Genomic DNA, 57,671 nt, shown 5'->3' on the forward strand with positions numbered 1-57,671 from the left:
TGTTTAGCTCTTCATCATAACAAGATTAAAAATAATGATCTGAGGAGAGCTCAACGGTGATAGTACGGAAAGCCACAACAGAAGATCTCAATCAACTCGCTGTACTATTTGATGAATACCGACAGTTTTATGGCGCATCATCCAATATTCAACAATCCTATGATTTTCTAAAACAGCGATTCGAAAACCAACAAAGTGTTATTTTTATTCACATCAAAAATGATGTAATCACTGGCTTCGTGATTCTTTATTTAGGTTTTTCATCCCATGCTTGTTCAAGCTACTACATTCTAGATGATGTATATGTCACTCCAATTTATAGAAGACAAGGTTCAGCCAAACAACTCATTGACACTGCAATTTTGTTTGCACAATCCGAAAAAGCCAGTCGAATTTCATTAGAGACACAACGAAGTAACTTTCAATCTCACCAACTTTACGAAAAGATGGGCTTCGTCAAAGACAATGAATTCCAAACCTATCATTGCTTTCTATCCTAAGGCATTACACAACATATCGTCTTGAGAATAGAGTCTTTAGCATTGATGATTTAAATCTAAAGGAGTTGAGCATCAGGACTTTGATTTTTTGCGGCGAGTATTTGCTGTTCAGTGAGATAGCAATATTCACCTTCAGCAAGCTGATCTAATTTTAATTGTCCAATTTGCAGTCGATGCAATGATTCAACACGATTTCCCACAGCAGCAACCATACGTTTAACTTGATGATAAACGCCTTGATGCACTGTAAATTGTAGGTGTTGTTCGCTTATGAGTTGAATGTCTGTTGCTTGAAACAATCCTGTTTCATTGCGAAGCTCTACACCTTGCCCCAATTGAATGATTTGCTGCTCAGTGACTGGATCTGCTGTATGCATTTGATAAACTTTAGGAACATGTTTTTTAGGATGAGTCAGCGCTTGCAGAAATTGTCCATCATCTGTAAGTAACAATATACCAGTCGTGTCTTGATCTAAACGTCCGACTGTTTGCACTCCCCTTTGCAACAATATGTCATCGATTAATTCAAACACGCTGAAGTGATGCGTCGCTTGATGCGAGCATTCATAGCCTACTGGTTTATTGAGTGCTATATAAACTTTTTCACGATAAGTATATTCATCGTTATACACGTGGAAGCTAAGACCTTGAAGCTTCAGTTTATATTTCGGGTCCGTGATCACAGTACCATCAATGACCACTGCACCAACTTTAATTAATTGTTGACAATATTTTCGTGATCCAAAGCCTTGAGACTGTAACATTTTTTCCAGAACCATGAATCACTTCCATTACTTACAATATTCGTTGAAATTTAAAGGATGCCATCTGAATGCAGACTTTAAATCAGTTAAACTATTATAACTTTCAAGTACTGTCCTGATAAGCACTGGATCTTCTTTATGTCTCAATTAGACCTCAATTTAATCGTTCTAATCATTTTATTGGCATGTGGAATATTCAGTCAAAATACAGCTGTCACAATTGCAGTCGCAGTACTTATTGTTTTTCGTATCACCCCTTTAAACGAGTATTTTCCATTGCTTCAACAGCATGGTTTAAATATCGGCATTATTATCCTCACCATTGGCGTACTCACGCCAATTGCCAGTGGCACCATTCCGGGTAAAGATATCCTCAAGTCATTCTTGAGCTTAAACTCAATTTTAGCCATTGGAATCGGATTATTGGTGGCATGGTTAGGTGGTCGTGGCGTAACGCTTATGGCGAATCAGCCAAATATTGTCGCTGGACTTCTGATTGGTACTGTAGCAGGTGTGGCTATTTTACGTGGCGTCCCTGTTGGACCTTTAATTGCAGCAGGAATACTTTCCATTATTATTGGCACTTCTTGAAACAGGTTGCTTTCACGACTGAGCAATCATTTCACAAACGCAACAGTCATTATTTGTTGGTTTGATCTTTTAGAACTGCAGTAAAGTATTTTGATTACGGATACTTGCACAGTTTAAATTATGCAAAAAATTAAAATTATTCGTCAGGATCAATACGAACTCGCTGCTACCTTTTTTCCTGCCGAGCATTCAAAGCGTCTTCCCGTCTTGGTGTGCCCTGCCACTGGAATTACTCAAAAGTTTTATCATCGATTTTGCGAATGGCTTAACCAACAAGGCTATGCCGTAATGGTGTTTGATTTTAGTGGTATTGGTGCTTCTCTTTATGGCCCATTGAAGCAATCCAAAGCAAGTATTGTGCAATGGGGACAGTTAGATATTCCCGCTGCGATTGATCAACTCTTACAACTCACCCATGCCAAGCAAGTTATTCTTGTCGGTCACAGCGCCGGCGGACAACTCATTGGGATTACCCCCAACCATAATAAAGTTGCAAAAGTCGTTGCAATTGCAGGTTCGACTGGGCATGTAAAAGGGCTCAAAGGTCGTACGAAACTACTTGCCCCTGTGATGTTTAAAGGTATTTTTCCTCTCGCACGTATGATGCTCGGTTACGGCCCTACCCAAGCCATTGGTATGGGGGAAAATCTACCGAAAGATGTTGCACGTGACTGGGCTCAATTTTGTAGTCAACCAGGCTATGTTATTAATGCGATTGGCAAAACGGTTACCCTAGATCAAGATTATCACCAAGAGATACGAATTCCTGTCACGGCCATTTGGGCAAGTGATGATGAGATTGCAACCGAAGCAAATGTTCAGGATTTACTTCGTTTGTATCCTAATGCACCTACCGAAGCGATCGAACTCAAACCCAAAGAGCTTGGCCATAAAGCGATTGGACACATGATGATGTTCAAACAGTCGCATCAAAATATTTGGCCGATGATCGAATCTCAACTGCATATATAAGTCTACATAAGTAAAAAACCGCCTTTAAGGCGGTTTTTTTAAACTTGCTCTATCCCAATATCCCAATGGAGAGCTGGATCACTATCGCATTTACAATATCGATGAAAAATGCACCTGTCAGTGGAATGAGTAAGAATGCTTTGTGTGAAGGACCATAGGTATTGGTTACTGCTTGAATATTGGCAATAGCCGTTGGGGTCGCACCCATACCAAAACCACAGTGACCTGCTGATAAAACTGCAGCATCGTAGTTGCTCCCCATCACCTTAAATGTCACAAAAGCAGTGTATAAAATCAATACCAGCATTTGCACAATCAGAATCGTGACTAACGGACCTGCTAAATCTGCTAATAACCACAGTTGTAATGATAACAATGCCATAGATAAATAGAGCGATAACGATGCATTTCCAAACACATCAATCGCACGATCAAAGATATTTACTTTGAATACATGTTCAAGCAGATTTCTCAAAATCACACCTGAACCTAACGCCCAAACAAAGGTTGGAAGCTCAAACCATTTACCCTGACTAAAATCTGTCATTAAGTTTGCTGTGAATATACAAAGTGCAAACATACCAAGGGTCGAAACCGCATTACTTGCAGTAATTAATCGTGTCTTTTTTGGATATTCAAATGGTGCAGATTTTAACTGATCATCCAATTGTGATTCGTTTTGATCATTGTCAATTTTGTCAGCCAGTTGATGACGTTTAATTAAAAATTTAGCAACTGGACCACCAACGATACCACCAATGATCAGACCAAAGGTCGCACTTGCCATACCCAATACAATAGCACCTTGAATGCCATGCTGGGTTTCAAGCACTTGGCCCCATGCACCTGCCGTGCCATGACCACCCGTTAAGGTGATTGAACCTACAATTAAACCGATGAGCGGATCTAAACTTAATACCGTCGCTAAACTCACCCCAACAATATTTTGAACGATCACAAATCCGATCACACAGAACAAAAATATAAATAGGGCTTTACCACCATCTTTTAATTTAACAAAATCTGCACCTAAGCCCACAGAGGTAAAGAACATCAGCATTAAAATGCTTTGAATTTGCGCATCAAATGTGGCACTGATATTAAAGAATTTAAATAAGATGAATGCTGTAATTGCTGCGACCAAACCGCCAATCACAGGTTCAGGTAAATTGTAGTTTTTAAAGAATTGGACTCGGTTGACAAGGTATCGCCCAATAAATAGAAAAAATACGGCAATCACGATGGTGCCAAAGGCATCAACTTCAAAATTCATTGTATTTCCCTAATATTTTAATTTTAATCAATTTTCACAAAGATTTTTGCTTTATTCAGCTACTGAAATGTAATTTTTCAATGATTTATAGGGAGTACATTTATTTGTACTGCACTGTTGGTTTATTGCGATTGTTTTCTTCTTTGTTCTCGAATTGATTCGCGAACTCGATCTGGCTCGACTACACCTAGGTGGTGCTGATTGTAATAGCGCTGCTTATCGTATTCAGACATGTTTACTGTTTCATCTTTATATTTCTGATAACGTGCGTCTTCTTCTGAATCAGAATTTTTAATCTCCACGCTTGAACATGCAATGAGCGATAGACTGATTAAACTTAATGTGAGTATGCTTTTCATTATATTCATGCTGTGTTCATTTTTTGCTTATTCTATTTATTTCACCTTTCTAGATTGTTGCTGTCTGTTTTATTTATGGTTATGGGCTTGTAAGCTTTTCACAGTAGTCGATTTGAATTTATATTCGATTCAGCATGACGAATCTGTGTGAATATGTTTTAATGCAGGCAGTATGAGATGAGCCTTGTATGAGTATCACGAGAGTGGTACGACTAGCCCCGTTAATTTAATGATTACGGGGCTTTTTCATGGGCTTTCTTTTTCGATAGATGACGGTTTCTCCATATTTTTGAAACACCCACTCTTTTGCTTGTTGGTCGGTGATGTTTTCAAAAATGTAGTAGTCATGATCCCATGCTTCTTGATGGAAAATGACCTTCTTCGTATAAGTTTCATTCTTTCCATTGGTCATACAAACAAAGCTGTCGCCTTGGTCTTTGACTTGAGTTCCGTTAAGGAAGCCACCGATACAGAGGAAGCGTGATTGTTTGGACATATACGGATTCAATTTTAGAATTACGACTAATCTAACAAAGATCTTATTTAAAGCATACTTGAATAAAAAATTATTTATTTTTGATATGATAAACGCTTAAAATAGAATCATTAGGTATTTCCATTTTTATATACTTTCCATTTTTCACAAAACCAATAAATGTATTTTTACCACCACCCCTAAATAAAATATCGACATTAACAATTTCTGTATATCCTTCATCAACATTTTTCTTTTTTAAAATCAAATTTGAAAACTCATTTTTTACATAAATTCTACTTTTCATAACTCTAACATTTGATTTTTCCATTGAGAAGTTGATTATTTTTTCAATTACATTATATTGACCACCCATTACAAACGGAACTATTAAAAAAGCTATCAGAAGAATTGATAATACATTCTTTTTTTCTCTACGTTGATTTTCTAGTAATAATTCATAATCAGTTGTAATTTTTGACTCATTATGCAGAATTTTAGCAAGATAGTTATATTCCAAAGAGACATTGTAAATTAATATATAAAATATATAGAAATATATACTAACCAACCCATAAAACAGTAATCCTAAAGAGTTCTCTTTAACATATACTATTAACAAAAAAAGTATGGCGACTGGATAGATAAAAAAATTATTAATTTTTTCAACTTTAGGAATAATTATAGGATTTTTAATATTTATCTTCTCTTTAATATAGCTTTTTACTTGATGTGGTAAAAATGAATAAATTAAAGATATAAGATCAAAAAAAGCCTTACCTTGCATCCACAATAATAAGAAAATAAGACAAAACATTATACCTATTACAGTCGATAGCATAAGTAAAAGTATTCCATCACCTAGTGCAAATTCACTTGGAAGATATCCTATTTTTAATAAATAATAAACTAATCCTACACCACCTATACCTGCCCCAAATTTAATCAGATTAATAAAAGAATTACTGAACTTAGAAAAATTTTCGAGCATTAATAAACTTAATGGGTTCATAATATTGACTTTTTATTTATATAAAATAAGGGCTGATAAATCAGCCCTTATTTTTAACTCAAATTACTTTAACTTTCAATAAATTAAGTTAACTGAGCAGCAGCAATTTTCTTCGTATCAACGTCTTTAGCAGCTTCTGTATAGTCGTTCATTTGATCGAAGTTCAAGTACTTGTAGATATCCGCAGACATGCTGTCGATTTGAGCAGCATACTGTTGGTATTCTTCAGGAGTTGGCAACTTACCAAGTACCGCAGCAACAGATGCAAGCTCAGCAGAAGCCAAGTAAACGTTTGCACCTTGACCTAAACGGTTCGGGAAGTTACGCGTAGAAGTAGATACAACAGTTGTATTTGGAGCTACACGTGCTTGGTTACCCATACATAATGAACAACCTGGCATTTCTGTACGCGCGCCAGCTTTACCATAAGTATTGTAGAAACCTTCTTCCATCAATTGGCGTTCGTCCATACGAGTTGGAGGAGCTAACCAAAGACGAGTAGATAAAGAACCACCAGGTACTTTGTCTAAAAGTTTACCAGCTGCACGGAAATGACCGATGTTCGTCATACAAGAACCGATGAATACTTCATCAATTTTGTCGCCTTGAACGTCAGAAAGAAGTTTTGCATCATCTGGATCGTTCGGGCAGCAAAGGATAGGTTCTTTGATGTCAGCAAGGTCGATTTCATACACTTTCGTGTATTCAGCATCAGCATCAGCTTTAAGAAGTGATGGGTTCGCTAACCATTTTTCCATGTTCTCAACACGGCGCGCCATAGTACGAGCATCGCCATAACCTTCAGAGATCATCCACTTCAACATCGTGATGTTTGAACGAAGGTATTCAGCAACTTTCTCTTCAGAAAGTGTGATCGCACAACCAGCAGCAGAACGTTCAGCAGAAGCATCAGAAAGTTCGAACGCTTGCTCAACAGTTAAGTCGGTTTCCATCTCTGATAAGTCGATCTCTAAGATACGACCAGAGAAGATGTTTTTCTTACCTTTTTTCTCTACAGTTAAGTCACCTTCTTTAATTGCGTAGTAAGGAATCGCATGTACTAGGTCACGTAGTGTGATACCAGGTTGCATTTTACCTTTGAACTTCACAAGAACTGATTCAGGCATATCAAGTGGCATAACACCAGTTGCTGCAGCGAACGCTACAAGACCAGAACCCGCTGGGAAAGAAATACCGATTGGGAAACGTGTATGCGAGTCACCACCAGTACCTACTGTATCTGGAAGAAGCATACGGTTTAACCAAGAGTGGATAATACCGTCACCTGGACGTAGTGATACACCACCACGGTTCATGATGAAATCAGGAAGCGTGTGTTGCATTTGAACGTCAACTGGTTTTGGATACGCAGCAGTATGACAGAAAGATTGCATTACGAGGTCAGCAGAGAAACCTAAGCAAGCTAAGTCTTTCAATTCGTCACGCGTCATTGGACCGGTTGTATCTTGAGAACCAACAGTTGTCATCTTAGGTTCACAGTAAGTACCTGGAAGTACACCTTGACCTTCTGGAAGACCACAAGCACGACCAACCATCTTCTGAGCAAGCGTGAAGCCTTTGCCAGTTGCAGCTGGTTGAACTGGAGTACGGAACAAGTCAGAAGCAGGAAGACCCAGTTCTTCACGTGCTTTAGTAGTCAAGCCACGACCAATGATCAAGTTAATACGACCACCCGCACGTACTTCGTCTAGAAGTACTGGAGTTTTTAACTCAGCTTCAGCAATTTGAGCGCCATCTTTGAACGCTGTAACTTTTGCAGTCGCTTTGTCAATCTTCAACGTGATTTCGTCACCCATGTTCATGTTAGCAACGTCGATTTCAACTGGTAACGCACCAGCGTCTTCCATAGTGTTGAAGAAAATCGGAGCAATCTTAGAACCTAAGCAGTAACCGCCTTCTTTCTTGTTCGGAATGTGAGCGATTTCGTCACCAAAGAACCAAAGTACAGAGTTAGTTGCAGATTTACGAGAAGAACCTGTACCAACAACGTCACCCACGTAAGCAACTTGGTTGCCTTTCGCGATTAACTCTTTGATTTGGCTTAATGGACCAACTTCACCAGGAACTTCTGGGTTAATACCATCACGTACGTTTTTAAGCATTGCATTCGCGTGTAACGGAATGTCTGGACGGCTCCAAGCGTCTTGCGCAGGTGACAAGTCGTCAGTGTTAGTTTCGCCAGTAACTTTGAAAACTGTAAGTTTGATTTCTTCTGGAACGTCTTTACGGCTAGTGAACCATTCAGCGTCAGCCCAAGATTGAAGAACAGCTTTCGCGTTTTCGTTACCTGCTTTTGCTTTATCAGCAACGTCATGGAACGCATCGAAAACAAGAAGTGTTTTCTTAAGCGCTTCAGCAGCTAAAGCACCAAGCGCTGCGTCTTCTAATAATTCTACTAAAGGAGCAACGTTGTAACCACCAAGCATAGTACCTAGTAAGTAAACCGCACGCTCTTTAGAAACTAATGGAGAAGTCGCTTCACCTTTCGCCAAAGCAGCCAAGAAAGCAGCTTTTACATAAGCAGCTTGGTCAACACCTGCTGGAACACGGTTTTCAAGCAAATCAACTAAGAATGCTTCTTCGCCAGCTGGTGGATTTTTTAATAATTCAACTAATGCAGCTGTTTGAGCGTCATCAAGTGGCTTCGGTGGGACTCCGAGTGCGGCACGTTCTTCAACGTGTTGGCGGTAAGCTTCTAGCACGGTGTTATTCCTCTTCTTTAAAAAATTACTTGCAATATCCTGCTTATAAAGCCTGCAAATAATATGGACTGCTAAATTTTACTAAAATTCCGGTTAAAAGTTAATGCAAGAAGAGTGTTTCTTTGTGATGACCATTATTTTCTTACTAAATGATCTCTCTTCTGATTACTCATTGCTCAATATGTTGTTTTATCGAACAATTCTGACATTAACATGAAGCTTTTACGGATCTGAAATAAATAAAAGGCAACAAGATGTTGCCTTTTAAATCCTTTTTTGACTATTCAACCTTAGTGGACAGTCGTGCGATCTAAATATTGTTGTAGACTTTCTCGTGTTCCTTCGAATCTGACCAATATTTCATCATCATGTAGCATGCGGTGTTCGGCACAGGCAAAACTAATGTGTACCTGATAAATTTTGGCATGTTCATTGATCATATTTTTAAGATAGACTCGATCCCCTAAACTTAGGACGTAATGGCTGCCATTAATTACAGCAACACCATTTGCATCTTCAAGCAGAAGATCGGCATTATTCAAGTATGCGACCACTTCCATTGTTCCGCTCCTTTTGTTTTATTTATCTTATTTTTATATAAGCTTTTCTATTTTAATGCTAATCAAAATTTGTAATTAATTTCGACAAAAAAAGGGAAACTTACGCTTCCCTCTTATTTATGGTCAATCTTATCGAAGCACCTTAAAACTGTTTGTAGTCAGGCAGATTATCTTTATCGTAAGGAGTGGCTAAACACTCATCCGTTGCTTCTTTTTTGAATTTAGCCATTAATGCATCACGATCCACTTCTAATTGATTCACAGGATAAGCATAAACCTTCTCAATTTGAGCATCTACAAATTTCTTCGTCGTCGGATCGGTCAGTTTAGAAGCATGTTCGACCGCTGCAGTCTTCTCGATACCATTTTGACGATCTAGCAAAATAGAGCGTGCAGCATTACCAATACTGGTACAGTAACCATGCCAGACTTCTTCAGAGGTTAGTGGCTTTTTTTCTTCACAAGCACTGAGCAAAACGGCTGAACCAAGTACAGCACCCAGAATCACGAATTTGTTCATACATCTCTCCTGTTGCGGCTATGATAATCGAGTTAAACCGAATAGGAAATCGTGTAATGACATTTCTCGTTCATTAACCGCAGCTTGAACGAATAATTTTATTCTGATCATCCACGGTTACTGTAATACGATCATTTCGATAATCCATAGTAACCAGATCATTTGGTCCGACCCGGCGAATAATTTTGGCTTTGGTTTTATTCAAAATCTGTTGATCATCAAGATTATGCATACCGACTATTTTTTTCGCTTCTTCAGGCTTGCAAATATTTTGATGATGTCTAAATAACTCCCATTCTTCTACCACAACGCCATCTGGCAACTGGCAATAACCCACTTGACCATTTGCCTCATCGCGTATTTCTAATTTTCCACCTTGTTGAACACAAAATTTGCTTGCAGGATTAGCCATTCCAATTTTTGGAGTAAGTTGCTCAGTTTGAGTGGTTTGACAGCCCGCCATGAGTGTTGCCGCTATCATCGCGATGAATATTGCAATTGTTTTCATTTTTTAATTCTTTCTTGTCCGATAAATTTTAAGTCTAGCATTTTAACAATAGGGCTTAAATTTAATTTCGGTTTATACAGTGAATTAAAAAGGGCTTCGATTGAAGCCCTTTTACCTTCTAGAATCTCCAATTGTAGAAAATATCAATGGCTTTTTCTAAAGACTGACTTGCTTCCAAATAGAGTCTTTGGTTCATCTGATATCGTAGCGTCAATTTATTGACTGGCGTAAAGACACCAACACCATAACGGATATATAAATCAGGGGTCAGATAACCTGTCACACTCACTTGAGTATCATCGCCTGTTCCTTGCGCATCAAGAGCAAGACCACTTAACCCAAATGTCTGTCCAATTTGATTGGTTAAAGCACGTGTACCACCAAGCCCTAAACTAATCCCCGCTGCAGCAATGGTATTGTTCACATCTGATTTAAAGCCTTCTGCTTGACTCAAGCTACTAGAACCTTCATTGATTCGACCTGTAATCAAGGCATTCATCGCCTCTTGTTCAGATAATCCCGCATCATTAAATACTTGGATATTTGGACTACTTGTGGTTCCAGTAACACGCACACCAACTGTACTGCCTGAAATGAGTTTACTTGCTTCAACCTCAAGGGTTGGGTTAGACAATGCACCATTGAAACGCGCAATTGCACGACTTAGTTCTAAAGACTGCCCATAAGCTTCAATAGTAACGCGCTTACTTACACCAATCGCACCATTGGCACGCATGGCAGTTTCTAAACCGCGTTGCGTTAAGTAAATTCGCCCAAGCAATGGAATACGACTATTAAAGCCTTGGAAAATCACTTGGTTTCCTAAATTTAATTCTAAGTCAGCGCGGATATCCCATGGCTTTGCAGCCTTAAGTACCGCGAGTTGATTATCACCTTCACGTACCACTCGAACATCGGCGGATAAAGGCACTACGGATGCGCTCGATTCTGGCATTGAAATCAGCGCACGCGGAACTTCAACTTTACCATTCAAAGTTAATTGCTTACTGACGGGACGTGCATCTAAATCCATTTCAGTGTTCACAACAGCTGTGATTAATGGTGCTTGGCGAATAAATAAATTATCACCTTTGAGTTTTAAACGAATTCTAGGATCATTTTTCCAATCGATATCACCCGTTAACTTACCCACACCTCGACCACTATTGAAAGCGCCATCGATCGTCGCTTGGTTTTGACGAATAGATGAATACAGCTGAATATTCGTGAGATTAACAGGTAACGAAATCATGCTGATTGAACCATTTTTAAGTCGCATTTCGCCGTTAAATAACGGTTGAGTCAATGTCCCACTGATTTTACCTGCAAGGGATAAATTACCATCGATTTTACGCACATCCGAAATGAATGGTTTTAAAATTTTCAGTTGTACTTGACTCAGAGCAACTTCACCACGCATTGGTTTCGAATCAACAAATGGATTCACCACAACATTTGCATATCCAGTCCCAATATTCGGAGCTTTCAAATCAGCACGAAGTAATAATCCTTCACGAATACTTCGCGCAATAAGACTTACTTCATCGTAGTTCATTGTAGTGCTGATATCATCAGGATCGGCAGCTGCTAGACCGACAACACCATTACGCGTAACAAGTTTGGCATCGATTTTTGGTTGAATGCCTTGCCCCCAAGACGCTTTAGCATAACCATCCAATTTACCCGTAATTGCGAAACCTTCAGGCATAAATGCGGCAAAGTCACCAAGATCTAAATTCCGACTCACAAATGAGGCGCTACCTTTGGTCTTACTCACACGTAAGGGCTGATCAAAGCAAAGTTGGCTTTGATTACTGGTCCAGCAATGAGCACCCACAAATAATTCTGTTTTCGCAGTATTATAAATCACAGGGGCAGGTTGGACCTGTTTTAAATGCGCGCGTGCTGAGTCAAAGTCACCTTTTTGAATTTGACCTAACCAATCATTCACAGGATTAAATCCACCTGCCAGTTGTACATACAATTTAGACAGCTTGTTCGCGGCTTGGACTTTCAATAAATGTGCTTTTCGCGTGCCAGCAATCGAGACTTCAGCGTTTTGAATCTCACGATTGCCACTTCTTAAACTGTCCATTCTTGCAGTTAATGCAGTAGGCACTGTATCTGAAGTTGGTAATTCCCCTTGGATGTTGAGTGATTTGATACTGACAAGATCATTGAAACCAAAGTTATTCACCTTCACATTCGCAGTTGCTGACAATCTTGGTTGAGACTGCACATTAACAAAACCTTGCGCACGACCACGTAAACCAGGATAAAGCTCAAATAATGCAGGCGCGTCAATCTTAACGCGAAGATTCTGAGCATTCCCTTCGGCTTGAATCTGATTCTGCGCATACACCAAATACAAATTATTGGCTTCAAACTGTTGTGGCAAGAAACCTGTCTGATTCGAATTAAGAATTACAGCAAGATTACCTTTTGCTCTCAGCGGTTTTTTATTGATCATGCCGGCGAGGTTGAGTCGATCAATATTAATTTTTTTCAAACGATCTGACCAAACACCATCCGTTTTGACATTACCTGAAATTTCCCCTTTAACACTTGAAACAAAATAATGAGGCTTAAAGCGTATTAAAGAAGCATTAATGTCCCATCCGATTCCATTGGCTAAATTGACTAAACCATTGGCATTGATCTGACCCGCAGCACCATGATGTTTAAATTCGGAAATATTGATGCGCTGAGGTGTGCCTGCTACACGTATTTTAAGCTGACCATCCCCTTGTGGCAGTTGGCTTGCATGTAATGCACCATCATAATTGACTGCGAAGCCTTTAAAGCCACCACCCGACTTTTCATCATGTAGAAGAATGGCTGCTGTACTTGAGCCAGTCAGCTTAATTGTTTCCGGTGGATTTTGATTGGCAAGTTGACCTGAAAGATTGATCTGATTTAACTGAATAATTTGCTGGTTAGGTCGAGCAAAGCCACTCGCTTGAATTTGTCCATTTAATAAATTTACAGGAGCAGCTGAACTGATGGTTTGCGGATTAAAGTCTTTTGCATTAAGCACCGCATTCCACTTCAACTGTCTTTGATCAGATGGTAATTCAACCTTGGCATTTGCTTGTAAAGATCCTTTTCCATCTGCTTGATAGATAAATGAAGGAACATGAAGATCATTACCTTTAAGGTCTAATTGGGCATTGTATTTGCCAGCAGGTAAAGTTCCTTTTTCATTTGCACCAACTACGGTTGCCACATGAATATTTTGTTGACCTTCAACTAAAGCAAGTTTTACATCCCCAGATTCACTACTTAACCAACCAATGTACGGAACAGCACGATCAATATTTTTCCAAGCGACATCTAGCAACATCGGATTCGGTTTATTATTTTTTTGTTCAGCTTGATTAAGATTTAAATTCCATGTTTCATATTGGTCAAAATCAATGAGTGCTGTGAGAGCTAATCCCTTCTCTAACGACCCAGCTGAGGCGATTTTGGCATCCAAACGTTCTGGCAGAAAATCTTGCACCACTTGTGGAATCACTTTATCTTTTGGATTGATTTTATCTAAGCGACCTTGCACATCCCAAGTGACTTTATCCTTCCATCCTACGACACCCGCAAGATTCAGTGCCCCATTCATCAATTGGCCATTGAAGTTTGAAATATTCAATTGATTGACGAGATCTGTATGCGCCAGCGCAGTATATTGTCCTTGAGGAATATTTTTACCAGAAATATCGGTGTTAATATCCAAATTCAAACGTTGGATATCTCCAGAAAACTTAGCAACACCTTGTTTAGATAAAAGCTCCTGCTCTAGCATTAAAGGCCAGTGATAATCTTTAAAGTTTAAAGCACCTTGCATCGGTACATTTTTTCGAACTGGATGCACCACAGCCCAACCTGTTAATAAATCAGGGGTACGCGTGGCAATGCCCGCTTGAATGGTATCTAAAGAGCCTTTTGCATGGAGATAAATATCCTCAACGTTGATCGACTTTAAAGATGGGAGTCTTACAACTGCTTGCGCATCTAACGGATATTTACCTTTAAAATCCATCTGACCTGTTGCTTTTTTTACAGACAAATAACCCATATCAAACTGCGAATCTTCAAACTTAAGCTCAGTACCGGACCATAGTGCTTCGTTTAGGATAATGTCATTAAATTGCACTTTAGAACTTGAAGTCTGAATGACCAATTGATCGATATCGGCATGATCAACACGTAAAACAAAAGGGAGTTTAATTTCACTAAACTTAAATGGCTCATCACTCGGCGGTGACTTGTTAATGACACGCAAATTTCGGACATCAGCACGATTCAAATGAATTTCTTTATCTAATATGGCACGCCAACCCAAAGTGACATCAGCTCTATCAATTTTCACATCAACTGATTTCAGCGTTACCAATACATTTTTTAGAATAATGCCTTGAAGTAAATTTCCACCTTCATATTCATACTGAATAATCTGTTGAGTGGACAAAGCACGGTCAAGTAAGAATTTACTGCCTTTGTCTGTTGAAAACATTACGGCAAGCGAAGCCACAAAAAAGATCAGAATAAATAAAATGATCAGCAATACACGGCGTAATAAACTTCGCTGTGGCGTCACGTTTTGATCAGGTTGTTGCTCAGGTTGCTGCTCGATGTCTTCAGCCATACTTATTCCAAAAAATGATTGAGTACTTTTATTATCTTAAATATTAAAGTTGCGGCCCGATAAAGAAATGTAGACGAATCGGTTTACCAGGATCAGATATCCCCGATGCCACATCTAGACGAATTGGACCAATTGGAGAGTTCCAGCGGATTCCTGCTCCTATGCTATATTCAGTATCATTGGTAAATTTTTCATCATAAGCATTACCAAAATCACTAAATAACGCGGCGCGCCAACCTTCTTTAAATTGGTAATTGTACTCTAAAGTCCCAATCGCACGCGCTTGACCTCCGACTTTATATCCAAATTCCACAGGGGACAAACTCTTATAGTCAAAGCCTCGTAGACTTTGGTCACCCCCTTCAAAGAATCTCAAGTTATAGGGTACTTTTTGAAAATCTTCTGTGATGATATAACCGAGGTTTGCCCCACCAATGAATTGATGATCATTGTTACTGCCTAATGAATATAAAAATTTCCAGTTCGCATTCACAATCGCCATATCAGCATCGGATAGCAGGCTTTCGCTCCCCAATTGGATTTTGTAGTTTTGTTTAAATCCTTTTGTCGGATTTAATCGATTATCACTGGTGACTTTAGTGGCTTCATAACCAAGTAATAAAGATTGCTGCTCATCATTACCCGTTGCAACGACGAACTCTGGAATTTCATCCCAATTGGTATCTGGGTCAAGTGTCTCAGGAATATCACCTTCAATCGTCATGCGATCTAGACGATAACGCACACCAAAAATATGCTGCCAATCACGACGCGCACCTTTAATAATTCTGTCAGCTCCGGCAACGGCGGATTCCACAATGAGATTTAATCCATTCCCAATTTCATCACGATCTTCACGCTCGTAACCACCAACTAGACTGACATAATCATTTAATGGGTGTTTATATGGAATATTATAGCGACCATCAATCGATTGTCTGACTTGTGACAACTCTAAGTTTGCATCAAACGAATGACCACGTTCATTCACAATAGAACGGCGGTACTGACTTCGTAAGCGCACACCTGTATCAGTACCATAACCAATACCCGCTTCAACACTATTCAATTTATCCGCATTCAATGTCACGATGACAGGGATTTTTTTCTCTTCACGTGCTAAGGCTTGTAAACGCTCAGTTTCTTCCTGCTTGGCTTGCGCTTGATTATCAGCATCATTACGCTCTTGCAAAGTACGACGTTCATTTCCACCCGCAAATTGAGTTTCATCTGCCACATTCTGCGTGACTTCTTCTGATGAACTTGCCTGTTGTTCAGCCTTTTCTTGACCTGTTAATAAACTTCGATCAATTTTTTGCTCATCCACTAAAGCCTGCAAATCAGGTGCGAGTTCAAGCGGCTTAATAATTGGATCAGGTTTAACAGCGTCAACAAGGCTATAGTTAAAATAACGTGAATTGGTTAAGTTGTTGGCTAATACATTTACACGCCATGCGGTAAAGTCTGCACCTTCTTGCCAAGGAGCTAAGGTTCTTAAAATATCTTCACGAATCGGTAATTTTTTTGATGGATCACTCATTCTAAACTGCACATCATCCAGCTTATAACGTTCACCTGTTTCCATCTTCAAGTTTATATCTGCTTGATTTTGAGGGCGGGCCAACATGACATCGTGCATTCGCCAATAATAATCAAAGAAACCGTTGTTATTCGCCGCTTCAATGATTCGAGCTTTTGTCGCTTCGTATTTACCATGATCGAAAATATCACCCACCTCCAAATCAGGAAGCACTCGAATCACTTGCAATTGAGCAAGATTCTGCCCAGGCCCAGTAAATTCAATATTTTGTTCTCGCACCACTACTGGATTATGAGGTGTGACATTGACACGCACACGGTTATCACTGACTTTTTCAAACTTAAATTCAGCATCATAATAACCTACGGCTTGTGCAGCTTGGACAGTCATATTACGGAGTTGCGGGACGGCAGCATTGAAATCTGAAAATGACTCAACAGTGAATGATGATAACTTTGCTTTGATATTGTCCGCGAGTGGTTTAGGTGCGCCCGTAACATCTGCGGTAATACGTGGCACAGCAGCGGGCTGATTAAGACGTGGAGGACGTATTTTGTAGAAAATGCGTTTAAACACATTTACTTTTTCTGGTTCTTTATTTTCAGGTTCTTGGGTTTGAACGGATAATGAACGTCCTTCCACATTTTCAGACACCTCAATCTGACGATCAGACTGAATATTTTGCATCAACTGATCAATGTTGACTGGCGCTTTTGTTAACTCAGCCTCTGAAATGTCATTCGCAGGTAAATCTTGTAATTGAATGGCTGGAGTCGTCGTCAAACCTGATCTGAAATTTTGCGCTTCCTGCTTGGCTTCTTCAGCCACTGATAAAATTTCATTGGCAAGTCGAGGGTCCACACTTTCTTCAGGCAGCAACTCCAAATCATCAAATTCTATCGGCTTGAATTGCTCTTGTGGACTCAATTGCTCTTGCTGCTGAAGCATTTCATAACTATTAAAATCATCTTGCCCACTCAACTGATCTATTTTTTGATCAATACTTTCAATTTTTTCTTTTGACAATCCCTGTTGCTGCGCAACGTTTTCTATTTTTTGTTTATTATTTTCGATGGCTTGTACGGATGTCGCAGGCTCAAGCTCCTGACTTGATACCACTGTGTCAGCTGCAAATAACACAGGTGAAGAAAGAGCACCTAAAAAAACACTTGCATATAACCATTTATTGATATCATTTGATATCCATGTGTGCTGTACACATTGGGAAAGTAATGATTTTTTAAATTGTGTTTTCGATGGCATACTGCGCTCTGAATACTTTATATTTTAAATAGAAAATACGGATTTTTCATTCAAGCTAACTGAATCAAATTTCTAGTATTTTCAAAATTTTTAGGATGAAAATATGATACATGATTTTCCGATATTGTTACTAAATCATCACATTTCTTAATAATTTTTAAAAAAGCTGAATTGTCATGCAAAAACAAGAGCATCTACTGAGTACGCGCCGTTTTTCACCTATGTTTTTGACTCAATTTTTTGGAGCCTTAAACGATAATGTCTTTAAACAATCCTTATTGCTTGTCATTACCTATGGTTGGATTCAACAACAGACCGCAAGCGTAAGCACACTGAATAATCTAGCTGCACTTCTCTTTATTCTACCTTACTTCATTTTTTCAGCGACTGCAGGACAAATTGCAGACAAATACGAACGCTCTTTCTTGATTCGTAATATCAAATTGCTTGAAATCTTGATTATGCTGATTGGTACTGCTGGATTTTTACTCGGCAATTTATGGCTATTGTTATTTGCATTGTTCCTCATGGGTACACACAGTACCTTCTTCGGACCGATTAAATACGCCATTCTCCCTGAAATATTAAAACCAAATGAATTGATGTCGGGTAATGCTTTATTTCAATCAGGTACTTCCATTGCAATATTGATGGGGATGATCTTGGGTGGTGTAGTGATTTCAAACTCTGAAGGCAACTTAGTTTGGATCAGCCTGACGGTCGTGACCATCGCGATACTTGGTTATAGTTGTAGTCGCTTCATTCTCAAACAAAAAGTCCGTGAAAATCATATCAATGTCGATTGGAATTTCTTTCGAACCAGTTTTCAAACCATACGTTATGCAAAAAGTTTACCCCTCATCTTTACCATTTTATTGGGTAATTCTTGGTATTGGTTTTACGGCGCGACTTATTTAACTCAAATACCTCAAATGACTCAGCAAAATCTGCACGCTAATGAAAATGTGGTTAGCCTCCTCCTTACCTTTTTTTCTGTGGGTATTGGTGTAGGTTCATTGCTATGCCGAAAAATTGGTGGCTCAGAGGTCAATATTAAAATGGTGCCTATTGGTGCAGTAGGCTTAACCGTTTTCGCCTTCTATTTAGCAGGAAGTTTAGCCTTTGTTCCTGAAAGGACTGGAGATTTTATTGGCATATCAGACATGTTTAATTCTGGTATGATTTATTATCATGTGATGATTGCAGTTACTTTATTGGGGATCAGTGGTGGTTTTTATATTGTTCCGCTGTATGCCATGATGCAAGCCTATTCACCGTGTTCACATCGTGCTCGCGTAGTGGCTGCTAATAACATTATGAATGCAGTATTCATGGTGTCTTCTGCTATATTCTCCATTATTATTTTAAGTATCTTAAGTATTGATATTAAGATTCTATTCGGTATTACAGCAATATTGAGTGCTCTGTACACGATTTGGTTATTAACACGCTTAAAACCAATGTTAAAAAATGCTCAAATTGATTTAGAGGATTAAGGTTATGCGTCACTACACAGGTCTAGATAAATTTATCCATTCATTTGATCAAGCACTGCGTAGTTTGGTACCAGGCACCACCACCTCACAACGTGAAAATCCAGCAAGTCAAGCAGAGACTCATCTCGCAGTGAGTGAAGCAAGGCATGTTGCTGGACTCATGCGTGTTAATCACAGTGGCGAAGTCTGTGCTCAAGCGCTTTATCACGGTCAAGCATTGACAGCTAAGTTGCCTAATGTTCGTCGTGAAATGGAGCATGCCGCGATTGAAGAACAAGATCATTTAGCATGGTGTGAAGATCGTTTAAAAGAGTTAGATAGTCATACAAGTCTACTCAATCCTGTATGGTATGGTCTTTCTTTTGGTATGGGTGCGATTGCAGGTATTGCTGGTGACAAATACAGTTTAGGCTTCGTTGCAGAAACTGAACGCCAAGTGAGTCTGCATCTGCAACACCATCTTGACCAACTCCCACCGCATGATGCCCGCTCTCGTCAAATTTTGACACAGATGAATCAGGATGAACTTCAGCATCGAGATACTGCACTAAATGCAGGTGGTGTGGAATTACCAGCTGCGGTCAAAATCGCAATGACGGGTATATCCAAACTCATGACCAAAACAAGTTATTATATTTAAAAAAAACGCGGCTCATGGGCCGCATTTTTTATAGATGATGGAATCGTCTAAACTTATTTAATTCACGCTCAGCATGATTGAAATTCAAATCTAACCGCAATTTATCCTGCTTTAAGGACTTTATTTTCTTAAGATACTCTTCCCGCTTTTCTTTGGTGATTTTGTCATCCAGTAAGTAGTCTCGATAAGTTTCAATTTCTTTATCTTTAGCATCTTTGTCTTTCTTAGAACGATAGTACTGATCGGCCACATTATAAAAGGGTGCTAATTGGGCATGTAACTCTGATGGACAAACCCTATACCCACCTCTTCCATCCAAAGCTCCATCGAAAATAACTTCGGGTTGACAATATGAACGAAGCCCAAGTTGGTAACCTTTTTCATATAACTTGTGATCAGGTTCAATATTCACTTTTGAACAGGCTTTTTGATGTTTAACAATGCGATTCGAATAACCACTGCTTCCATCTTTTTCACCTATTTCCGACCATTGAGCAGTTCGACACTCTTGAGGGGAAAGCGTTGCACAACCTGAGAGGAACGCCAAAATTGCGCTTAACACAATAATTTTATACATCTTCTTGATATGGAGCTTATTTATTTTGAAGTGGCGTATTATAAAAATTAGTGCATTTAAAAGAAGCTGATTATTGTTACATCACAGCCTATTTCCATATCAAAGACATATTTGATCAATGCTACCGATGGACTATTCGGCGAAACTCATCCTATTTTAGAAAATGAACCATCTAGTGACACTTGAGGAAAATGATGCGCTTCATGCTCAAATAATGGATTTTCCCAAATATCAAACATTGGAATTTTAACATCTAAGGCTAATGGCATTTTTTTTGGATTAAATTGCATATTTTGGAGCGTATTTCCCCATGCAATGAGATCTACATCTAAAGAAATATCATGTGACGGACGGACTCGACCAGAAGCTTTTTCCAGCGCTTTTAAAAGATTGGTAATTTCATTGACTTGCCGCTTTGATTCTAATAAACATGCAGCATTCCAATAATCTTGTCCAACACCATCTCGACAAGGTATGACATAGATGGGAGAACGCGTAATACAACCTAATGATGCGATTTTCTTTAATGCATTCACCAGATGATTGTGCGGTTGGCTATTACTCGCCAATGCTAGCGCGTAAATCATTACGGTGTCTTTCAAGACGAATTCCTACTGAATTGGCTTGTGGAATAATGGCAGGCTTACGCACAGTAATTTGGATAGACTCAATTGCTGGATATTGTTCAAACAAAGCTTTGAGGACAATTTTTGCAGCAAATTCAATTAATTCAGGTTGAGCTTTTTGAATCGTCTGAGTCGCGATTTCACAAATTTCAGCATAATTTAAAGTATCAGCGAGAAGATCTGAATTTGATGCCTGCTCTAAATCAGTCGCAATATGAAGATCAAGCAATAATGGTTGAATGATTTGCCGTTCCCAGTCAAAACATCCGATGACTGTTTCAACTTTCAATCCTTCAATTAATATGGAATCCATCTTCAATCATGACCTTTTCGTAAACTATCAAACAGTGATAGCACGCTTGACGGGAGGCGATAAAAGCAAATCCTCTTCTATTGAGGATTTGCTATGATATTTTAACACTTGTTTAAGATTTAATGTTTCAACAAAAGATTAGGATCGATTGTTTGTACCATTTGTAAGCGCTGATCTGCATAAATATCAGTGTACGGCGCAAGAATTCTCATAAAACGATCAAAATAAAGCATTTGTTTAAACAGCAATGCGAAATCCCGTGGAAAACGGATGCCATGACGCTCACCTACAGCCACCATATCCATCATGATGTCATTTAAGTCGGCTGGATTAGATGACAGAATTTGCTGAGGATCAGCGGTGAGTACGCCACTGAATAATCGTTCTAAATCGTTTGCCAAAACTGTTGTATCAATTTGCATATTGGTCATGCCCATTTTCAGCATATTTTCTGCCATCAATGGATAATTGGTATTTTGCAATGCATCCATGAAAGCAATACATGCAGTCCATACTTCAGGCTTTAATTGTCCCACAATCCCAAAATCAATGAATCCAATGCGACCATCATCCAAAAGCATGAGGTTGCCAGCATGTAAATCTGCATGGAAACTTTCACACATCATCAAACTACCAAACCATGTGTTCATGGCAGTAATCAAAACCTGTGATGGGTCTTTAGAAACTTGACGAACCACATCGAAATCCGTCAACGGCACGCCATAAAGACGCTGCATTGTCAGGACACGACGTGTTGAATATTGATGATATACCTTTGGTGCAGTCGCTTTAGTATTTTGAGTAATGTGCAGATAATTAACAAAATCATCAATATTTTTTGCTTCTTCAATAAAATCAACTTCACGAACCATACGTGTTTTGATTTCTTCAACAATATCCGCAAGTGAAGCAAATTTTACTTTAGGAACTGCCTTCTCTAGAATCTTGGTCGCCCAATGTAGGACATTTAAATCCGTATAAAGGATGGTTTCAACACCAGGTTTTTGGACTTTGATCACGACATCTTCGCCGCTCACCAATTTAGCAGCATGCACTTGTGCGATCGAAGCAGAAGCTAATGGCGTTTCATCAATAGATGCGAAAATTTCACCTAAATCGCGACCGTCAAACTCAGCATTCAAAACACTTTCAATATAGCTAAATGGGAGTTTAGGTGTCTGATCTAAACACCCTTGAAATTCCTCAACATATTCACGTGGAAATAATGAAGGCGTACTGGCAATAAACTGTCCCAACTTAATATACGTTGAACCAAGTGACTCGAAAGTTTCGCGCATTAATTTCGCATTACTCGGTTTTTCTGTCGCGTATTTAATCCCTGCTCGCGCAGCAATGACCGCAGTTTCACCTACACGGGCCACTGAGCGTAAACCATCTAACCAAATATTATTTTTCATAATGTCGATATTAAATTTCGATATGTTGAGTGTAGCAAATTAAATTGTCTTTGCGGATTGACTGATGTGACAGATTTGACATTCTTTATCCTTGTCAAAATTCAAAATTCGCTGTTGCATGTTCCTTCCATTCCATAGAAGGATCTTCTGTTTTAATGGTGTTAAATTTAACCCCAGATATAATAGCGCATGATGTGCTTGCATACTTGCCATCACGTTAGGAGTTGTTGCTAAAACTCCTGAATCTGCACACCTTAAACTCTCATCTGCATGATCTTCTTTGGGAAAAAGACATTCATAACACGCTGATTCACCATCCACCATAAATAACTGACCCTGCAAACCAATCGCAGATGCACTGATGAGTGGAACATTCGCATCCTTACACATTTGATTGACCAAATAACGGGTTTCAAAATTATCACAACCATCTAACACAAGATCTTGCTGTGTAATCAGTGCGGCAGCATTATTAAAATCAATTTTTGAAGTGATGTATTCAATCTTAATATAAGGATTAATTTGAGAAATTTTCTTTGCTAACACTTCAGCTTTGTAAAAATCCACATCATGATGATCAAAGGCAATTTGTCGCTGTAAATTACTGATTTCTACAGTATCAGCATCGATGAGTGTCAATTTACCTACGCCTGCTCTCGCCAATAACTCTGCAGTCAAACACCCTATTCCACCACAACCAATAATGAGCACATTGGACAGCTTTAATCTTTCTTGTGCATCAATATCCCAATCCTCTAGTAATATTTGTCTTGCGTACAACTGTAGCTCAACATCACTCAGTTCAATGCTATCACTCACCTAAACACCCTGATTACATGCTTGTATAAGCCTATGATACCGAATAAATAAGCAGTCTATTCATACAATTGTGAAGATAATTTTTACCCTAGAAGATCTGTACCTTATTGTTACAATTCGAATAGGTTTGTTTAATTTTTCTTATTTTATTTTTTACTACTAATAAACATAATCTCAATAATTGCTTCACTAGCAATTGATTTTAAAAACATCTAACTTCAATAAATGACAGTCATACTTATGAATAAAAAATTTTTTGCACTCGCTACATTATTAGTTTCGAGTTTATTCCTGACGGCATGTAAAGATGAAAAGATCACCAACATTACATACGTCAATCAAGGTTCGGATACCCAACCAGAATATACAGAAAGCACGCTTTATGATCTGGACGAAGAGAATGCTTCACCCAATCAAGACAATCGGCAAATGTTCTTGATTCTGCACTACACAGCAGTATCTAAAGACGAAACATTGGCTTTGTTTAAAGATCCTAATTTCCCTGCCAGTAGTCACTATTTTGTACCCGAATTACCAACCAATGGTAAATTTACTGTGTACCGTCTTGTGCCTGATGATAAAAGAGCTTGGCATGCTGGCGCGAGTTCTTGGCAGACCAACAGTAGTTTGAATGCCTCAAGTATCGGCATTGAAATTGAAAATCTCGGTTTCCCTGCTGACGATGAACAACTCCCTTTGATGCAACGTCGATGGTATCCATTTTCATCAAAACAACAAATCGAAGTCCTTGCAGATATTATTTTAAAAATGACTAAAAAATACGAGATCAGACCCGACCGAATTTTGGGGCACAGTGATATTTCTCCAGGTCGTAAATTTGATCCAGGTCCGCTATTTCCTTGGAAACGTTTATATGAAGACTATAACATCGGTGCTTGGTACGATAACGACACTGTAAATTATTATCGTACCTATCATCCTTGGAAGAATGATATTGCTTCGTTACAAAGCAAATTGGCATTATACGGATATAACATTCCTGTCACTGGTCAATATGATCAAGTCACTCAAAATGTTGTATCCGCATTCCAAATGCATTTTTATCCTGAAAAATATGATGGTATGGCGGATATTGAAACCGTAGCCCGCCTTGATGCATTACTTGAGAAGTATCGTAATGTAGCTCGTCCGGCGATTACACCATAAAGCATCTGAGATCAGTTTAGTCGTCTATTTAAGTGAAGACTAAACTGATTTTCATATATTATTTTGGCGCCATACGAATTGCGCCATCCAATCGAATCACTTCACCATTTAAATACGAATTTTCAAAGATATGTCCAACCAGTTTCGCAAATTCTTCAGGTTTAGCTAAACGTGGTGGGAATGGAACCATCTGTCCCAATGCATCCTGCACATTTTGCGGAAGACCTTTAAGCATTGGGGTTTCCATGATTCCTGGCGCAATAGTCATAACACGGATCTTTTCACGTGCTAACTCACGCGCCAATGGTAAAGTCATACCAACAACAGCGCCCTTAGATGCAGAATATGCAGCCTGACCAATTTGACCATCAAAAGCAGCAACTGAAGCCGTGTTCACAATGACACCGCGTTCTTCCTCTTCCCCCAAAAGCGCATACTGTGACATTAATTGCGCAGCATAGCGCAACATATTAAAGGTTCCACTGACGTTGATATTCAGCACTGTTTGGAACATATCTAAGGCATGTAGGCCATCACGACCAAGCACTTTAGCTGATGGTGCAATACCAGCACAGTTGATTAAACCATTTAATTGTCCATATTTTTCTTGTATGTGTGCAAAGAATGATTCAACTGCTTTTTCATCAGTTACATCTAGTTGAATAAATTCTGCACCAATTTCTTGACCCGTTTGCTCGCCCAAAGATGCATTCATATCAACAATTACCACACGAGCACCCTGCTGTTGAAGATAAGCTGCTGTCGCCGCACCTAACCCAGAAGCGCCACCTGTAATAACAATCACTTTTCCTTGAATAATCATAAATCTCATTATCCTTTTTTTAGTTTTAAGTTGGCTTTAGGGTAATCCTCCTCTAATACGGATTCAATTTATTCAGTGACCAATTGGTATAAAAAATTCAAAATAGTTATAATTTAATATTTATTTTATATAAAAATTAATCACACATTACAGTTAAGTTTGCTTTATTGACATGATTTAAAAGTCATACAGTCATCGTTATTCTTTTGAATTCGGCTAATATTTAGACTATTTTAATCTTATTCATTTCGGCAGTTTGCCATATCTCCTAAAGGTTCAATCATGTTTAAAATGATCGATGTCTTAGAGCAAAATTTTGCTCAAACTTTCCCCCATTCACTTAACCAAGATGCAGATCGAATTTCAGAGCAGCTTCAAATGAGCATTCTGAATGCATCTGAAATAGATTTAAAAAATGCAATCAATCATTTCCTAAACACTCAAGATGCAAGTGAAACTGCACTTGCGTTAGATATTTCAACTGAACGTCTTAATGAACTGAAATCTGGCATTGCGTTAAAAGATGCTTCGAAAATTTCGGACACTTTAAAAGTAGTGGCCCTATGCTTGGCTTTGGAGTCAGACTCATTAGAGCTTCTTGAAGTGAGCGATATTTCAACTGAGTATTTCGTATAATCTGAGTGTTGAGATCAAACTCATAGGGTTTGATCTCATTTTCTCTATTAGTCTTATTATATTAAATTATGTGACCTTCATCTCATTGCACTAATTCATATAAAGTTCTGATAAATCACTATATTTTCACAAAACCACAATATTTATAAAATATTGATTTGATTTCAATGTGTTAACTCATAATTTTAACTTTATCAAAATTTATTCTTTTAATATCTCATTTTCTTTTTTGTCACAAATCACCTGAAAGGCTATTTATATCGAAAATTTAGCGAATTAAATCAGGTACTTTAGTGAAAAAATCAATATCTCCATTGAAATTAGGTCTATTGGGTTTAGCAATTATTGTTGTTCATAGTGGAGCCAATGCCGCACTTCCTAAGGAAATTAAACTGGATTATGCCTATTATGCTCCTACGAGCTTAGTGGTTAAAAATCAAAAGCTATTAGAAAAGGCTTTACCCAATACCAAAATCAAATGGATATTTAGTCAAGGCAGTAATCGCTCCTTAGAATATCTCAATAGCGGCAGTGTTGATTTTGCTTCAACTGCTGGTCTTGCCGCTGTATTAAGTCGTGCCAATGGTAGCCCTGTTAAAACAGTTTATATCCAAAGCCAACCTGAATGGACAGCTTTAGTCGTGCCAAAAGACTCCCCGATTAAATCCTTAAAAGATCTAAAAGGTAAAAAAATTGCCGCAACAAAAGGAACTGACCCATTTTTATTTACGCTACAAGCTTTAGATACCGTTGGATTAAATAAAAAAGATGTACAGCTTGTTCATTTGCAGCATCCAGATGGCAAAACGGCGTTAGAGCGTAAACAAGTGGATGCTTGGGCTGGCTTAGACCCTTTGATGGCATCAGCTCAAGTCCAGTCGGGTGCAAAACTGCTTTATCGTAATGTAGGCTTTAATAGTTATAGCGTGTTAAGCGTCAAAGAGCCATTTACTCGATCTAGCCCAGAAGCAATTGAAGCCGTAATTAAAGCGTATGAGCAAGCACGTAAATGGGCAAAAGCCAATCCAGATAAACTGGCGCAGTTACTCGCCACTGAAGCTAAACTACCTTTAGAGGTTGCAAAACTTCAGCTTCAGCGTACTGACTTTAATCAAAACATTCCTAAAGCCCAACACATTAATGCACTACAAAAATCCGGCAAAATCTTGACTGAAGAAGACTTAGTTCGTAAAGGAACAAATGTAAATCAAGTTATTCAACAGTTATTTAATGCCTCATTCGCTCAAAAAGTGGTGACAAAATAATGGCGATCAGTGAAAAAGCGATTGAACATCGGAATATCGATGTCCATTCACAACTGTCGACAAAAGGGAATAAATGGTTGAAAGGTATTTTCCTCCCTGTATTACTGGTACTGCTGTGTGAAATTTTGGTTCGAGGTGGTGTAGTTGAACCTTATCTGCTACCTGCTCCAAGTAGCTTATTTGTTTCCCTGCAAGAACTTGCTCAGAATGATTTAGGTCAACATATTTGGGCAAGTACATGGCGAGTGTTTTTAGGGTTTGCTATTGGTAGTGGTTTAGCACTATTTTTTGCAGTTTTGGTAGGACTCAATCACCATGCAGAAGAGTTTATTGAACCGACCTTTTCTGCAATTAAGTCAATTCCTAGTCTTGCGTGGATTCCTCTCCTTTTGTTATGGCTTGGTATTGATGAATCATCAAAAATCACCCTCATTGCGATTGGTGCTTTTTTTCCAACCTATACCAATACTGTGGCTGGTATTCATGGTGTCGACCGAAAATTGATTGAGTTGGCTCAAGTGTATAGACTGAATCGCTGGCAACAAATCTATCAAATCGTTTTACCCGCAGCTTCTCCATCTATCCTTACAGGCTTGCGCAATAGTTTGAGTTTAGCTTGGATGTTTATGATTGCCGCTGAACTCATTGCAGCAACGCAAGGTATTGGATATTTATTAAGTGATGGACGTGAAACATCGCGTCCAGATATTGTGATCATTGCTATTATTTTATTGGCAATATTGGGGAAAATTACTGATACCATAATGAAAGTATTTGAATCAAAATTATTGTTATGGCGTGATGTCATCAAAAGATGAATCAATAAAAAAGCGACCTAAAGTCGCTTTTTTATTTCTAATGAGGCCATTGTGCTAAAGTCACGCGATCGTTACCACCATAATCTTTAACGGTTCTCACTTTCTTATAACCTGCTTGACGAAATAGATGCTGAACAGCGTCTGCTTGATCATATCCATGTTCAAGTACCACCCAACCTTCAACAGTCAGATGCTTCTTGGCTTGTAAAATAATTTGCTCAAGATCAGCTAAACCTTTTTTATCAGAGATTAATGCACGTTGAGGCTCGGTCGCCAAATTGTGCATATGTTCATCTGCTGGATCAATATAAGGCGGATTAGATACAATGACATCAAAAAATTGACGCCCAAACGGTTTTAACCAACTGCCTAGTACAAATTGAACCTGATCTAAGTCATGTTGCTCAGCATTAAATTTAGCGACTTCCAATGTAGGCTCATAAATATCGGTTGCTGTTAAAGACCAATTAGGACGTTCCGAAGCGAGTGACAATGCAATGGCGCCTGTCCCAGTTCCTAAATCTACAACGCGCGCATCCTCAGGCAACTCTAACTTTAAAACTGTCTCCACCAAAACTTCGGTGTCCGGTCTAGGCACCAAAGTATCGGACGTCACTTTTAAGTCCAATGTCCAAAAAGGTTGCGAACCTGTGACATAAGCTAAAGGCTCACCTGCTTCAATCCGAGCAATCGCCTCTCGATACGCCTGCTCTTGTTCTGCAGTGAGCTCTTTATCCTTCTTCATCACCAAATCGAATGAATCGATTTTAGTGATATGTTCGAGCAACCAAGCATTTTCTTGACGCTCATAACTTTCAGGCTCACCACGCAGTGCAAGCGCTTGTTGAATGTTCATTAACCACCATTCTGCTGTGCAAGCATTGCCAATTGATCCGCTTGATATTCACGATGTAAGCTATCTAAAAGCTCAGTCAAATCTCCCTCCATCACTGCATCCAACTTATATAAAGTTAAGTTAATACGATGATCAGTCATACGACCCTGAGGATAATTATAGGTACGAATACGTTCTGAACGATCACCTGAACCCACCAAATCACGGCGCATTTCAGATGTAGCAGCATCAGCTGCTGCACGTTTAGCATTCTCAAGACGAGATGCCAATAATGCCATTGCCTTTGCTTTGTTCTTATGTTGTGAACGCTCTTCCTGACATTCAACAACAGTACCTGTCGGAATATGCGTGATTCGTACAGCAGAATCCGTTTTATTGACGTGCTGACCACCCGCCCCAGATGCACGATAAGTATCAATACGCAAGTCTGAAGGGTTAATATCTACAGTCGTATCAACATCAATTTCAGGAAGAATTGCAACGGTACAAGCTGAAGTATGAACTCGCCCCTGTGATTCAGTTGCAGGAACGCGCTGAACTCGATGAGCACCGCTTTCAAATTTTAAGCGTCCGTAAACACCTTCACCATTAATTAAACAAATAATTTCTTTGTAACCGCCATGTTCACCTTCATTTTCAGAAAGGATTTCGACACGCCAACCCTGTGATTCAGCATATTTACTGTACATACGGAATAAATCACCAGAGAAAATCGCAGCTTCATCGCCACCTGTCCCTGCACGTACTTCCAGATATGCAGAGTTCGCATCATTTGGATCTTTCGGAATCATCAGAATATTCAATTCTGCCTCTAAAGATTCAATTAATGCTTTATTTTCTTTAATTTCTTCTTGAGCCATTTCCTTAAAGTCAGGATCTGACAACATTGCTTCAGCCGTTACAATATCTTCTTCCGCTTGGGTATATTTTTTCCAAACAGTGGTGATTTCAGTCAAATCATTGTGTTCACGTGACAAATTACGGAAACGCTTATTGTCGGAAATGACTTCAACATCAGCCAATAGCGCTTCTAATTCTTCATGACGATCACAAAGTTGGTCTAATCGTAAACGTAACGATTCTTTCATGTTAAATAAAATCTCTAATACTGGATTAACTTAAGGACTGCCTTAAATTAATATTTCTAAAATTGCGAGTAGTTTAACGACTCTGACATTCAATTAACATATTTATATAGAATGACTTTGCAAAACCATTTTTTAAATCCTTGTCACACCCAATTAATGGATAATCAAAAATTAGCCCCATAACTGCCAAGTTTAAAAACTGTTTACTGAATCAACTCTCCATAGTTTCTTCTTAATCAGCCCAATAATGTATATTGAATGATCAGTTGTAATATAAAAACAACATTGTGCAACCAAAACGTAAAACTCTAGGTTAACTTCTACATATTTAGCGCTTCAATTCTTGTTACATTGTGCTCAACGAATTATTACTCGTCCACGAACAAGGACATGGAGTCACACATGAAATTAAATACCCTATTAATGTCAGCCACCTTAGCCACTGCATCAATGTTCACGGTATCTGCACATGCAGACAGTACAGCGCGTGTCGCTGCTGCGAGTGCTTTAGGTAGTGTAGCCGGTACAGCAATTGGTAAAAACATGGGTGGCACAACAGGTGCAACTTTAGGTGCAGCACTTGGTGGTGCTGGTGGTGCTGCTGTTGCTAGTAATAAACGTAACCGTACTGAATCTGCCATTGGAGGTGCATTAGGTGGCGGTGCGGGTTATACCGTAGGTAATAGTATGGGTGGAACCAATGGCGGTTATATCGGCTCTGCTTTAGGTGCTGCTGGTGGTGCTGCTCTTGGTAACAAAATTGCGAAAGACAAAGCATATGATTCACGTCAAGATCGTAAATGGAAAAAGAAAAAACATAGCCGCCGTTAATATAATCTGATTGTTAGTTTCCCCTTTGAATACTCTGTATTCACCTCGATGCGCCTTAGGGCGCATTTTTTTATTAACAAATTAATTATGGATAAATTAGGGAGAGAAAAATACAAACCAGCAACTTGCTCTCCAAAATGATTGCAGAAATTTGGATTAAATTAAAACCATCAAATATAAGACTTCGACAAGGAGTTCACCATGAAATTCAATTCAAAGTTATTTGCTGCTGCGATCGCAACTGCGGCCTTGAGTACAACAACTGCTTATGCTGATAGTTCGTCTAGAGTTGCCCTCACATCTGCTTTAGGTGGAGTCGTTGGTGCTGCGATTGGTCAACAAATGGGTGGCTCGACTGGAGCAATGATCGGATCAGCGATTGGTGGTGCTGGTGGCGCAGCTGCATCAGCGAATAAAAAAGATCGTAATGCTGCTGCAATTGGTGCAGCATTAGGTGGTGCTGGTGGTTACACCGTTGGTAATAATATGGGCGGAACAAATGCTGGTTATGCTGGGGCTGCATTAGGTTCAGCTGGTGGTTCAGTTTTAGGTAAAAAAGTGGCTGAAGATCGTCGCGAAGATGACTATAGAGATCGTTATGATCGCCGTGAAAGCGGTTATCGCAATTCAAACTATCGTTATAATGACCGTAATTACAGAAGTGACAATGGTCGTCATTTAGGCTGGTATAAAAACGGTAAACGCTAATTCCAAACTCTTAAAATTCAAGCGCTCAACCTAGAGCGCTTTTTTATTTACACTTATATCGTTTTTTTTCAATATACAAATACTCGAGTTCGTATTAACATCTTTATGAGTGTTCAAAAGAGTAGAAAGTTATGCGAAGCTTAAAAGATATCGAGTTTTCAGTATTGGAACTCGCTCCTGTACGTGATGATAAAACGATTGCTTTTTCACTACAGCATGCTTTGGAGTTAGCACAAAAAATCGAACAATTGGGTTTTAAACGACTGTGGCTTGCAGAGCACCATAATATGGATGGTATCGCTAGCTCAGCTACAGCTGTGTTATTAGGCTATATCCTTGCTAACACCTCCTCTTTAAAAGTAGGTTCTGGCGGAATCATGCTGCCTAATCATGCACCACTTGTTGTAGCAGAACAATTTGGAACACTAGCAACGCTTTATCCTGATCGAGTTGAGCTCGGACTAGGACGCGCACCAGGTACAGATCAATTGACCATGCGTGCCTTACGCCGAGGTCGTCAAGAGACTGAAGATCAATTTCCACAAGACGTGCTCGAAATTTTGAGCTATTTGGGGGAACCATCGCCACATCAGAGAATCGAAGCGACACCAGGTCAAGGAACACATGTTCCCGTATGGCTGTTAGGTTCTAGCTTATTTAGCGCACAATTGGCTGCTAAACTTGGCTTACCTTATTCTTTTGCTTCTCACTTTGCCCCTCGTATGCTGGGTCAAGCGATTCAACTTTACAGAGAAAACTTCGAACCTTCTGAATATTTGGATCGTCCTTATGTATCTATGGGCGTTCCAACTGTTGTAGCTGATACTGATGAAGAAGCTGAATACTTGGCTACTAGCGCTTATCAACGTGTATTAGGCTTAATGCGTGGGCAAAGCTTAAAACTCAAACCTCCAGTTAAATCAATGGATGGAATTTGGTCTGCTCCAGAAAAGATGTCAGTTGACAGTTTTTACGCAATGGCTCAAATCGGATCACCAGAAACAGTGAAACAAGGTCTTGAACAACTACTGGTGCCTTATGATGTAGATGAGTTTATTTTTACCTGTGATATCTACGATACAGACAAACGCATTCAAAACTTTGAGTATTTAATGCAAATTAAGCAAAATGCTTAGATCAAAAAAATCCTGAAATGATTGAGTAATGGTTTTGATTTCAAATCTATAATTAATTACTCTTTCATTTCTTGAGTTTGTCAAACAACTATTGGCAATAAATGACATCAAATGTCCCTAAAAGACTATTCCAATGAAAAAATTCTTTTAACCAACAATATTAATGATTCATAATCAAATACTTAAAATTTGGCATTTTATATCAAACTAAAATAAGCACTTCTGCAAAACACATCACATTTTTAAGCGATAAAATTTCATGATTAAAAAATAAATACGGATGTATAACATGGCCTCTATCGACTTAGAAAAAATGTTGGATAAAGTAAAACATACTCAATGGACACTCTCGGATATTGACTGGGATGCTCCTGGCAAAGAATTAGTCACCGCAGAACAGTGGCCCAAGCTTAAAGATTTTATGGCTGATCTAATGTGGATCGAACATGTAGGTGCTCGTGCATTTTCTGCGATGTCAAAAAAAGCACCGACAGATACGCTTCGCGAAATGTATGCCATTTTCCACGCTGAGGAACAGCGTCACGCCAATGCCGAAATGGCACTGATGAAAAGATGGGGTATGCTTGAAGGCGATATTCCTAAACCCAATAAAAATTTAAGACTGATCATCGAATGGCTCGACACTTATGCTGATGAAATGCCCTTCTATATTCTAGGTGCTGTCATTCCGATGCTGGAAGTCGCTCTTGATGGCGCACTTTGTACATTCCTATTGGATACTGTAGAAGACCCAGTTTGTCATCAAGCTTTTGAACTAATTAATGGTGATGAAGCTCGTCATTTAGGTGTTGGATTTAGTGTCATGGAAGATCAAGGCTACAATAAAACCTTTATTGAGCTTTCTAAAATGGCAGCGCGAGTTGTAGATCCACGTTTATTACTTGGTATTCTTGCCTACTTACCACTCATTAATAAAATGCGTGATAATGTGATTAAACTAGGTCTGCCAGAAGAAAAGCTCTATGCAGCGATGCACAAATTTGCTCGAATAGGTGGACGTACTGCAGAAGGTCGTCGTAATCCTTGGTATCAAATTATTAACTTCCATGCACGAAGTGCCATGAACCGACGTAATAAATGGTTTCATATCCCTGTCGACACTATGGTAAAAATGACTGATAAGATTCCAGAAAAATCTTTACCTAAAATCCCATCTTGGATATATGAATTAACTGCAGAACCAAAAGCAACCCACTAAAACAATAATTAGGTACAGAAATGAAAAAAAGGAATAAAGCCCACACGGATTCGTTCTTTCATAATGAAGCTGAGTATTTTTCCAACTTTAAAGGAAAAATTATCTCAGCTGAGGACATCAAACAAACCGATTTTTCAGGATTAAAGGTCGCGATTATTGGTGCCAATCAAATGTCAGTTTCACATTTAGATGTGGTTTGCCAAAATGCTCTATTCGTCAAAGTATTTCAAATGACACCTCATTTCGTTTTGCCACACACTGAAAAAGGGATTCAAAAAATTATTGCCCATCCCCTCATCGCTAAAAATAAACGATTATTTAATCAGCGAATTAAGACGACATTGGCAATACGATATTTAGATTCTCAGATTTCAGATACTTGGTTAAAAAGACAATTGATGCCAAATCCAGCTTCGTCGCAAAAAATATTTTTTAAATCCGATCATTATTACAGCGCCTTACAGCGAGAAAACTGTAAATTGATCACATGGCCAGTCGTGAAAATTACTGAAAATGCCGTTCAAAGTATGGAAGGAATCGAACACTTAGTAGATATTATTATTACAACGTACGAAAAATAACCACCATTTAGTAGATAAATGCGATTCTAAATTACATTTTATGATGAAATTATAGACACTTGAATTATATAATTTTTGAATTTTATGAGTATTTATGACGATTAATCTCTTAATAAAAAGAAGCACAGCTAGTGCTTCTTTTTTTTAAATTAGATTTACCGATTTAACCAATCCGGCGTTTCAAGCCTGTCATTTGCAATACTCGTGTTGAGATTTCTTCAATCGACATTTCTGAAACATTTAGATATTTAATCCCTTCAGAAATATAAATACCTTCGATTGCACGCAATTCCATCTGACATTGGCTAAAACTTGCATAACGACTGTTGGCTTTGCGTTCAGATCGAATTGCCACCAAACGATCAGCATCAATCATTAATCCAAACAACTTATGCTTATGTGGACGTAAAACTGCTGGCAAACGGTTGTCATCCAAATCTTCTTCAGTTAACGGATAGTTCGCAACTCGAATACCAAATTGTAATGACAAATAAATTGAGGTCGGTGTTTTACCAGAACGCGACACTCCAATCAAAATTAAGTCCGCTTTATCATAGTGTCTTGTACGTGCGCCATCATCATTATCCAGCGCGAAATGTACAGCATCAATACGTGCCTTATAAGACTCAGAATCAGTCACAGCATGCGTTTGTCCGACTAAAGTTGTAGGGGCTGTTCCAAGCACCTCAGATAGCTTACTAATTAACCCTTCAAACACATCTAAATTAACCGCATTTGCCGTATTGATGATATCCCGAACATAGGGATCCACAAGAGTATCAAAGACAAGAGGTTGTTGGCCATCAGACTCTGCGCGCGCGTTAATCTCTGCAACGACGTTCATTGCGGCTTCTTCTGTAGTGATATACGGAATGATATGAATATCAAAATCGACATGAGGAAATTGAGCCAATAAAGAATGCCCGAGTGTTTCAGCCGTAATGGCAGTACCATCGGAAATAAAAAAAACACTTCGTTTAATATCTTTACTTTCTGCCATTAAATTAATCCTCAAATATTTGTCTAAGTACTATATAATCTTTATAGTAAACCGATCTTACATGACTGTCGCTTAGTAATGAAAGTTTGCTAAGTTTTCACAGAAAAATATCATGCCAAGATAGTGATTAATACTGCAAAAGTGGAGTAACAACTTTGGAAGCACGCGTAATCGGTCTGGAAAAATTAGGTAAACACGACGTAGAAATCGTGGGCGGTAAAAACTCATCTCTAGGCGAAATGATCAGCCATTTAGCAAATGCTGGTGTATCAGTTCCAGGTGGTTTTGCAACAACTGCTGCAGCTTACCGTGAATTCCTTGAGCAAAGTGGTCTAAATGCCAAAATTTCAGCCGAGCTCAAACAACTCAATGTTGACGACGTAAATGCACTTGCTGAAACTGGTGCTAAAATTCGTCAATGGATCGTTGATACTCCGCTTACTCCAGCACTTGAAAAAGAAGTTCGTGATGCATTCGCAACTCTTTCTAACGGCAACCCTGAGATCGCGGTTGCCGTTCGTTCATCTGCGACTGCAGAAGATTTACCAGACGCATCTTTTGCAGGACAACAAGAGACTTTCCTAAACATCCGCGGTATTGACAACGTCTTAATCGCGATTAAGGAAGTTTTTGCTTCACTTTATAACGACCGCGCAATTGCTTACCGTGTACACCAAAACTTCGATCATGACATCGTTGCTCTTTCTGCTGGTGTGCAACGTATGGTTCGCTCAGAAACTGGTGCTGCTGGTGTAATGTTTACACTGGACACTGAATCTGGTTTCCGTGACGTTGTATTCATTACTGCATCTTACGGTTTAGGCGAAATGGTCGTACAGGGTGCTGTAAACCCTGATGAATTCTATTTATCTAAGCCACTTTTAAATGCAGGTAAACACGCAGTATTGCGTCGTAACCTCGGCTCTAAACACCAAAAAATGATCTATGGTGAAGAAGGCTCTGCAGGTAAATCAGTTGTTGTTGTGGATGTTGAAAAAACTGAACGCCAACAATTTGCTTTAAATGATCAAGAATTACAAGAACTTGCTAAGCAGGCGTTAATCATTGAGCAACACTATGGTGCGCCAATGGATATCGAATGGGCGAAAGACGGTGATGATGGTCAAATTTACATCGTTCAAGCACGTCCTGAAACTGTGAAAAGCCGTGAGAATGTCGGCACAATGGAACGCTACCTATTAAAACAAAAAGGTACAGTTCTTTGTGAAGGTCGCTCAATCGGTCAACGTATCGGTTCTGGTAAAGTACGTATTGTTAATTCAATCAAAGAGATGGACAAAGTCCAAGATGGCGACGTTCTTGTTTCTGACATGACCGATCCTGATTGGGAACCAGTTATGAAACGTGCTGCTGCGATCGTTACAAACCGTGGTGGTCGTACTTGTCATGCCGCGATTATTGCACGTGAACTCGGTGTTCCAGCGATTGTTGGATGTGGTAACGCAACAGAAGTACTTGTTGATGGTCAAGAAGTAACTGTTTCATGTGCTGAAGGCGATACAGGTTTCATTTACGAAGGCGCTTTAGATTTCGAAGTTCAACGTAACTCGATTGAATCTATGCCAACACTTCCGTTCAAAATCATGATGAACGTTGGTAACCCTGATCGTGCATTTGACTTCGCTCAAATTCCAAACGAAGGTATTGGTCTTGCACGTCTAGAGTTCATCATCAACCGTATGATTGGTGTTCACCCTAAAGCATTACTCAATATTGACAGCTTACCTCGCGAAACACGTGCAGCTGTGATGACCCGTACTGCAGGTTACTCTTCACCGATTGAATTCTACGTTGAAAAACTCGTTGAAGGTATTTCTACACTTGCTGCTGCATTTGCTGATAAACCTGTCATCGTACGTATGTCAGACTTCAAATCAAATGAATATGCGAACTTAATCGGTGGTAAGTTATACGAACCTGAAGAAGAAAACCCGATGTTGGGCTTCCGTGGTGCAAGCCGTTATGTTTCTGACAACTTCCGTGACTGCTTCGAATTAGAATGCCGTGCATTGAAGAAAGTTCGTGATGAAATGGGTCTAACTAACATTCAAATCATGATCCCATTCGTCCGCACAGTTGCTGAAGCAAAACGTGTTATTGAACTTCTTGCTGCAAATGGCTTAAAACGTGGTGAAAATGGTCTTAAAGTGATCATGATGTGTGAATTACCAACCAATGCTCTACTTGCTGAACAATTCTTAGAGCATTTTGATGGCTTCTCAATCGGTTCAAATGACTTAACTCAGTTAACGCTTGGGCTTGACCGTGACTCAGGTATCGTTTCTCATTTATTTGATGAACGTGATCCAGCAGTAAAAGCTCTTCTTTCAATGGCGATTCATGCATGTCGTAAGGCAGGTAAATATGTGGGTATTTGTGGTCAAGGACCATCAGACCACCCAGATCTTGCTCGCTGGTTAATGGAACAAGGTATCGAATCTGTTTCACTCAACCCAGACTCTGTTTTAGATACATGGTTCTTCTTATCTGAAGAAAAGACTAAACAAGCTTAATAAACTATGTTAAAAAAAGACCCATTCATGGGTCTTTTTTTTACCCCATTATTTTTTAGTAATTTTTGAGAAATTAGGTTTATGCAAATTTACTTGGCGAGAAATAATCAACAAGCTGGACCGTATACGGTAGAGCAGTTAAATCAAATGCTCTCGAGCCAACAAGTTTTACTCACAGACTTGGTCTGGCATCAAGGTATGACTGAATGGAAAGCTTTAGGTGAACTCACTCAAGGAAAATTATATTACCAACCTGAAGGCTATCAACCCAATCCACCAGTGCAACAAAGCTATCCAAATGCTTCTATTTCGAGTGTCAATGTTCAAAAAAATACTGCTCAGCAAAAACTTGCCTCAATTGGATCTCGATTTTTAGCTAAACTCGTTGATCTGGCGCTTTGGTTGCCTGCCATGGTGATTCCTTCGTTCTTTATGCAAGAAGAACAAGTTGCTCAATTGACTGAGCTTCAGCAAAAAATGCAGAATGCTAGCTCATCAGATCAAGCAATCAAATTACAGGAACAGTTATTTACACTTATTCCAATGGAAGCTTGGCAAGCAATGTTGGTTTACATTGTATTAATGTTAGCTGCTCAAGCATTTTTAATTGCGAAAAGTGGTCAGAGTTTAGGTAAAAAAGTAGCAAAAATTCAAATTGTTGATGCTGAAAATGGACAGCAAGTGAACTTAATGCGCGCATTCACATTGCGTAGTGTGATTTTTATTGTATTGAATTTACTCTTTATGCCATTCATTACCATCATTGATCATGCCTTCGGTCTAAGTCAAAAAAGACAAACTTTGCACGATAAATTAGCAAAGACTAAAGTCATAAAACGATAATTTTTATCTTAGGGGAGCAAATGCTCCCCTTTGTTTTGCCTCTGTTTTCACATCAAAAGTAATCAATTCTTCAACCAATTCCGACCAAACAAATTGGGTTTAATCCTTATATTTAAAGGCACTTTACATATAGCTTAGTTGGTCGTTATAGGGCATAATGCCCTACAACGTAGCGGTGTCATATGACTGAAATTCAGTAAATGTAATTTTCTGTTTTTCAATCATGTGACACTATAATCGCTATCCCATAATTTTATTAGGGAATGGGACTCTTCACCGAGGTTGTAAAATGAGACAAACAATTTTAGCTGTATTGTCTTTATCAACGCTTGCCGTGCTCTTAACAGGGTGTGGCGGTGATATGGTACTTCTAAACTCAAAAGGTCCAGTAGCACAAGGTCAGTCTGATCTTATGATGACTGCGATCTACCTCATGCTATTGGTAGTAATTCCATCAGCATTGATGGCTTTATGGTTTAGTTGGAAATATCGTGCGTCAAATAAAGATGCAGACTATAAACCTACATGGGCACACTCTACTATTATTGAAATCGTAGTGTGGGGTATCCCGTGTATTATTATTGGTATTTTAGCGTATTTAACATGGTGGGGCTCACACAAGTATGACCCTTATCGTCCGCTAGAATCAGAGAAATCACATTTAACTATTCAAGTTATTGCTGAACAGTTTAAATGGGTTTTTGTTTACCCTGAACAAGAAATTGCAACAGTTAACGAAGTTCGTTTCCCAGAAAAAACTCCGATTAATTTCAATATCACCTCTAACTTCACAATGAACTCTTTCTTCATTCCTCAGTTAGCGGGTCAGATTTATGCAATGGCGGGTATGCAAACTCAACTTCACGTCCTTGCGGATAATGAAGGTGTATACCGTGGTTTCTCTTCGAACTATTCAGGCTATGGTTTCACACAAATGCGCTTCCAAGCTCATTCTGTTTCAGAAGCTAAGTTCGCTGAATGGGTGTCTGCAGTAAAAGCTGGTAACGGTACTTCAATTAACCCTGAAGCTGTTCAAAAAACAGTTTTAGACCAAGCTGAATTTGCAACCTTGCGTGATGGTAACCGTTCAGAGAAACAAATCGCTGCGATGGTTCGTAACGCTAAAACCGATCTAGAGAAGCAACAAGCTGAAATTGCTCAAAAAGAAGGTCCATATAAGGCACATCCTCATCCTGTGACTTACTACTCTTCTGTTGAAAAAGGCTTGTTTGAATCAATTATCAACAAATACATGGCAAACTACCACGGTGCAGATCACTCAGCTAAAGCTGAAGGTCATGCTGTAGTTGCTGATGTAAATGCTGAACCTGCTTCTTCAGTTGTAGGGGAATAAGACATGAGCTTCTTAGGTAAGTTAAGTGTAGATGCTATCCCGTACGATCCAATCGTACAGGTAACAGTGTTAATGATGATTTTAGGTGGTATTGCAGTATTTGCTGGCATCACTTATTTCAAAAAATGGGGCTACTTGTGGAACGAATGGTTCACATCTGTAGACCATAAAAAAATTGGTATTATGTACCTTATCGTTTCTGTGATCATGTTATTACGTGGTTTCGCGGATGCGATTATGATGCGTCTTCAATTGTTCCTTGCAAAAGGCGGCGGCGAAGGCTATCTACACCCTGAACACTACGACCAGATTTTCACCGCACATGGTGTAATCATGATTTTCTTCGTAGCGATGGGTCTTGTAGTGGGTATGATGAACATTTCTGTTCCACTACAAATTGGTGCGCGTGACGTAGCATTCCCATTATTAAACTCTTTAAGCTTCTGGTTATTCGCTGGTGCTGCTGGTTTGATGATGGTTTCTCTTGCGCTTGGTGAGTTTGCGGCAACTGGTTGGATGGCTTACCCTCCTCTTTCAGGTATCGAATACTCTCCTGGTGTTGGTGTTGACTACTATATCTGGGCACTTCAGATCTCTGGTCTTGGTACACTTCTTACTGGTGTTAACTTCTTCGTTACCATCATTAAAATGCGTGCTCCTGGCATGGGTCTTATGGATATGCCGATCTTTACGTGGACATCTTTATGTACTGCAGTATTGATCATCGCATCATTCCCAGTGTTGACTGCAACAATTGCAATGTTAACGCTTGACCGTTACTTCGGTTTCCACTTCTTTACAAATGACATGGGTGGTAGCCCAATGTTGTATGTAAACTTGATTTGGACATGGGGTCACCCAGAAGTTTATATCTTGATCTTACCTGCATTCGGTCTATTCTCTGAGATTACTTCTGTATTCTCTCGTAAGACATTGTTTGGTTACAAATCAATGGTGTATGCAACGATCGCGATTACAGTTCTTGCATTCGTTGTATGGTTACACCACTTCTTTACAATGGGTTCAGGTGCCAACGTTAACGCGTTCTTCGGTATCATGACCATGATTATCGCGATTCCTACAGGTGTGAAAATCTTCTCTTGGTTATTCACAATGTATAAGGGTCGTATTACCTTCACATCACCTATGTACTGGACAGTTGGCTTCTTAGTGACTTTCGGTATCGGTGGTTTGACTGGTGTACTTATGGCGGTTCCACCTGCGGACTTCCTTGTACACAACTCACTATTCTTAATCGCTCACTTCCATAACGTAATTATTGGTGGTGTTGTATTTGGTATGTTTGCTGGTATTACTTTCTACTGGCCGAAAATGTTCGGTTGGCAGTTAAGTGAATTCTGGGGCAAAGCATGCTTCTGGTTCTGGTTCTTCGGTTTCTACTTCGCGTTCATGCCATTGTATATCCTAGGTTTCATGGGTATGACTCGTCGTCTAAACTCGTATGACAACCCAGACTGGGATCCATATGTTGGTATCGCATTATTCGGTGCTGTATTAATCGCAATTGGTATTGCTTGTTTCATCATGCAAATCATTGTTGGTTTCTTACAACGCGAACAAACTCGTGACGTTACAGGCGATCCATGGGATGCACGTACGCTTGAATGGGCGACTTCATCTCCAGCTCCATTCTATAACTTTGCAGTATTGCCTCAAGCGAACGGTATCGACCGCTTCTGGACTGACAAAGAAAATGGTGTAGCTTACGCACGTCCTGCTAAATATGAAGATGTTCATATGCCAACTAACCGTGCTGCGGGTGTACTTATTGCACTGATCATCACTGTTATGGGCTTTGCACTTATCTGGCACATTTGGTGGTTAGCGATTGTTTCTTTCGTTTCTGCAATCATCGGCTTTATCTGGAGCTCATTCACGAAGAAAGTGGATTACTATGTTCCAGCTGCTGAAGTAGAACGTATTGAAAACGAACGTTATGCGTTACTCGAAAAACACTTGAAGAAGGACTAAGGATATGGCTGAAGTACTTCATCACGAAAACCACGAGCATGATGAACATCATCACGATGATACAGACATCACGGTCTTTGGTTTTTGGACTTACTTGATGAGTGACTTGATTTTATTCGGTACACTCTTCATCGCGTTCGCTGTATTAAGCAGTCATATTCCACCTGGCACTCCAAGTGCAAAGGATCTTTTTGCAGATTCTTTAGGTTTCGTTTTAACTGAAACTTTCGCACTTTTGATTTCATCAGTGACATTTGGTTTTGCGGTACTTGCTTCTTACAAGAAAAATGTTGGTCAAGTTCTAGCTTGGTTAGCAGTTACATTTGTATTCGGTGCAATCTTCATCGGCATGGAACTTTATGAATTTAATCATTTAGTTCATGCTGGTCATGGACCAAGCGTTAGTGCGTTCTTATCTGCGTTCTTTACTTTAGTTGGTACGCACGGTATTCACGTTACTTCTGGTTTGGTATGGATGATCGTGTTGATGATTCAAATCAAAAAATATGGTTTGACTACAATCAATACTCGTCGTCTTGCTTGCCTAAGCTTGTTCTGGCACTTCCTTGACATCGTATGGATCTGCGTATTCAGCGTAGTGTACTTAATGGGAGTATTATAATGAGTCATGATCATAATGCTGCTGGTGCATCACACGGTAACGTAAAGCAATACACAATCGGTTTTGTACTTTCTGTTTTATTGACTGTAGTTCCATTCTACATGGCAATGAATACTGATAGCTTCAGCCGTGGTGCAATTATTGCTGTTATCGGTATTACAGCTGTTGCTCAGGTACTTGTACAATTAGTTTACTTCTTGCACATGAACTCATCTTCAGAGCAACGTTGGAACGTGATTGCATTTATCTATACAATTCTAACTATTGCTGTTCTTTTAGTTGGTTCTGTATGGATCATGAACTACTTACATTCAAACATGATGATCTAAACTGATTGTCATGTTTAAAAAGTACTTATTCCTGACTAAGCCAGGAATTCTCTTTGGTAACTTTGTTACCACTTTGGGTGGCTACTTTGTAGCTACCCAAGGTTCAGTAGATTTCCTTCTCCTGCTTCTTACCCTCATTGGCACTACCCTCGTAGTTGCATCTGGATGTGTGGTTAATAACGTTATTGATCAAGACATCGACCAAAAAATGCAGCGCACTCAAAATCGTGCGTTAGTTAAGAAAACCATTTCTGTTCAAATTGCATTAGCTTTTGCTTTGCTATTAGGCATACTCGGTTTTGGTATTTTATGGTTTTGGGTAAATGCGTACGCTTTTTTATTCGCAGTTATTGGTTTTGTTGTATATGTTGGTTTTTACAGCCTATGGACAAAACGAACAACGATCCACCAAACTGTGGTCGGTAGTATTTCTGGTGCAGCCCCCCCTGTCATTGGATATACAGCGGTCGCGAATCAATTCGATTTAGGTGCGCTACTCATTTTCTTGGGTTATGCATTTTGGCAAATGCCTCACTCATGGGGAATTGCAATTTATCGTTTTGATGATTACAAAAATGCGGGTATTCCGATTCTTCCTGTTGCGCGCTCGATTGTTCGCACCAAGATCGAATCGCTGATTTACATTGTGCTATTTGCAATCTCAATGAACGCTTTATTTGTATTTGGCTATGCAAATTGGCTTTATTGTATAATTCTCAATGTATTGACTGTTTATTGGCTATATTTAAATATCATTGGATTTAAAGCTGAAAATGATCAATTATGGGCAAAGAAATATTTCTTATTCTCTGTTCTCCTAATTACGATTATCAGTATTTGCTTTAGTTTTACTGCTACTGCACCAATAAACAATCTTGTCATTTTTTAAAAAGATAGAGAAGCCTCTATCTTTTTTTATCTTCGCTTTAAGCAGTCTATAAATATCTATACTCAACACTACCTTCAAATACTTTCTAAAAGTAAGTTAATTTTCAAAATTGAATAGTCCAATTTATTTTCTTCGTCGTTATATTTTGCTTTATTTTTCTTGTAATCCCCTGCCGACATCCTTACAATACAGCTTCGCATTTTTTTGCGACACATTAAGTTTTTTTGAAACCAATAAAATTTATTTGTGACTCCTTGCTTCTAACAAATGCGTTAGGGGCTGCATAAAACCGTAAGGAGCTGACAATGCGTCACTACGAAATCGTAATTCTGGTACATCCAGACCAAAGCGATCAAGTGGTAGGTATGGTAGAACGCTATATCTCTCACATTAAAGATGCTGAAGGTCAAATTCACCGTCTTGAAGATTGGGGCCGTCGCCAATTGGCTTACCCAATTAACAAAATTCACAAAGCGCACTACATTTTAATGAACGTTGAATGTAACCAAACTACGCTTAATGAATTGGAAGAATTATTCCGTTACAACGATGCTATTCTTCGTAACGTTATTATTCGTCGTGAAAACGCAATCACTGAAGAGTCTTTATTGGCTAAGAGTGCTGAAGAAAAACGTGCGCGTAAAGCTCAACGTGAAGAAGCACAACAAGCTCAAGACTCTGCTGAAGCATAAGGAGAACATCAATGGCACGTTTCTACCGTCGTCGTAAGTTCTGCCGCTTTACAGCTGAGAACGTTACATATATCGACTATAAAGATATCGATACTTTAAAACAGTACATCACTGAAAACGGCAAGATTGTTCCTAGCCGTATTACAGGTACTAAAGCTCGTTACCAACGTCAATTAGCTCTTGCTATCAAACAAGCTCGCTACTTAGCGTTGATTCCTTACACTGACAATCATAAGTGAGGTTGAGCTGTGGATATTATCTTATTACAACGCATTAAGAACCTTGGTAAATTAGGTGATAAAGTTTCAGTTAAAGCTGGTTACGGCCGCAACTACTTAATCCCTCAAGGTAAAGCAGTTGCTGCTACTGAAGCTAATACTGCTGCATTTGAAGCTCGTCGTGCTGAACTTGAGAAGCAAGAAGCTGAAGTATTAGCTGCTGCTCAAGCACGTGCTGACCAATTGAACGAAGTAAATATCGTAATCACTGCGAAAGCTGGTGACGAAGGTAAACTATTTGGTTCTATCGGTACTCGTGACATCGCTGACGCGTTGACAAATGCTGGTCTTGAAGTTGACCGTGCTGAAGTTCGTTTACCGAACGGTGCACTTCGTCACACTGGCGAATTCAACATCGCAATCCAATTGCACCATGATGTTGTTGCTGAAGTTCTCGTTACTATCGTATCTGAGTAATTTTATGCAAAGAAAAAGAGCATGCATCAGCATGCTCTTTTTTTATCCCTAATAATTATAAAGTTTGATTTAGCAAGCTGAAATTTAGACTTAGTTTTTTATTTGTTATCGATATTATTTGTTGCACTGTCTTGCTTGTGCATTTTGCATTAAGATAAGTCTCCCCTATTCATTTTCGTAATTATTGTAAATCAAGGTTTTATATGTCTCAGGCGACTGCCAAAAAAAATACGAATAACACTGAGTTAGATTTGCTAAAGAGTGAATCTTCAGCACTCAAAGAGTTTCGTACGCCTCCGCACAATCTTGCTATTGAACAGGCTGTTCTTGCCGCACTCATGACAGTAGCTGAGTCATTCGAACAGGTCAGCGATATATTAACCGAGAATGATTTTTACGCGACTCGACATAAATATATTTTTAGAGCAATTGAAAAACTTTCTAAAGAAAGTTCACCTTATGATGCCGTATTGGTCAATGATTGGTTAATCAAACAGAACCTGCTTGATGCGATTGGCGGTGAAGAATATTTAATGCAATTGATGGCGGATTCTCCATCAAGCTTTTATAACCTTGAAACTTATGCCAATAAAATACGTGAATTTGCAACTTTGAGAAATATGATCAAAGTTGGTAATGAAATTCTACAAAATGCGTATGACACGAAAGGTCGAGAAGTCAGTGAAATTTTAGATTTAGCTGAGACCAGTATCTTTTCTTTGGCTGAACAACACAATAACAATGCAAAAGCTCAAGGGCCAAAAGCAATTAATACCGTTGTCGCAGATGTATTCGATAAACTCAACGAATTATCACAACTTGATGGGAATATTACAGGTCTGACCACAGGATTTGTGGAGCTTGATAATAAAACATCAGGTATGCAAGCTGGAGATATGATCGTTGTTGCTGCCCGTCCATCAATGGGTAAAACAACTTTCGCAATGAATTTAGTCGAAAGTGTGCTATTCAATTGCAACCTTCCTGCTCTCGTATTCTCCATGGAGATGCCTGCTGACTCTATTGCCATGCGTTTAATTTCCTCGTTTGGTAAAGTGCATCAAGGACATTTACGATCTGGCAAATTAGATGGCGAAGAATGGAACAAGGTCACAGGAACGATTCTTCAACTGCAAGAGAAGCATCTCTATATTGATGATTCTTCTGCCCTTCCACCGACTGAAATGCGCGCACGTGCAAGACGTATAGCCAAACAACACGGTGGTAAACTCGGTTGCATCATGGTCGATTACCTGCAGTTAATGAAAGTACCAGGTATGGGTGATAACCGTGTGGGTGAAATTGGTGAAATTTCTCGAAGCTTGAAAGCATTGGCGAAAGAGATGCATTGCCCTGTGATTGCACTTTCGCAGCTTAACCGCTCACTCGAAAACCGTCCAAATAAACGTCCTGTGATGTCAGACTTACGTGAATCTGGAGCAATTGAGCAGGATGCCGATTTGATCATGTTCATTTACCGTGATGAGGTATATAACAAAGAATCTAAAGAAGCAGGAACTGCTGAAATCATTATCGGTAAACAACGTAATGGTCCAATTGGTACCGTTCGACTCGCTTTTGAAGGTCAATATACGCGTTTTAGTAACTTGTCACCTGAATATTACGCGCAGAACCAAGAAGAAGAGTAATTTTGCTTTGATCAATTCTTAGTTAAGAACGCACGAATTGATCCAACACAATTATCTTTTTTCAGTTTAAAAGATTTAACCTTTCCACATGCCTCTAGGAGTAAATTAGAGTGCGCCAAGCAACGGTTTGTATTGACACACACGCATTGCAATACAATTTAAATCGCGTGAAACAACTTGCACCAAACTCTAAAGTTGTAAGTATGGTAAAGGCAAATGCTTATGGTCATGGAGTCTCAGACTGCTTAGCCGCATTGAGCCAGTCTGATGCTTTTGGCGTTGCATGTTTAGAAGAAGCACTTGAAATACGTGAATTAGGTTTTAAACAACCTATCACCTTAATTGAAGGTGTTTTTTCTGAAGGTGAAATGCACATTGCGATTGAGCAACATATTGAAGTAATCGTTCATCATCATCAACAACTGCAGTGGTTGTTGCAAGTTAAAGATGCTTATATCGCCCGAAATCTAAAAGTATGGGTTAAACTAAATAGCGGAATGAACCGTTTAGGCTTCAAAATTGATGTAATCAAATCGATTATTCATCAATTAAAAAATGAAGGTTTTACCTGTGTACTTGCAATGCATTTTGCTAATGCAGATGTTGATCACCCTTTAAATGAACAACAAATATCTCAATTTCTTGAAGTAAAACAAGATTGTGCACCAATTTTAGCTTCATGTTGTAATTCAGCGGCAATTTATAAATACCCTGAATTGCATTTTGACTATGTTCGTCCTGGTATTATGCTGTACGGCGCAACGCCATTTGCAGATCGTGACGTCCACGCTCTAGATTTAAAACCTGTCATGACATTTAGTGCTGAGATTATTGCACTTAACTCCATTCAATCAGGTGAAGCTGTAGGTTATGGCTCAACCTTTGTTGCACAGCGACCTATGCAATTAGCAATTGTCTCGATCGGATATGGTGATGGGTATCCAAGAGCTTTTATTCGTGAGAATTCGGTTTCACTAGATGGTCAATTAACCCCAGTGATTGGCAGAGTTGCCATGGATATGATTGCCATAGATATCACTGATCTCAACGCAAAAATTGGTGATCCAGTAGAATTATGGGGTAAACATCGTTTAGTGGATGATGTTGCTGAAGCGAATGGTACGATTGGTTATGAGTTGTTATGTCGATTAAGCCAACGTCCGAAGCGTCTCAAAATGTAATGAGCAAATTAAATCAACGTAATGCTAAACAGCATTACGTTGTAGTTCATTAAAATCCGTATCCTGAGCGCGTGTCAAAAATCGAATTAAATAATCAGCTTGATCTTGTGTAAACTGTGTAGGCGTAAATTGACTAAATCCCATATCTATTAAAGCCTGCTTCACTGGACTTTGTCGTCCTACAAACTTCATAGACCATTCTTGAAATTGTTTTTTTTCAATATTTTTTCGCTGGAATAGGCGAATTTGATGATGGCGTTTATCCTTGTGAAGCTTTTGCAACAATATATCTAGTGTGGTTTCATCACCCTCTAGACATTGAAAATAGTGCCCATCTGCATAATATAGCGCTCCAGAAATTTTATGCTCAAAATTGAAATGACGGGCTTCATTCAAGATTTCACGAACATCAATCAATAAGCGACTTGCATCTGCAGTCGACACACTCGCATAACTGAACTGTTGCATTGCTTCCCCTAATTTTTATAGTAATGATTTAATATTCAATGCAACTCAATTTAATCTAAACTCAATCATAAAGCAAAATTATTGCCAATAGTCTTCTGTTGGCCGTGGCAAACCGTTCAATCCTTGACGCAAAGTATCTGACCAAAGTTTACTAATTGATGAGAAATATGGATCATCATCATGAATACGTTTAGACAATGGAATTGCAAAACTATCTTTTTTATAAATACATGCATCTAGTGGTAAGCCCACAGAAACATTAGATCTAAGGGTTGAATCAAATGAAATTAAACCGCATCTTAATGCTTCATCTAATTCAGTATTGTAATTTAATGCACGATCTAAAATTGGTTTACCGTATTTACTTTCCCCAATCTGAAAAAAGGGCGTATCTGACGTCGCATTGATAAAATTACCCTGAGGATAAATATTATATAACTGAATATCCTCCCCTTGAATTTGACCAGAAAGTAAAATCGTACAGTGATAATTACTTTGCTCTAGTTGATCAGTAGTCACATCCATAATGACACGCTTTAAAGTATGACCAACCAATTCAGCCATCTCGAACATGCTATTCACACTATACAAATTAGGTTCGTGTTTTAAATCTAGCTGATTCTGTAAATGTCCTATAACGGCTTGTGTCGTCGCCAAATTACCCGCAGTTTGTATACTGATAAAACGCTCACCCTCAACACCGAAAAGATAGAGTTTACGAAAGACAGAGATATGATCTACACCTGCATTTGTTCGCGTGTCACTGATACAAATTAAGCCATCACGTAAACGCATAGCACAACAATAGGTCATTGAAATCTCTCTTCTAAATTTTGTTCTAACACGGTAATACCTGAACGATGGTCGTCATACTCTCCACGCCACCAGCCTCTCGCACACCTCTGATAGGTGCAACGTCCCAATAATCACGCCCTAATGCAATATAAATGTGTGAACTTGGCGTATAGAGCTGATTGCTAACATCAAATGTATACCAAACTCCATCTATATAAGCTTCAGCCCAAGCATGGCTCGCCAAATGACTCATTTCTGGAACGTAAAGATATCCAGAAACATAACGCGCAGGAATATTTAACTCTCTACACATACCTACAAATACATGAGTATGATCCTGACATACCCCTTGTTGATGATGGAATGCATCTATTGCCGTAGTATTCACTTGAGTAGAATCTGAAATATATGGCATATGCTCAAGCAATGCATAACTTAAATGTTTTAATTCATCACGAGTCTTTTTACTCACATGCTGAGCTGCAAAAGCTTTCATTTCAGCATCACATTGAGTCGCTGGGGTAATTTGTAGAAAAATACCGACTGGCACTTCTGACTCAATAGCTTGTTCTGAAACTGTATCGATTTCAATAATACCCTGCGCCATAATACTTAAATTTTGATATGCATAGCGTTGAGTCGAAGTGATCCAAATATTATTAAAGGCATCTTTTGCTTCGACCGTATGACCAGGAATACTCACTGACCAAGCATCTACTTTTTGGTGAGCATTACATTGAGGACACATTCGTATATATTGGATACTATTTTTTGCCGTTTCCGTATATTGATAATGGGTTTGATGATTAATCATCAATTTCATGCATCCACCTCAAATAAACATTGCACCTGATCATTCAATTGGTAAAAGCTATTAGCATTTGGATGCGCTAAAAGATGTTGCCAAGCCTCATCTAAGCTGTCCCATCCTTTAGACTTCAACAGTTCAATCACAACACTTAAAGAATTGATTGTAGAATTAACATCCTGATTCAATCTTATTTCACGATCAAGATTTTCGAAATATTGTCCTAGACTAAAAAACAGAAAAATGTCTTCATTTTCAGCTTCTAGAATATCGCTACACTCATCAACAACAGTACAAATTAATCCTGCATTTTGTGTCGCTGTATCCACCATCTGTTTTAATTCTGAATAAGCCTGAACTGACAATACACCACGTAAATCTTGAATATTATTTTTCACATATTCAAATTGTTGAAAAAAAGAAGCTGGCTGATCATTACTCAGAATCAGCTCATTGAGCGAACACGCATTAAAAGCAGGTAAGCAAAAAGCATGGGCATACTGCAATGCTTGAACATCATCTTGAAATGGAAACTGACCACATAAATGTTGAATACGAGATAAATAACGGCCAACCCAGTAAATATTTTGTGCATTGCTGTTTAATATAATCATGACAAGCTCCTGGTTGTATATTTATGAATGTAGCGGATCTATAACCCACGTATCTTTAATGCCACCACCCTGCGATGAATTTACAACTAATGCCCCTTCTTGCATCGCAACTCGGGTTAAACCTCCCGGCACGATTTCTGTACGATACGGTGAACTTAAAATAAACGGTCTTAAATCAATATGGCGTTCAGCGATGCCGAATTCAGTTAAAGTGGGAGCGACTGAAAGCGCTAAAGTTGGTTGTGCAATGTAAGCATGCGGCTGTGCAATTAACTTTAATCTAAATTGTTCAATTTCTTGTTCGGTCGCTTTAGGACCAATTAACATGCCATAACCGCCTGAACCTTGCGCCTCTTTAACCACTAACTTTTCTAAATTACAAAGTACATAATCGAGTTCTTCACGTTCACGACATTGGTAAGTCGGTACGTTATTTAAAATTGGCTTCTGGTTTAGATAGTAATCAATCATTTTATCGACATAAGGATAGATTGATTTGTCATCTGCTACCCCCGTGCCAGGCGCATTTGCAATCACGACATTGTGTTGTAAGTATGCAGACATTAGGCCAGGTACACCTAATGTACTGTCTGGCATAAAACACAATGGATCAAGAAATCCATCATCTAGGCGTCGGTAAATTACATCGACTTGTTTTTTACCCCAAATGGTTTTGGCATAGACCTTAGCATTTTCAACAAATAAATCCTGACCTGTAACTAGAGGAACATCCATCTCACGTGCGAGGAAGCAATGCTCATAATATGCACTGTTATATCGACCCGGTGTAAGCACCACGATAAATGGATTATCTACTTCAGCATTTTCCTCGAGTATTTGTCTTAAAAGTTGTGGGTATTGCTCTACACCTTGTAAATTTGATGACTTACAAAGTTCGGGCATCATTTTTTCACTAATTTTTCGACTTTCCAACATATAAGACACGCCTGATGGTGTTCTTAAATTGTCTTCTAATACAAAGAAGTCACCTTGCTGATCACGAATAATATCGATTCCGCTAATTTGACTATAAACTTTACCTTTCAATGAATGTTTATACATCAATGGTTGGTATGCCTCATGAGTGAGCACTTGCAACTCAGGCACTAAACCATCTTTTAAAATCGCCTGATTATGGTAAATATCATCTAAAAAAAAGTTCAATGCTTGCACTCTTTGTGCACAGCCTTGCTCTATTTTGTGCCATTGTTGTTTGGCAATGACACGTGGAATTAAGTCATAAGGAATAATACGATCTGTACCCTCAGCATCACCATAGACTGTAAATGTAATGCCCTGATAGAGGAAATGTTCCTTCGCTTGATGATTTAAAGATTTCAGCTCATCCAAGCTTCTTTCACATAACCAATTTTCGATTTTGCTAGATGCCTCTAAGCCAATCGTTTTATCATCTAAAAGTTCATTATAAAATTCAGATTTAAGTTGATCGAACAAGTACGCAGTGCTGTTTTGTTTAACTTCGATCTGCTTAGATTTTTCAAAAGCTTCGACGGTATGATCAGCCTTAAAATTTGCGAGAATTGAAGTGGTATCTTTTTCCTCTTTTAGCATACATACCTCTTAATTGTTATCAATTGTAAACAAAATTAAGCAATTTCAATGCCAAAAATTTACCTATTCATCTATTAATGCCCCATTTTTGAAGCATTCACAACGAAAAATGGCCTAAAGATGTATCGAAATATACTCAACAGCTTCACTTTCCATGCTTGCTTATCTCTTAAAGATTTTTTATTGTGTGTTTGAAAAATATTTTCTCTTTATTCATTAGTTGATTATGTCCTCTCAAGAAAAAGAAACATCGAATAGCTTATATCGACAGTGGCAAATTCTTTCACGTTTAACCACTGGCAAATGGATGGGTACACGAGAGTTGCAAGAGACCCTGCAAAGAGAAGGTATTGAAATCAGTTTAAGAACCATTCAACGTGATTTAAATCAAATTTCTCAAAGATTTCCTATTGAGAGTAATAAAACTGTACCACAAGGTTGGCGTTGGCGATCAGATGCCCCAATTCAAAGCTTGCCGCATATGACCAGCTCACAAGCCGTCACCTTCATGATGGTTGAAGAGCATTTGAAGCATTTGCTTCCTCCAAGCTTAATTGAGGAAATGAACCCTTGGTTCGAGCTTGCAAAACGCAGCTTATCTACACAAAACAATGTACGTCAGTGGATTAACCGAGTTCGTATTGTCCCAGCAAGCCAGCCCTTGATCCCTCCTGTTGTAGAGAAACATGCGCAGCAAGCTATTTACGAAGGTCTATTACAAGATAAACAGATTGAATGTATATATCGTGCGCGTGGACCTGAAAGTGAAGAACGTGGTTATACCTTAAACCCGCTTGCACTGGTTCAAAAGGGCTCGATCATTTATTTGATTTGTACTCGACATGACAAATCAGAAGTTCAAACTTTTGCTTTACATCGTTTTAAATCTGCAAAAGTTCTAGAACAACGCGCCTTACACCCTGTTGACTTTGATATTGATGCTTACATTGAATCTGGTGCGCTTGGCTTCAGAGTTGATTTCAATAAACCCACTGAGCTCGTTCAACTCGAACTCTTTATGAATAAAGCTGATGCACTTTACTTTTCCGAAAGCCAACTCAGTAAAGATCAATCCATCACACAAGTATCCGATGATCTCTTTAAAGTGGTGGCTAATGTGCCATTTACTTCACAATTGGTTTGGTGGCTCAGAAGCTTCGGCAAAAAAATCATTCGTATTGAACCGCTCGATGTATTTAACGCCGTTCATGAAATTGAAAATTAAAAAAGAGCCAAATTGGCTCTGAAGATTTTTTATTATCATATTTTCAGTATTGCGCTGGTTTCTGATTGTGTTGAGTTTAAATACGTGAACTAAACTCCCCTTTAGCCCACGTACACTTTTCAATGTCGTTGGATTATGATTTACATCGTGCAGCATGCAATTTCATAACCATTATAACGAATACGCTTCATCGTCATGGCCTTTCCTCTTTGTTGTGAACGTAGAATCAATATAACGACATCAACTTGGATTGAGAAATAATCATAATTTCTTTATTAATCTCTATTCTTGTTAAACGTAAATAATAAATTATTTATCTTATTTATGGATAAATCGTTATATGAGGATCAAAAAAACCCGCATCAAGCGGGTTTTTTGGACTGCAACAGGCTTAAGCAGATTTTTTAGTTTGTGCTTTCTTACGAATCGTAATCATCACCAATTGAACAGCAGCAGGTGTTACGCCCGGAATACGACTTGCTTGAGCAAGAGTTTCAGGACGAACTTCTTTGAGTTTCAAAGTAATTTCACGAGATAAACCAGATACCACGTCATAATTAAAATCAGCTGGAATCTTAGTCTCTTCTAAGCGCTTCATTTGCGCTACATCCTGATGCTGACGGTTGATATAACCCTCATATTTAACTGCAATCTCAATTTGGTCACCCACTTGAGCAGCAACATCAGAACCAGTGAGTTCCGCAATTTGAGCAAAAGTAATGTTCGGACGTTTCAACAAATCAATCGCAGAACATTCTTTAGAAAGATCCGCACCTGTCATTTCAATGAATTTTTTACCCATTGGATTGTTAGGTGCAGCCCAAAGATGTTGTAAACGACCTGTTTCACGCTCAACCGCTTCCATTTTTTCGCAGTACGCTGCCCAACGCTCGTCATCCACAAGACCCATTTCACGCCCGATTGGTGTCAAACGTTGGTCTGCATTATCTTCACGAAGCATCAAACGGTATTCCGCACGTGAGGTAAACATACGGTAAGGTTCTTTCGTACCTAAAGTGATTAAGTCATCGACCAATACACCCATGTACGCTTCATCACGCTTCGGTGTCCATTGTTCTTGATCCCACGCACGACGTGCAGCATTCAAACCTGCAAGTAAACCCTGTGCACCGGCTTCTTCATAACCTGTCGTACCGTTAATTTGACCCGCAAAGTACAAGTTATTAATCGCTTTAGTCTCTAAAGTGAATTTCAAAGCTTGTGGGTTGAAATAATCATACTCAATGGCATAACCCGGGCGCAGGATATGCGCATTTTCCATACCACGGATTGAGCGTACTAATTCAAACTGGACATCAAACGGTAAAGATGTAGAAATACCATTTGGATAAAGTTCATGTGTATCTAGGCCTTCAGGCTCTAAGAATACTTGGTGAGAATCTTTATCGGCAAATTTATGAATTTTATCTTCGATTGACGGACAGTAACGTGGTCCTACACCTTCAATCACACCAGTATACATCGGTGAACGGTCTAGGCCGCCACGAATAATATCATGAGTTTTTTCGTTGGTATGCGTGATATAGCAGTTGACTTGCTCTGGGTGCATAGATGCATCACCCATAAATGACATCGTTGGGGATGGGAAATCACCTGGCTGTGGTGTCATCACAGAGAAATCTACAGAACGTGCATCAATACGTGGTGGCGTACCTGTTTTTAAACGACCTACTGGCAATTGAAGCTCACGTAAACGGTGCGCTAAAGAAATTGAAGGTGGATCACCTGCACGACCGCCGCTTGATTTCTCAAGACCAACATGAATCACGCCACCCAAGAATGTACCAGCGGTTAACACGACTGTTTTCGCATCAAAGCGAATCCCCATTTGTGTTACCACACCTTTAACGGTATCGCCGTCAACAATGAGATCATCTGCTGCTTGTTGGAAAATATCAAGATTGGCTTGGTTTTCTAATGTTTCGCGAATAGCCGCTTTATAACGTACACGGTCAGCCTGCGCACGCGTTGCACGAACTGCAGCACCTTTACGTGAGTTCAGAATACGGAACTGAATACCACCCTTGTCTGCAGCGAGTGCCATCGCACCACCTAAGGCATCAATTTCGCGAACAAGGTGTGATTTACCAATACCACCAATCGCTGGGTTACAGCTCATCTGCCCTAAAGTCTCAATATTATGAGTTAAGAGTAAAGTCTGTCGACCCATACGTGCCGCAGCAAGCGCTGCTTCTGTACCAGCGTGTCCGCCACCGATAACAATGACATCGTAAACTTTAGGATATTGCATAGTGGTATATGAGGAGATAAAAATAATGACAGAAAATTATAGCAAATTTTGTTTGCCTTGAGACAATCGAGAACAATTTAATTCTAATTTTTTTGAAGTCCAATAATATAAACCATTTTGATATAAAAATTTATAAATTTTGCAGATTTAAGTGATTTTTTAACAATTTAGAAAATTTATTTACAGCATTGCCCTTCCATTGATTCGACTATTTTTTCAACATATTCAAGTCATATTTTTTAACAAGAGTATACGAACATGAAAGTCCAGTTATTTACGATGTCAATGTTATGTTGTTTGGGTCTAAGCGTAAGTAGTATGAGTATTGCGAATGACAAAGTTGATAATGCCTATAATGCCAAACAATTCCAAAGTGTATGTAAGGGTAAAAGCGAAGGCGATGCTGTCAGTTTCCCGTATAAAGGAATCATTTGGAATGGTACTTGCCAAACTCAATTTTTCCCAACCCAAAGTAAAGATTTAAAAGGAAATGAAGAGCAGCTTAATTCAGCTTGTAAGTCTGATGCAGCGAGTGTTTCCGTGAATATTGAAGGTCAAGAATATAAAGGCAAATGTGCACTCGGATATGCGCCACCGATGCCAAAAGCGTCTTAACCCAATTTTTTAAATTTGACCATTTATGCAACCAATTGAAAAATTGGTTGCTTTTATTTATTGATAACGATAAAACCAAATTAAAAATAACGATCTATTTACAAATAACACAACAAAATTCAGGATGAATTTATGGACACAGGGATCCTTACGATTTTTTTACCTTTAGCACTTGCAATTGTGATGGCGGGTTTAGGACTTGAACTCACTGTTCAAGATTTTCTACGCGTTCGTAAACACCCTAAAGCAGTGCTCATCGCATTATTTTCCCAACTCGTCATTTTGGTTGGCGTTGCATTTATTTTATGTAAAATACTCAATCTTTCGCCTTACTTGGCTGTCGGCTTAGTGTTGCTTGCTGCCTCACCAGGGGGTGCGACAGCCAATCTGTTTAGCTATTTATACAAAGGTGATGTTGCGCTCAACATCACCTTGACTGCGATTAATGCCATTATTGCTGCAGTGACCTTGCCGCTTATCGTGAATTTTGCAATCACACATTTCATTCAGGATTCAACTCAAATTGGTCTACAATTTAGTAAAATTTTACAAGTGTTCGCCATTATTCTTATTCCAGTTGCCCTCGGTATGTTTGTGCGCTACAAATTTCCAAATGTTGCAACTAAACTAGAAAAACCAGTGCGTATTTTTGCCGTTGTATTCTTAGTGTTAATTATTGTCGGTGCAGTACTTTCTGAACGTACCAACATTATGAATTATCTTGCTCAAATTGGTTTGGCAACAGCGTTATTTTGTATCGCAAGTCTTAGCGTTGGTTATTTTCTACCACGCTTCTTTGGTGT

The 57,671-nt window shown here is 39.0% G+C and carries 54 protein-coding genes and 1 pseudogene (1 of these 55 only partly in view); 29 read left to right on the forward strand and 26 right to left on the reverse strand.

The annotated features are described in order from the left end of the window. The first annotated feature begins 56 nt into the window (after nucleotides 1-56). Nucleotides 57-500, forward strand: coding sequence for a GNAT family N-acetyltransferase (locus AC1M9L_RS01725; protein WP_035264628.1), 444 nt, complete (start codon nucleotides 57-59; stop codon nucleotides 498-500). 56 nt (nucleotides 501-556) lie between these two features. Here AC1M9L_RS01725 and AC1M9L_RS01730 read toward each other — a convergent pair whose 3' ends face one another. Continuing rightward, nucleotides 557-1,279, reverse strand: coding sequence for a pseudouridine synthase (locus tag AC1M9L_RS01730; protein WP_481591167.1), 723 nt, complete (start codon nucleotides 1,277-1,279; stop codon nucleotides 557-559). Between the two features lie 123 nt (nucleotides 1,280-1,402). On the opposite strand from AC1M9L_RS01730, the gene AC1M9L_RS01735 reads away from it, so the two are divergent. Together AC1M9L_RS01735 and AC1M9L_RS01740 are read left to right on the forward strand one after the other, a co-directional pair. Beyond that, nucleotides 1,403-1,855: a DUF441 domain-containing protein gene (locus tag AC1M9L_RS01735; protein WP_092766204.1), complete on the forward strand. Its 453-nt coding sequence runs from the start codon at nucleotides 1,403-1,405 to the stop codon at nucleotides 1,853-1,855. Between the two features lie 120 nt (nucleotides 1,856-1,975). Then, complete coding sequence (locus tag AC1M9L_RS01740) at nucleotides 1,976-2,827, forward strand: alpha/beta hydrolase family protein (protein WP_481591168.1); 852 nt, start codon at nucleotides 1,976-1,978, stop codon at nucleotides 2,825-2,827. Between the two features lie 49 nt (nucleotides 2,828-2,876). Here AC1M9L_RS01740 and gltS read toward each other — a convergent pair whose 3' ends face one another. From gltS to AC1M9L_RS01790, 10 genes are all read right to left on the reverse strand, one after another. Continuing rightward, nucleotides 2,877-4,100 (reverse strand): sodium/glutamate symporter, encoded by a 1,224-nt coding sequence (gene gltS / locus AC1M9L_RS01745; RefSeq protein ID WP_481591169.1) that lies wholly within the window; start codon nucleotides 4,098-4,100, stop codon nucleotides 2,877-2,879. A gap of 122 nt (nucleotides 4,101-4,222) precedes the next feature. Further along, entirely contained in the window at nucleotides 4,223-4,468 is a 246-nt protein-coding gene (locus tag AC1M9L_RS01750; protein ID WP_481591170.1) for a hypothetical protein, read from the reverse strand. 217 nt (nucleotides 4,469-4,685) lie between these two features. Beyond that, complete coding sequence (locus AC1M9L_RS01755) at nucleotides 4,686-4,955, reverse strand: hypothetical protein (protein ID WP_481591171.1); 270 nt, start codon at nucleotides 4,953-4,955, stop codon at nucleotides 4,686-4,688. A gap of 70 nt (nucleotides 4,956-5,025) precedes the next feature. Further along, nucleotides 5,026-5,946, reverse strand: coding sequence for a hypothetical protein (locus tag AC1M9L_RS01760; RefSeq protein WP_481591172.1), 921 nt, complete (start codon nucleotides 5,944-5,946; stop codon nucleotides 5,026-5,028). Nucleotides 5,947-6,029: 83 nt separating this feature from the next. After that, nucleotides 6,030-8,669, reverse strand: coding sequence for a bifunctional aconitate hydratase 2/2-methylisocitrate dehydratase (locus AC1M9L_RS01765; RefSeq protein WP_481591173.1), 2,640 nt, complete (start codon nucleotides 8,667-8,669; stop codon nucleotides 6,030-6,032). Nucleotides 8,670-8,959: 290 nt separating this feature from the next. Then, complete coding sequence (locus tag AC1M9L_RS01770) at nucleotides 8,960-9,229, reverse strand: hypothetical protein (protein WP_035267100.1); 270 nt, start codon at nucleotides 9,227-9,229, stop codon at nucleotides 8,960-8,962. Between the two features lie 142 nt (nucleotides 9,230-9,371). Continuing rightward, nucleotides 9,372-9,749 (reverse strand): hypothetical protein, encoded by a 378-nt coding sequence (locus AC1M9L_RS01775; protein WP_481591174.1) that lies wholly within the window; start codon nucleotides 9,747-9,749, stop codon nucleotides 9,372-9,374. A gap of 73 nt (nucleotides 9,750-9,822) precedes the next feature. Further along, the gene (locus tag AC1M9L_RS01780; protein WP_180027654.1) at nucleotides 9,823-10,257 is read right to left on the reverse strand and encodes an I78 family peptidase inhibitor; all 435 of its coding nucleotides are present in this window, start codon (nucleotides 10,255-10,257) and stop codon (nucleotides 9,823-9,825) included. 118 nt (nucleotides 10,258-10,375) lie between these two features. After that, nucleotides 10,376-14,899: a translocation/assembly module TamB domain-containing protein gene (locus AC1M9L_RS01785; RefSeq protein WP_481591175.1), complete on the reverse strand. Its 4,524-nt coding sequence runs from the start codon at nucleotides 14,897-14,899 to the stop codon at nucleotides 10,376-10,378. A 43-nt stretch (nucleotides 14,900-14,942) separates the two neighbouring features. Further along, nucleotides 14,943-17,702: an autotransporter assembly complex protein TamA gene (locus tag AC1M9L_RS01790; protein WP_481591176.1), complete on the reverse strand. Its 2,760-nt coding sequence runs from the start codon at nucleotides 17,700-17,702 to the stop codon at nucleotides 14,943-14,945. A 176-nt stretch (nucleotides 17,703-17,878) separates the two neighbouring features. On the opposite strand from AC1M9L_RS01790, the gene AC1M9L_RS01795 reads away from it, so the two are divergent. Both AC1M9L_RS01795 and coq7 read left to right on the forward strand, forming a co-directional pair. Continuing rightward, the gene (locus tag AC1M9L_RS01795; protein WP_481591177.1) at nucleotides 17,879-19,198 is read left to right on the forward strand and encodes an MFS transporter; all 1,320 of its coding nucleotides are present in this window, start codon (nucleotides 17,879-17,881) and stop codon (nucleotides 19,196-19,198) included. A 4-nt stretch (nucleotides 19,199-19,202) separates the two neighbouring features. Next, entirely contained in the window at nucleotides 19,203-19,838 is a 636-nt protein-coding gene (gene coq7, locus AC1M9L_RS01800) for a 2-polyprenyl-3-methyl-6-methoxy-1,4-benzoquinone monooxygenase (protein WP_481591178.1), read from the forward strand. A gap of 28 nt (nucleotides 19,839-19,866) precedes the next feature. Here coq7 and AC1M9L_RS01805 read toward each other — a convergent pair whose 3' ends face one another. The 5 genes from AC1M9L_RS01805 to AC1M9L_RS01825 all read right to left on the reverse strand — a co-directional run bounded on the left by AC1M9L_RS01805 (nucleotide 19,867) and on the right by AC1M9L_RS01825 (nucleotide 23,591). Continuing rightward, the gene (locus AC1M9L_RS01805) at nucleotides 19,867-20,415 is read right to left on the reverse strand and encodes a DUF2799 domain-containing protein (protein ID WP_481589836.1); all 549 of its coding nucleotides are present in this window, start codon (nucleotides 20,413-20,415) and stop codon (nucleotides 19,867-19,869) included. Nucleotides 20,416-20,561: 146 nt separating this feature from the next. Next, nucleotides 20,562-21,017, reverse strand: coding sequence for a 2-amino-4-hydroxy-6-hydroxymethyldihydropteridine diphosphokinase (locus AC1M9L_RS01810; protein ID WP_481591179.1), 456 nt, complete (start codon nucleotides 21,015-21,017; stop codon nucleotides 20,562-20,564). Further along, entirely contained in the window at nucleotides 20,974-21,354 is a 381-nt protein-coding gene (folB, locus tag AC1M9L_RS01815) for a dihydroneopterin aldolase (protein WP_481591180.1), read from the reverse strand. Before folB ends, AC1M9L_RS01810 begins: the two co-directional genes overlap by 44 nt. A gap of 119 nt (nucleotides 21,355-21,473) precedes the next feature. Beyond that, nucleotides 21,474-22,772 carry an ABC1 kinase family protein gene (locus tag AC1M9L_RS01820; protein ID WP_481591181.1) on the reverse strand — a complete coding sequence of 433 codons (1,299 nt, stop codon included), beginning with the start codon at nucleotides 22,770-22,772 and terminating at the stop codon, nucleotides 21,474-21,476. Between the two features lie 39 nt (nucleotides 22,773-22,811). After that, entirely contained in the window at nucleotides 22,812-23,591 is a 780-nt protein-coding gene (locus tag AC1M9L_RS01825) for a HesA/MoeB/ThiF family protein (protein WP_481591182.1), read from the reverse strand. Between the two features lie 240 nt (nucleotides 23,592-23,831). Between AC1M9L_RS01825 and AC1M9L_RS01830 the strand changes: the two genes are divergently transcribed. Beyond that, on the forward strand, nucleotides 23,832-24,758 hold the full coding sequence (locus AC1M9L_RS01830) for an N-acetylmuramoyl-L-alanine amidase (protein ID WP_481591183.1): 927 nt from the start codon (nucleotides 23,832-23,834) through the stop codon (nucleotides 24,756-24,758). 58 nt (nucleotides 24,759-24,816) lie between these two features. Here the strand turns inward: AC1M9L_RS01830 and AC1M9L_RS01835 are convergent, their stop codons facing one another. Next, entirely contained in the window at nucleotides 24,817-25,581 is a 765-nt protein-coding gene (locus AC1M9L_RS01835) for a 3-hydroxyacyl-CoA dehydrogenase (protein ID WP_481591184.1), read from the reverse strand. A gap of 282 nt (nucleotides 25,582-25,863) precedes the next feature. Here AC1M9L_RS01835 and AC1M9L_RS01840 point away from each other — a divergent pair, with 282 nt between their 5' ends. From AC1M9L_RS01840 to AC1M9L_RS01850, 3 genes and pseudogenes are all read left to right on the forward strand, one after another. Beyond that, nucleotides 25,864-26,217 (forward strand): hypothetical protein, encoded by a 354-nt coding sequence (locus tag AC1M9L_RS01840; RefSeq protein WP_481591185.1) that lies wholly within the window; start codon nucleotides 25,864-25,866, stop codon nucleotides 26,215-26,217. A 314-nt stretch (nucleotides 26,218-26,531) separates the two neighbouring features. After that, nucleotides 26,532-27,482: an aliphatic sulfonate ABC transporter substrate-binding protein gene (locus AC1M9L_RS01845; protein ID WP_481591248.1), complete on the forward strand. Its 951-nt coding sequence runs from the start codon at nucleotides 26,532-26,534 to the stop codon at nucleotides 27,480-27,482. A gap of 116 nt (nucleotides 27,483-27,598) precedes the next feature. Next, nucleotides 27,599-28,300, forward strand: a pseudogene (locus tag AC1M9L_RS01850) (ABC transporter permease); the annotation flags it as partial. A 37-nt stretch (nucleotides 28,301-28,337) separates the two neighbouring features. Here AC1M9L_RS01850 and prmC read toward each other — a convergent pair. Together prmC and prfA are read right to left on the reverse strand one after the other, a co-directional pair. After that, nucleotides 28,338-29,156, reverse strand: coding sequence for a peptide chain release factor N(5)-glutamine methyltransferase (gene prmC / locus AC1M9L_RS01855; protein ID WP_092766184.1), 819 nt, complete (start codon nucleotides 29,154-29,156; stop codon nucleotides 28,338-28,340). After that, nucleotides 29,156-30,244: a peptide chain release factor 1 gene (prfA, locus tag AC1M9L_RS01860; protein WP_035267080.1), complete on the reverse strand. Its 1,089-nt coding sequence runs from the start codon at nucleotides 30,242-30,244 to the stop codon at nucleotides 29,156-29,158. Before prfA ends, prmC begins: the two co-directional genes overlap by 1 nt. 402 nt (nucleotides 30,245-30,646) lie before the next feature. Here prfA and AC1M9L_RS01865 point away from each other — a divergent pair, with 402 nt between their 5' ends. The 5 genes from AC1M9L_RS01865 (at nucleotide 30,647) to AC1M9L_RS01885 (ending at nucleotide 34,719) form a co-directional block, all read left to right on the forward strand. Further along, nucleotides 30,647-31,075 carry a glycine zipper domain-containing protein gene (locus tag AC1M9L_RS01865; RefSeq protein WP_092766183.1) on the forward strand — a complete coding sequence of 143 codons (429 nt, stop codon included), beginning with the start codon at nucleotides 30,647-30,649 and terminating at the stop codon, nucleotides 31,073-31,075. Nucleotides 31,076-31,276: 201 nt separating this feature from the next. After that, nucleotides 31,277-31,783, forward strand: coding sequence for a hypothetical protein (locus AC1M9L_RS01870; RefSeq protein ID WP_092766182.1), 507 nt, complete (start codon nucleotides 31,277-31,279; stop codon nucleotides 31,781-31,783). 131 nt (nucleotides 31,784-31,914) lie between these two features. Next, a complete protein-coding gene (locus tag AC1M9L_RS01875; RefSeq protein ID WP_481591186.1) occupies nucleotides 31,915-32,919 on the forward strand; it encodes an LLM class flavin-dependent oxidoreductase in 1,005 nt (334 codons plus the stop codon). 289 nt (nucleotides 32,920-33,208) lie between these two features. Then, entirely contained in the window at nucleotides 33,209-34,138 is a 930-nt protein-coding gene (locus AC1M9L_RS01880) for a hypothetical protein (protein ID WP_035267073.1), read from the forward strand. Between the two features lie 20 nt (nucleotides 34,139-34,158). Beyond that, nucleotides 34,159-34,719 (forward strand): NAD(P)/FAD-dependent oxidoreductase, encoded by a 561-nt coding sequence (locus AC1M9L_RS01885; protein ID WP_481586989.1) that lies wholly within the window; start codon nucleotides 34,159-34,161, stop codon nucleotides 34,717-34,719. A gap of 163 nt (nucleotides 34,720-34,882) precedes the next feature. Here the strand turns inward: AC1M9L_RS01885 and ppsR are convergent, their stop codons facing one another. Further along, nucleotides 34,883-35,719, reverse strand: a complete 837-nt coding sequence (gene ppsR, locus AC1M9L_RS01890) for a posphoenolpyruvate synthetase regulatory kinase/phosphorylase PpsR (RefSeq protein ID WP_035267069.1) — start codon at nucleotides 35,717-35,719, stop codon at nucleotides 34,883-34,885. Nucleotides 35,720-35,874: 155 nt separating this feature from the next. On the opposite strand from ppsR, the gene ppsA reads away from it, so the two are divergent. The 12 genes from ppsA (at nucleotide 35,875) to alr (ending at nucleotide 48,499) form a co-directional block, all read left to right on the forward strand. After that, on the forward strand, nucleotides 35,875-38,253 hold the full coding sequence (ppsA, locus tag AC1M9L_RS01895; RefSeq protein WP_035267067.1) for a phosphoenolpyruvate synthase: 2,379 nt from the start codon (nucleotides 35,875-35,877) through the stop codon (nucleotides 38,251-38,253). Between the two features lie 81 nt (nucleotides 38,254-38,334). Beyond that, the gene (locus tag AC1M9L_RS01900; protein WP_481591187.1) at nucleotides 38,335-39,096 is read left to right on the forward strand and encodes an RDD family protein; all 762 of its coding nucleotides are present in this window, start codon (nucleotides 38,335-38,337) and stop codon (nucleotides 39,094-39,096) included. A 289-nt stretch (nucleotides 39,097-39,385) separates the two neighbouring features. Next, nucleotides 39,386-40,450 (forward strand): ubiquinol oxidase subunit II, encoded by a 1,065-nt coding sequence (cyoA, locus tag AC1M9L_RS01905; RefSeq protein ID WP_035267063.1) that lies wholly within the window; start codon nucleotides 39,386-39,388, stop codon nucleotides 40,448-40,450. Nucleotides 40,451-40,453: 3 nt separating this feature from the next. Further along, nucleotides 40,454-42,442, forward strand: a complete 1,989-nt coding sequence (gene cyoB, locus AC1M9L_RS01910) for a cytochrome o ubiquinol oxidase subunit I (RefSeq protein ID WP_035267062.1) — start codon at nucleotides 40,454-40,456, stop codon at nucleotides 42,440-42,442. 4 nt (nucleotides 42,443-42,446) lie between these two features. Next, nucleotides 42,447-43,064: a cytochrome o ubiquinol oxidase subunit III gene (gene cyoC, locus AC1M9L_RS01915; RefSeq protein WP_035267060.1), complete on the forward strand. Its 618-nt coding sequence runs from the start codon at nucleotides 42,447-42,449 to the stop codon at nucleotides 43,062-43,064. Then, nucleotides 43,061-43,393 (forward strand): cytochrome o ubiquinol oxidase subunit IV, encoded by a 333-nt coding sequence (gene cyoD, locus AC1M9L_RS01920; protein WP_171076771.1) that lies wholly within the window; start codon nucleotides 43,061-43,063, stop codon nucleotides 43,391-43,393. Before cyoC ends, cyoD begins: the two co-directional genes overlap by 4 nt. 10 nt (nucleotides 43,394-43,403) lie before the next feature. Continuing rightward, nucleotides 43,404-44,282: a heme o synthase gene (gene cyoE, locus AC1M9L_RS01925; protein ID WP_035267056.1), complete on the forward strand. Its 879-nt coding sequence runs from the start codon at nucleotides 43,404-43,406 to the stop codon at nucleotides 44,280-44,282. A 305-nt stretch (nucleotides 44,283-44,587) separates the two neighbouring features. After that, nucleotides 44,588-44,974: a 30S ribosomal protein S6 gene (rpsF, locus tag AC1M9L_RS01930; RefSeq protein ID WP_035267614.1), complete on the forward strand. Its 387-nt coding sequence runs from the start codon at nucleotides 44,588-44,590 to the stop codon at nucleotides 44,972-44,974. A gap of 11 nt (nucleotides 44,975-44,985) precedes the next feature. After that, on the forward strand, nucleotides 44,986-45,213 hold the full coding sequence (gene rpsR / locus AC1M9L_RS01935; RefSeq protein ID WP_004719336.1) for a 30S ribosomal protein S18: 228 nt from the start codon (nucleotides 44,986-44,988) through the stop codon (nucleotides 45,211-45,213). Between the two features lie 9 nt (nucleotides 45,214-45,222). Continuing rightward, entirely contained in the window at nucleotides 45,223-45,669 is a 447-nt protein-coding gene (rplI, locus tag AC1M9L_RS01940; RefSeq protein WP_035267617.1) for a 50S ribosomal protein L9, read from the forward strand. A 203-nt stretch (nucleotides 45,670-45,872) separates the two neighbouring features. Continuing rightward, on the forward strand, nucleotides 45,873-47,318 hold the full coding sequence (dnaB, locus tag AC1M9L_RS01945) for a replicative DNA helicase (protein WP_035267619.1): 1,446 nt from the start codon (nucleotides 45,873-45,875) through the stop codon (nucleotides 47,316-47,318). Between the two features lie 110 nt (nucleotides 47,319-47,428). Continuing rightward, a complete protein-coding gene (gene alr / locus AC1M9L_RS01950) occupies nucleotides 47,429-48,499 on the forward strand; it encodes an alanine racemase (RefSeq protein WP_481591188.1) in 1,071 nt (356 codons plus the stop codon). A gap of 24 nt (nucleotides 48,500-48,523) precedes the next feature. Here alr and AC1M9L_RS01955 read toward each other — a convergent pair whose 3' ends face one another. From AC1M9L_RS01955 to AC1M9L_RS01975, 5 genes are all read right to left on the reverse strand, one after another. Further along, complete coding sequence (locus tag AC1M9L_RS01955; RefSeq protein WP_092766172.1) at nucleotides 48,524-48,967, reverse strand: BLUF domain-containing protein; 444 nt, start codon at nucleotides 48,965-48,967, stop codon at nucleotides 48,524-48,526. Nucleotides 48,968-49,045: 78 nt separating this feature from the next. Further along, on the reverse strand, nucleotides 49,046-49,780 hold the full coding sequence (locus tag AC1M9L_RS01960) for a proteasome-type protease (RefSeq protein WP_035267625.1): 735 nt from the start codon (nucleotides 49,778-49,780) through the stop codon (nucleotides 49,046-49,048). Between the two features lie 25 nt (nucleotides 49,781-49,805). Beyond that, nucleotides 49,806-50,585, reverse strand: a complete 780-nt coding sequence (locus AC1M9L_RS01965; protein ID WP_092766171.1) for a transglutaminase family protein — start codon at nucleotides 50,583-50,585, stop codon at nucleotides 49,806-49,808. Then, nucleotides 50,582-51,184, reverse strand: coding sequence for an alpha-E domain-containing protein (locus AC1M9L_RS01970; RefSeq protein WP_092766170.1), 603 nt, complete (start codon nucleotides 51,182-51,184; stop codon nucleotides 50,582-50,584). The genes AC1M9L_RS01965 and AC1M9L_RS01970 overlap by 4 nt, the downstream gene beginning before the upstream one ends. A 21-nt stretch (nucleotides 51,185-51,205) precedes the next feature. Next, entirely contained in the window at nucleotides 51,206-52,756 is a 1,551-nt protein-coding gene (locus AC1M9L_RS01975) for a circularly permuted type 2 ATP-grasp protein (protein ID WP_481591189.1), read from the reverse strand. 226 nt (nucleotides 52,757-52,982) lie between these two features. Here AC1M9L_RS01975 and AC1M9L_RS01980 point away from each other — a divergent pair, with 226 nt between their 5' ends. Then, on the forward strand, nucleotides 52,983-53,981 hold the full coding sequence (locus tag AC1M9L_RS01980) for a helix-turn-helix transcriptional regulator (protein WP_179998271.1): 999 nt from the start codon (nucleotides 52,983-52,985) through the stop codon (nucleotides 53,979-53,981). A 391-nt stretch (nucleotides 53,982-54,372) separates the two neighbouring features. Here the strand turns inward: AC1M9L_RS01980 and mnmG are convergent, their stop codons facing one another. Beyond that, on the reverse strand, nucleotides 54,373-56,253 hold the full coding sequence (gene mnmG, locus AC1M9L_RS01985; RefSeq protein ID WP_481591190.1) for a tRNA uridine-5-carboxymethylaminomethyl(34) synthesis enzyme MnmG: 1,881 nt from the start codon (nucleotides 56,251-56,253) through the stop codon (nucleotides 54,373-54,375). A gap of 258 nt (nucleotides 56,254-56,511) precedes the next feature. On the opposite strand from mnmG, the gene AC1M9L_RS01990 reads away from it, so the two are divergent. Further along, nucleotides 56,512-56,868 (forward strand): hypothetical protein, encoded by a 357-nt coding sequence (locus AC1M9L_RS01990; protein WP_035267631.1) that lies wholly within the window; start codon nucleotides 56,512-56,514, stop codon nucleotides 56,866-56,868. Nucleotides 56,869-57,000: 132 nt separating this feature from the next. Then, on the forward strand, nucleotides 57,001-57,671 hold the 5' portion of the coding sequence (locus tag AC1M9L_RS01995; protein WP_481591191.1) for a bile acid:sodium symporter family protein. It continues 220 nt past the right edge of the window; the window shows 671 of its 891 coding nt (coding positions 1-671); its start codon is at nucleotides 57,001-57,003; its stop codon lies off the right edge, out of view.

This window comes from Acinetobacter sp. ANC_7511 (assembly GCF_056779975.1).

Bases quoted from the DNA above. Each gene is read 5' to 3' on its own strand.
- AC1M9L_RS01730 (WP_481591167.1), bottom strand. From the start codon at position 1,279: ATGGTTCTGGAAAAAATGTTACAGTCTCAAGGCTTTGGATCACGAAAA.
- AC1M9L_RS01735 (WP_092766204.1), top strand. From the start codon at position 1,403: ATGTCTCAATTAGACCTCAATTTAATCGTTCTAATCATTTTATTGGCA.
- AC1M9L_RS01740 (WP_481591168.1), top strand. From the start codon at position 1,976: ATGCAAAAAATTAAAATTATTCGTCAGGATCAATACGAACTCGCTGCT.
- gltS (WP_481591169.1), bottom strand. From the start codon at position 4,100: ATGAATTTTGAAGTTGATGCCTTTGGCACCATCGTGATTGCCGTATTT.
- AC1M9L_RS01750 (WP_481591170.1), bottom strand. From the start codon at position 4,468: ATGAATATAATGAAAAGCATACTCACATTAAGTTTAATCAGTCTATCG.
- AC1M9L_RS01755 (WP_481591171.1), bottom strand. From the start codon at position 4,955: ATGTCCAAACAATCACGCTTCCTCTGTATCGGTGGCTTCCTTAACGGA.
- AC1M9L_RS01760 (WP_481591172.1), bottom strand. From the start codon at position 5,946: ATGAACCCATTAAGTTTATTAATGCTCGAAAATTTTTCTAAGTTCAGT.
- AC1M9L_RS01770 (WP_035267100.1), bottom strand. From the start codon at position 9,229: ATGGAAGTGGTCGCATACTTGAATAATGCCGATCTTCTGCTTGAAGAT.
- AC1M9L_RS01775 (WP_481591174.1), bottom strand. From the start codon at position 9,749: ATGAACAAATTCGTGATTCTGGGTGCTGTACTTGGTTCAGCCGTTTTG.
- AC1M9L_RS01780 (WP_180027654.1), bottom strand. From the start codon at position 10,257: ATGAAAACAATTGCAATATTCATCGCGATGATAGCGGCAACACTCATG.
- AC1M9L_RS01785 (WP_481591175.1), bottom strand. From the start codon at position 14,899: ATGGCTGAAGACATCGAGCAGCAACCTGAGCAACAACCTGATCAAAAC.
- AC1M9L_RS01790 (WP_481591176.1), bottom strand. From the start codon at position 17,702: ATGCCATCGAAAACACAATTTAAAAAATCATTACTTTCCCAATGTGTA.
- AC1M9L_RS01795 (WP_481591177.1), top strand. From the start codon at position 17,879: ATGCAAAAACAAGAGCATCTACTGAGTACGCGCCGTTTTTCACCTATG.
- coq7 (WP_481591178.1), top strand. From the start codon at position 19,203: ATGCGTCACTACACAGGTCTAGATAAATTTATCCATTCATTTGATCAA.
- AC1M9L_RS01805 (WP_481589836.1), bottom strand. From the start codon at position 20,415: ATGTATAAAATTATTGTGTTAAGCGCAATTTTGGCGTTCCTCTCAGGT.
- folB (WP_481591180.1), bottom strand. From the start codon at position 21,354: ATGGATTCCATATTAATTGAAGGATTGAAAGTTGAAACAGTCATCGGA.
- AC1M9L_RS01820 (WP_481591181.1), bottom strand. From the start codon at position 22,772: ATGAAAAATAATATTTGGTTAGATGGTTTACGCTCAGTGGCCCGTGTA.
- AC1M9L_RS01830 (WP_481591183.1), top strand. From the start codon at position 23,832: ATGAATAAAAAATTTTTTGCACTCGCTACATTATTAGTTTCGAGTTTA.
- AC1M9L_RS01835 (WP_481591184.1), bottom strand. From the start codon at position 25,581: ATGATTATTCAAGGAAAAGTGATTGTTATTACAGGTGGCGCTTCTGGG.
- AC1M9L_RS01840 (WP_481591185.1), top strand. From the start codon at position 25,864: ATGTTTAAAATGATCGATGTCTTAGAGCAAAATTTTGCTCAAACTTTC.
- prmC (WP_092766184.1), bottom strand. From the start codon at position 29,156: ATGAACATTCAACAAGCGCTTGCACTGCGTGGTGAGCCTGAAAGTTAT.
- prfA (WP_035267080.1), bottom strand. From the start codon at position 30,244: ATGAAAGAATCGTTACGTTTACGATTAGACCAACTTTGTGATCGTCAT.
- AC1M9L_RS01865 (WP_092766183.1), top strand. From the start codon at position 30,647: ATGAAATTAAATACCCTATTAATGTCAGCCACCTTAGCCACTGCATCA.
- AC1M9L_RS01870 (WP_092766182.1), top strand. From the start codon at position 31,277: ATGAAATTCAATTCAAAGTTATTTGCTGCTGCGATCGCAACTGCGGCC.
- AC1M9L_RS01875 (WP_481591186.1), top strand. From the start codon at position 31,915: ATGCGAAGCTTAAAAGATATCGAGTTTTCAGTATTGGAACTCGCTCCT.
- AC1M9L_RS01880 (WP_035267073.1), top strand. From the start codon at position 33,209: ATGGCCTCTATCGACTTAGAAAAAATGTTGGATAAAGTAAAACATACT.
- AC1M9L_RS01885 (WP_481586989.1), top strand. From the start codon at position 34,159: ATGAAAAAAAGGAATAAAGCCCACACGGATTCGTTCTTTCATAATGAA.
- ppsR (WP_035267069.1), bottom strand. From the start codon at position 35,719: ATGGCAGAAAGTAAAGATATTAAACGAAGTGTTTTTTTTATTTCCGAT.
- AC1M9L_RS01900 (WP_481591187.1), top strand. From the start codon at position 38,335: ATGCAAATTTACTTGGCGAGAAATAATCAACAAGCTGGACCGTATACG.
- cyoA (WP_035267063.1), top strand. From the start codon at position 39,386: ATGAGACAAACAATTTTAGCTGTATTGTCTTTATCAACGCTTGCCGTG.
- cyoB (WP_035267062.1), top strand. From the start codon at position 40,454: ATGAGCTTCTTAGGTAAGTTAAGTGTAGATGCTATCCCGTACGATCCA.
- cyoC (WP_035267060.1), top strand. From the start codon at position 42,447: ATGGCTGAAGTACTTCATCACGAAAACCACGAGCATGATGAACATCAT.
- cyoE (WP_035267056.1), top strand. From the start codon at position 43,404: ATGTTTAAAAAGTACTTATTCCTGACTAAGCCAGGAATTCTCTTTGGT.
- rpsF (WP_035267614.1), top strand. From the start codon at position 44,588: ATGCGTCACTACGAAATCGTAATTCTGGTACATCCAGACCAAAGCGAT.
- rpsR (WP_004719336.1), top strand. From the start codon at position 44,986: ATGGCACGTTTCTACCGTCGTCGTAAGTTCTGCCGCTTTACAGCTGAG.
- dnaB (WP_035267619.1), top strand. From the start codon at position 45,873: ATGTCTCAGGCGACTGCCAAAAAAAATACGAATAACACTGAGTTAGAT.
- AC1M9L_RS01955 (WP_092766172.1), bottom strand. From the start codon at position 48,967: ATGCAACAGTTCAGTTATGCGAGTGTGTCGACTGCAGATGCAAGTCGC.
- AC1M9L_RS01960 (WP_035267625.1), bottom strand. From the start codon at position 49,780: ATGACCTATTGTTGTGCTATGCGTTTACGTGATGGCTTAATTTGTATC.
- AC1M9L_RS01965 (WP_092766171.1), bottom strand. From the start codon at position 50,585: ATGAAATTGATGATTAATCATCAAACCCATTATCAATATACGGAAACG.
- AC1M9L_RS01970 (WP_092766170.1), bottom strand. From the start codon at position 51,184: ATGATTATATTAAACAGCAATGCACAAAATATTTACTGGGTTGGCCGT.
- AC1M9L_RS01975 (WP_481591189.1), bottom strand. From the start codon at position 52,756: ATGCTAAAAGAGGAAAAAGATACCACTTCAATTCTCGCAAATTTTAAG.
- AC1M9L_RS01980 (WP_179998271.1), top strand. From the start codon at position 52,983: ATGTCCTCTCAAGAAAAAGAAACATCGAATAGCTTATATCGACAGTGG.
- mnmG (WP_481591190.1), bottom strand. From the start codon at position 56,253: ATGCAATATCCTAAAGTTTACGATGTCATTGTTATCGGTGGCGGACAC.
- AC1M9L_RS01990 (WP_035267631.1), top strand. From the start codon at position 56,512: ATGAAAGTCCAGTTATTTACGATGTCAATGTTATGTTGTTTGGGTCTA.